We start from the raw sequence: 54,605 nt of genomic DNA, 5'->3' as shown, positions 1-54,605 counted from the left end.
CCCCTCCACCCCCCCCCCCCCCCCCCCCCCCCCCCCCCCCCCCCCCCCCCCCCCCCCCCCCCCCCCCCCCCCCCCCCCCCCCCCCCGCCGTGTGAGGAGCGGGTGGCCCAGGTGCTGGTGCCGCTCAGGTGCTGGTGCCGCCGGTGCCACCGGTGGCGCCGCCGGGAAGCCCGCCGCCCGGGATGGACGGCAGCTTGCCCTTGAAGTCGGCGATGCCGTTGACGATGGTGTCCATCAGGCCGAGGTCCGGCGCCTTGTCGGCGATGTCGAAGCCGAAGTGCACGGAGATCAGCGTCTTGCCGTCGGTGGACGGGAAGACCACCGTCTGCACGTAGCCGTTGTTGCCCTTGGGAGCGTCGACCTTCCAGCGGACCAGGTAGCCGTCCTGGCCGTTGACCTTGACCGCCTCGGACTTCAGCTCCTGGTGCCCGGTGATGGCGCCGTACGAGTCCTTGGCCGCCTTCTCGATGTCGGCCTTGGCGGCGGCCTGGGCGTCGGTGCCGCCGCCGTCGATCCGGCCGGTGGTCACCCCGCCGAGGGTGCACGATTCGCTGCCGTCCGGGCAGGTGTAGGCGCCGACCGTGAGCGCGGCGTAGCCGTCGCTGGTGTAGCCGCCCTGCCAGCCGGAGGGGACGGGCAGGGTGAGCCCGTTCACCAGGTCGATCGCGTTCCCGCCGCCGGGCCTGGTCTTGCCGCTGCCGCCGTTCCCGTTCCCGCCGGGCCCGCCGTTGCCACCGGTCCCGTTGCTGCCGTCGCCGCTGCCGCCGTTGTTGCCACCGTTCCCGTTGTTGCCGTTCCCGTTCCCGCCGTTCCCGTTCCCGCCGAGGCCCGGGAAGCCGTTCCAGGGGCCGTTCTCGCCGTTCGGCACGGCCTGCCGGGCACTGCGCTGCGGGCGGTTGTCGCTGTGGCCGTCCATCGCCAGGTAGGTGATCCCGGAGCCGGTGCCCAGGCCGAGCAGCGCCGCGACGGTGGCGGCGATCACCATCGGGGACGGCCGGCGCCGGGGCTTGCGCGGCGGCGGCGCCTCGGAGCCGTAGGCGGTGCCGAAGGGCGGCGGCTCCGGGTAGCGGACGGTCGGCCCGCTGTCCAGCACCTCGCCCTGCAGCACCGTGGGCTCGTCGGCCGGCCCCGGCCCCGGAGCCCCGGCCGCCGGGGGTACCGGCTCCGGGGCGTCCGAGGGTGCGGGCCGGGTGCTGGCCGTCCAACCCCTGCCGTCCCACCAGCGCTGCGGCCTCGGGTCGCCGCCGGTGTCCTTCGGGTCCGGGTACCACCCGGCGGGAATCTGCTCGCTCACAACAGAGAATCTAAAGGCACGCGGATAAACGCGAAATCAGCGCGGCCTCGAATTCCGGTGGTTTTCGATGAGATTACGGTGAGAAGGGGTGCGTCGGGCACGCTCAGGACCGTCGCGCCCGCCCGGGGCTACAGCGGGGTCACGTAGGCGCCCGAGATGCCGCCGTCCACCAGGAACTCGCTCGCCGTGATGAAGGACGAGTCGTCGCTCGCCAGGAAGGCCACCGCGGCGGCGATCTCCTCGGCCCGGGCGAACCGGCCCAGCGGGATGTGCACCAGCCGGCGGGCCGCCCGCTCCGGGTCCGTGGCGAACAGCTCCCGCAGCAGCGGGGTGTCCACCGGCCCCGGTGACAGCGCGTTCACCCGGATCCCCTCCCGGGCGAACTGCACGCCCAGTTCCCGGGACATCGCCAGCACCCCGCCTTTGGAGGCGGTGTACGAGATCTGCGAGGTGGCCGCGCCCATCCGGGCCACGAAGCTGGCCGTGTTGATGATCGAGCCCCGCCCGTGCCGCCGCATGTACGGCAGCGCGGCCTTGCAGCACAGGAACACCGAGGTCAGGTTGACCTCCTGGACCTTGCGCCAGGCGTCCAGGCCGGTGGTCAGGATCGAGTCGTCCTCCGGCGGCGAGATGCCCGCGTTGTTGAACGCGACGTCCACGCTCCCGTACGTCTCGTACGCCTCGTCGAACAGCGCCTCGACCATGTACGGGTCGGTGACGTCGGTGTGCACGAACAGGCCGCCGACCTCCTTCGCGGCCGCCCGCCCGGACTGCTCGTCCACGTCCGCGCAGACCACCTTCGCGCCCTCCGAGGCGAGCCGGCGGGCCGCCGCCAGGCCGATCCCGCTGCCGGCGCCGGTGATCACGGCGGTGCGGCCGACCAGGCGGCGGCACACCGGGGCGTCGTTCTCCGTCATCGGCTGCTACTCCTCGCTGTGGATGAAGACGTTCTTGGTCTCGGTGAAGTGGCGCAGCGCGTCCGGCCCCAGCTCCCGGCCGACCCCGGACTCGCCGTAACCGCCGAACGGCGTCCAGTACCGCACCGAGGAGTGCGAGTTGACCGACAGGTTGCCCGCCGCGACGCCGCGGGCCAGCCGCAGCGCCCGGCCGAGGTCCCTGGTCCAGATCGAGCCGGACAGGCCGTAGCGGGTGGCGTTGGCCAGCCGCAGCGCGTCCGCCTCGTCGGTGAACGGCAGCACGGCGGCGACCGGGCCGAAGATCTCCTCGGTGACCGCCGGCACCTCCGGGTCGGTCGGCGCGATCACCGTCGGCGGGTACCAGTAGCCGGGCCCGTCCGGCACCGCGCCGCGGGCCAGCACCGGCAGGTCCGGGGTGACGTAGGAAGCGACCCGGCGCACCTGGGCGGCCGAGATCAGCGGGCCCAGCCGGGTCTCCGGGTCCGCCGGGTCGCCGGTGCGCAGCGCCTCGACGGCGGGCAGCAGCAGCGCCAGGAAGTCGTCGTACGCCTCCCGCTGGACCAGGATCCGGCTGCGCGCGCAGCAGTCCTGGCCGCTGTTGTCGGCGAAGGACATCGGGTCCGCGGCGCGGGCCAGGTCGGCGTCGGCGAAGACGATGCTGGGGCTCTTGCCGCCCAGCTCCAGGGTGACCCGCTTGGCCCGGGCCGCGCAGCGGGCGGCCACCTCCTTGCCGACCACGGTCGAGCCGGTGAAGACGATCTTGCGGACCGCCGGGTGGTCCACCAGGGCCCGGCCGGTCGTCCCGCCCGGGCCCGGCAGCACCTGGAACAGGCCCTCCGGCAGCCCTGCCGCCAGGGCGAGTTCGGCCAGCCGCAGTGCGGTGAGCGGGGTCGCCTCGGCGGGCTTGAGCAGGACGGCGTTGCCCGCCGCCAGGGCGGGCGCGAAGCCCCAGGCGGCGATCGGCATCGGGAAGTTCCACGGCGCGATCACCCCGACCACGCCGACCGGCTCGTGGAAGGTCACGTCCAGGCCGCCGGCCACCGGGATCTGGCGGCCGGTCAGGCGTTCCACTCCCCCGGCCGCGTACTCCAGCAGGTCCCGGACGTTGCCGGCCTCCCAGCGGGCGTTGCCCACGGTGTGGCCGGCCTCGCGCACCTCCAGTGCGGCCAGTTCCGGCACGTGCACCTCGACCTGGTCGGCGAACCGGCGCAGCAGCCGGGCCCGTTCGCCCGGTGCCAGCGCCGCCCAGGCCGGCTGGGCCTTCGACGCGTGCTGGACCGCCGCGTCCACCTGCCCCGCAGTGGTGTCCGGGACGGTGGCGAGCACCTCTCCGGTGGCGGGATTGCGGACGGTGCTGACGGTGGGGTCGGTCATCGGCCTCACATCCGTTCGAAGGATCGGTAGCGCTCCCAGTCGGTGACGGTGCCGTCGAAGGCGCACTGCTCCACCCGGGCCATGTTCAGGTAGTGCTCGACCACGTCGTCGCCGAAGGCCACCCGGGCCAGCTCGCTGTCGGCCCACAACTCCGCGGCCTCGCGCAGCGAACCGGGCACCCGGGCGTACTCCTCGACGGCGTAGGCGTTGCCCAGGCACGGCGCCGGCAGCTCCAGCTTCCGCTGCAGCCCGTGCAGGCCGGCCGCGATCATCCCGGCCACCGCCAGGTACGGGTTGACGTCCCCGCCCGGCACCCGGTTCTCCATCCGCAGGCCCGGGCCGTGGCCGACCACCCGGTAGGCGCAGGTCCGGTTGTCCCGGCCCCAGGCCACCGCCGTCGGGGCGAACGAGCCCTGGCGGTAGCGCTTGTAGGAGTTGATGTTCGGCGCGTACAGCAGGCTGAACTCGCGCAGCGCCGTCAGCTGGCCGGCCAGGAAGTGCCGCATGGTGTCGGTCATCCGGCCGTCCCGGTCGGCGAAGGCCGGCGCGCCCACCGCGTCGCGCAGCGACAGGTGGATGTGGCAGCTGTTGCCCTCGCGCTCGTTGTACTTGGCCATGAAGGTCAGCGCGCACCCCTGCTGCGCGGCGATCTCCTTCGCGCCCGTCTTGTAGACGCTGTGCTGGTCGCAGGTGGTCAGCGCGTCCGCGTAGCGGAAGGCGATCTCGTGCTGGCCGAGGTTGCACTCGCCCTTGGCCGACTCCACCACCAGCCCGGCGCCCGCCATCTCGTTGCGGATCCGGGACAGCAGCGGCTCGACCCGGGCGGTGCCCAGCATCGAGTAGTCCACGTTGTACAGGTTCGCCGGCGTCAGGCCGCGGTAACCGCCCAGCCAGGCCTGCTCGTAGGTGTCCCGGAACACCAGGAACTCCAGCTCGGTCCCGATGTCGGCGGCCAGCCCGTACTCCGCCAGGCGCGCGATCTGGCGGCGCAGCAGCTGGCGGGGGGCCGCGTCCACCGGGTGGCCGCCGTGCCGGGCCAGGTCCGCGGTCACCTGCGCGGTGCCCGGCTGCCAGGGGGTCAGCCGCAGGGTGCCGAGGTCGGGGCGCATCGCGAAGTCGCCGTAGCCGGTGGCCCAGGAGGAGAAGGCGTAGCCGTCGACGGTGTTCAGGTCGACGTCCACGGCGAGCAGGTAGTCGCAGGCCTCGGCGCCGTGCTCGACCACCTCGTCCAGGAAGAAGCGGGCGGCGAAGCGCTTGCCCTGCAAGCGCCCCTGCATGTCCGTGAACGCCAGCGCCACGGTGTGGACCTCGCCGGTGTCCACCAGCATGCGCAGTTCGTCCAGGGTCAGCGGCGCCCGGGGCGGCACGCCCGCGGCGGCGTTCTCGGGCATGACGAAACCCTCCACGATCACTCTTCGAGTTCAAGCGGTCACAGCGAACCGTACGGCCTGCGGCGGACGGCGCGGAAGAGGGCGGGCAGGTGTGGCGCGCCGACATGCGTGGTTGACGGGGGATCAGGCGGTGCGGGTGGAGAATGCCCGCCATGGATCGCAGGCCTTTCATCGGCGTCAGCACCTACCTGGTCGACGCGAGTTGGAGCAACTGGCAGGGCCGCCGGGTGGCCCTGGTGCCCGAGCGGTACACCGCGTACGTCCAGGAGTCCGGCGGGATCGCGGTGCTGCTCCCGCCCGACTCCCCCGACCGCGCACCCGAGGTGCTCGCCCGGCTCGACGCCCTCGTCATCGCGGGCGGGCCCGACATCGACCCCGCCTACTACGGCCAGCCCGCCCACCCCCGCACCGAGGTCGACTCCCCCGAACGGGACCGGTGGGAGTCGGCCCTGCTGCGGGCGGCCCTGGCGGCCGGGATGCCGCTGCTGGGGATCTGCCGGGGCATGCAGGTGCTCAACGTCGTCTGCGGCGGGACCCTCGTCCAGCACCTGCCGGACGTCGTGCCGGTGGACGTCCACGGCGGCGCGGACGGCGGCTACGGAACGCACCTGGTGCGGCCGGTGCCGGGGACGCTGCTCGGCGGGCTGCTGCCGGAGAGCGAGGTGGAGGTGCCGACCTTCCACCACCAGGCCGTCGACCGGATCGGGGCGGGCCTGCGGGTCTCGGCCCACGCGCCGGACGGGACGGTCGAGGCGGTCGAGGGCCCGGGATTCACCCTGGGCGTGCAGTGGCACCCGGAACAGGGGGACGACCTGCGGGTGATGCGGGCCCTGGTGCGGGCGGCCACCGCGGCGCAGTTGGACACCGCGCTGATCGGGTAGCCGAGGCGCGCCCGCCCCCTCGGAACGACCGCTCAACGGCAACGACAACGGTCACCAGTACAGCCTTTGGATCTTTGTCCGTTCTGCGGTTCACTTCGAGTGCAGGGCGATCGCGCCCCTCCCCTCCCCACCCGTGCGTCCAGAGAGGACTTCGATGGCCGGGCACGAGCATTCCCACACTGATCATGCGCATGACCACAAGCACGCGCACGACCACGGCGGACACCGGCACGGCGGACACGGCGGGCACAGCGGCCACTCGCACGGTGTCGCCGCCGACGCCGACCGCCGCTGGCTGCTCGGCGCCCTCACCCTCATCGTCGTCTTCATGGCCGGCGAGGTCGTGGTCGGCTTCGCCGCGAAGTCCCTGGCCCTGATCTCCGACGCGGCGCACATGCTCACCGACGCCGCCTCGATCGTCCTCGCGCTGGTCGCGATGCGCCTCGCCGCCCGCCCGGCCCGCGGCGGCTACACGTACGGCCTCAAGCGCGCCGAGATCCTGTCCGCCCAGGCCAACGGCGTCACCCTGCTGGTGCTGTCCGCCTGGCTGGGCTACGAGGCCGTCACCCGGCTGTTCGAGCCGCCGGAGGTCGCCGGCTCGCTGGTGCTGGTCACCGCGCTGATCGGGATCGTGGTCAACCTGGCCGCCGCCTGGTGCATGTCGAAGGCCAACCGCAGCTCGCTGAACGTCGAGGGCGCCTTCCAGCACGTGCTCACCGACCTGTACGCGTTCATCGCCACCGCCGTCGCCGGCGCCGTCATGCTGACCACCGGCTTCGTCCGGGCCGACGCGATCGCCTCGCTGATCGTGGTCGCGCTGATGCTCAAGGCCGGCATCGGCCTGGTCCGCGACTCCGGGCGGATCTTCCTGGAGGCCGCCCCGGCCGGCATCGACCCGGACGCGGTGGCCGACCGGATGGTCGCCCAGCCGCTGGTCGAGGAGATCCACGACCTGCACATCTGGGAGATCACCTCCAACCAGCCGGCCCTGTCCGCGCACATCCTGGTCACCCCCGGCGGCGACTGCCACGCCGTCCGGCGCGAGCTCCAGCGCGGACTGGCCGACGAGTACGGCATCACCCACAGCACGCTCCAGGTCGACCACGTCGGCGAGGACGCGGCCGGCGCCCTGCTCCAGATCGCCGCCCCGGGCGAACAACCCGCCGAACACTGCGCCGACGCGCACGGCCCGGTCCACCGCGCCGGCCCGCACGAACACTGAAGCCGCCCTCCTGTCGTCGCGGTGCGGCATGATCTGACACGTGACCGCACCGCGACTGATGCTCCTCGACTCCGCCAGCCTGTACTTCCGGGCCTACTACGGCGTGCCGGACACCCTGCGCTCCCCGCAGGGCGAACCGGTCAACGCCGTCCGCGGCCTGCTGGACTTCATCGCCCGGCTGGTCCACGACCACCACCCCGACCAGCTCGTCGCCTGCATGGACGCCGACTGGCGCCCGCAGTGGCGGGTGGACCTCCTCCCCTCGTACAAGACCCACCGCGTCGCCGAGGCCGCCGAGGACGGCGAGGAGGAGGTGCCGGACACGCTCGCCCCGCAGGTCCCGGTGATCGAACAGGTGCTGGACGCGCTCGGCATCGCCCGGGTCGGCTCCCCCGGCTACGAGGCCGACGACGTCATCGGCACCCTGACCGCCCACGCCAAGGGCCCGGTGCAGATCGTCACCGGCGACCGCGACCTGTTCCAACTGGTCGACGACGCCCGCGGGATCACCGTGCTCTACCCGGTCAAGGGCATGGGCAACCTCCAGGTCACCGACGACGCGCTGCTCCTGGAGAAGTACGGCGTGCGCGGCGCCCAGTACGCCGACATGGCCGCCCTGCGCGGGGACCCAAGCGACGGCCTGCCCGGCGTCAAGGGCATCGGCGAGAAGACCGCCGCCCAGCTCATCAACGAGTACGGCGACCTCACCACCATCCGCGCCGCCGCCCTCGACCTCTCCTCCAAGCTCACCCCCGCCCGCCGCCGCAACCTCGTCGAAGGCGCCGCCTACCTCGACGTCGCCCCCACCGTCGTCCGCGTCGCCCCCGACGCCCCCCTCCCCGCCTTCGACCCGGCCCTCCCCCACGAACCGCTCGACCCGATGACCCTGGAGGAACTCTCCACCCGCTGGGGCCTCGGCAGTTCCCTCGACCGCCTCCTGGAGTCCCTCTCCGCCCGCTGAGCCCCCGGCAGAGGGGCCTCTTTCCGCCGCCCCAGGCGAAACAACGCCGTCGGCGAGGACACCCGGTACCTCTGTCGGGCCGACGCCGAACGCCTGGACCTTCCGCAGGAGGAGGCCGGAAGCCCACCGCATCATCACGCGGTGCCGCAGGGCACTCGGTTCTGCCTGAGAATTCCCACGAACCCCAGCCGCCCGAGCCGGAATATTCGAAAATCACGATCCCGCCGGCGAATCTCGACCGCTTAACGTCCTGCCGATGGCTTTGATCGGCACGGGAGTTGAGTGATGATCACGAGATCGCAGTGGTTGACGGATGGCGTCCCGACGAGTGGTGTAGCAGGGATCTTGGTGTAACCCCTGGTCATAAGGGAGCCATCGCGCAACTCTCCGAGTAGGCATGCTCGTTGAGTGAGAGATGCGCGATGGCCGCGGCTGGGCCGGCTCATCCGGGAAACAGGCCGACCGAACGAAGCCCTCGCCCGGGCCTTGTGCGCCGTTGCGGCCAGTCACAACGATCCGGCACGACCGAGCCGGGCATCCGTCACTCAGTGGGGCCGCCAAGGCGTCATGCTCTCCGGGAACATCCCCCAGCACTACTACACCGTCGCCGTGAAGCTGGCGGCCGAGGCTGACGACCCCGCGATGGCCGGCCACGTCCTGCGCGCCATGGCCCACCAGGCGGTCGACCTCCGGAAGCCGCACCATGCTGTCAGGGTCGCCGAGGCGTCGATGGTCGGCGACCGATTCCGGCTCGCCAGCCCTCGCGAACGGTCTCTGCTCGGCGTCGTCCACGCACGCGCTCTCGCCGCTGCGGGGCGCGCCGCCGAGGCGAACGCCGCACTCCTTCGGGCACGCCGGTCATCGAAGTGAAGCCCTGGTTCGAGGAGTTCGGCCCGCGCGGAGAAGTGCGCCAACCCGCATGGACCACGGAGATGCTCCGCGACTACTTCGCCCCGGCGCTTCCCACACCCTGACCATCGGCGTCGCCTCGCTCGTTTCGGCTGCCTCTTCTCCACGAGAAGTCGACCTGATCGACTTCCCGTGCAACCGCTCACAATTCCGGTGCCGCTTCGGCCCCGCCGAAGCGGCACCGGCTTGGAATCTCGCTTCTGTCATCAGAATGCCTCTGCCCCTGTCATCGGCGGGGGCAGAGGCATTTCCTCTGCGCAGGAAGCCCCAGCGGCGAGGCGAAGCCGAAGCCGCACGGGGGTGGGGGACGGAAGCCGCCGGGCACGCCAGGGGCCCGCACGTTCGGGGTGAACGGGCGGGCCCCTTGCGTTCGGCGGTCAGCCCACCGAGGAGTAGGCGATGATGCCGCGGCGCAGGCCGTCGACGGCCTTGCGGGCCGTCCGGCGCAGTTCGGCGTCCTCGCCGGCCGCGTCCTGGATCTGGCCGAGGACGTCGATCAGTTGCTTGGTCCAGCGGACGAAGTCGCCGGCCGGCATGTCGGCGTCGCGCAGCACCTGGTCCAGGCTGTGGCCGAGGGCCCAGCGGTGGGCGGCCCAGGCGAAGCCGAGGTCGGGCTCGCGCTGGCCGACGCCCTCGGCGGTGTTGATCCGGTGCTGCTCCTCCAGGGCGTCCAGGTGGCCCCAGATCCGGACCATCTGGCCGAGCGCCTCCTTGGCCGCGCCCTCCGGCACCCGGGGGGCGGTGGCGTCGTCGGACTGGCGCGCCTCGTAGACCAACGCCGAGGCGCAGGCGGCGAGTTCGGCGGCGTCCAGGCCGCTCCAGACGCCTTCGCGGATGCACTCGGAGGCGAGCAGGTCGAGTTCGCCGTAGAGCCGGCCGAGGCGCTTGCCGTCGTCGGTGACGGTGTCGCCGCTGAGGTAGCCGAGGTCGGTGAGCAGCCCGCAGACCCGGTCGAAGGTGCGGGCGATGGTGTGGGTGCGGGAGCGCATCCGGCGTTCCAGTACCTCGGTGTCGCGGTGCAGGCGGTGGTAGCGCTCGGCCCAGCGGGCGTGGTCCTCGCGCTCGTCGCAGCCGTGGCAGGGATGCTGGCGCAGTTCGGTGCGCAGCCGGGTGATCTCCTGGTCGTCGGCGGCGGCCGCGCGGCCCCGGCGGAACCGCTCGGGTTCGAGGTGGCCGGCCTTGGTGCGCAGCGCGGAGGCGAGGTCCCGGCGGGACTGCGGGCTGCGCGGGTTGAAGGACTTGGGGATGCGCACCCGCTCGACGGCGGCGACCGGGTACGGGAAGTCGATCATGGCGAGCCGCTTGACCTGCCGCTCGGCGGTGAGCACCACCGGGCGGGGCCCGTCCTGGAAGTCGGGGTGGCGGCCGACCCGGCCGTTGCGGCTGACCGGCGGCAGGCCCGGGTCGAGGACGAGGGCGAGGCCGGCGAACTTGCCGGTGGGGACGTGGATGACGTCGCCCGGCTTGAGGTGCTCGATCGACTCGACGGCGGCCGCGCGGCGCTGGCTGCTGCCCTCGCGGGCGAGTTCGTTCTCCCGGTCCTTGAGCCGGCGACGCAGGTCCATGTACGCGTCGAAGTCGCCGAGGTGGCAGGTCATCGACTCGCGGTAGCCCTCCAGCCCCTCCTCGTTGCGCTGGACCTGGCGGGCGATGCCGACCACCGAGCGGTCGGCCTGGAACTGGGCGAAGGAGGTTTCCAGCAGTTCGCGCGAGCGGTGCCGGCCGAACTGGGAGACCAGGTTGACGGCCATGTTGTAGGACGGCCGGAACGAGGACTTGAGCGGGTAGGTGCGGGTGCCGGCCAGGCCGGCCAGCGCCTCCGGGTCGAGGCCGCGCTGCCAGAGCACCACGGCGTGGCCCTCGACGTCGATGCCTCGGCGCCCGGCCCGGCCGGTGAGCTGGGTGTACTCGCCGGGGGTGATGTCGGCGTGGGTCTCGCCGTTCCACTTGACCAGCTTCTCCATGACCACCGAGCGGGCGGGCATGTTGATGCCGAGCGCGAGGGTCTCGGTCGCGAAGACGGCCTTGACCAGGCCCTTCACGAACAGCTCCTCGACCACCTCCTTGAACCGCGGCAGCATCCCGGCGTGGTGGGCGGCGATGCCGCGCTCCAGCCCGTCCAGCCACTCGAAGTAGCCGAGGACGTGCAGGTCCTCGTCGGGGATGTCGGCGCAGCGCTCCTCGACGAAGGCCCGGACGAGGGCGCGGTCGGCGTCCTTGTTGAGCCGCAGGCCGGAGCTGAGGCACTGCTGGACGGCGGCCTCGCAGCCGGCCCGGCTGAAGATGAAGGTGATCGCGGGCAGCAGCCCCTCGGCGTCGAGCCGGTCGATGACGTCCACCCGGCCCGGCGTCCAGACCCGGCCGGGGCGCCCGTTGGGCATGCTGCGGCCCCGGCCGCGGCCGAACCGGTCGCGCGGGTTGCGGTCCAGCTCGGAGCGGGCGAGCCGGACCAGCTCGGGGTTGACGGCCTTGCCGGGGTTGCGCGGGCCGTCCTTGGGGCGGCCGTCCCGGTCGGGGTTGGCGAACAGGTCGTACATCCGGTTGCCGGCCATCACGTGCTGCCACAGCGGCACGGGCCTGGTCTCGGAGACGATCACCCGGGTGCCGCCGCGCACGGTGTCCAGCCAGTCGCCGAACTCCTCGGCGTTGGAGACGGTCGCGGAGAGCGAGACGAGGGTGACCGACTCGGGGAGGTGGATGATGACCTCCTCCCAGACGGCGCCGCGGAAGCGGTCGGCGAGGTAGTGCACCTCGTCCATGACGACGTAGCCGAGGCCGTCGAGAGTGCTGGAGCCCGCGTAGAGCATGTTGCGCAGCACCTCGGTGGTCATGACCACCACGGGGGCGTCGCCGTTGACGGTGTTGTCACCGGTGAGCAGGCCGACCTTGGCGGCGCCGTAGCGCTTGACCAGGTCGCCGTACTTCTGGTTGGACAGCGCCTTGATGGGCGTGGTGTAGAAGCACTTGCGGCCGCCCAGGAGGGCCAGGTGCACGGCGAACTCGCCGACGATGGTCTTGCCCGAGCCGGTGGGCGCGGCGACCAGGACGCCCGAGCCGGCCTCCAGCGCCTCGCAGGCCTCCAGCTGGAAGTCGTCCAGCGGGAAGTCGTACAGCTGCTGGAAGCCGTGGAGCGCGGTCGCCTGTTCCTTGGCCCGGCGGCGGCTGGCCGCGTACGCCTCGGCGGGGCTGAGCTCCTGGTCGTCGTGGGGCTGGGGCTCAGGGGTGTTCATCGCCGTCCGGGTGTGGTTGGTGTGATCTCGCATCTCAGCGAGAGGTTACCCGGCGGCACTGACATCGATAGCACCGTTTTTCCGTGCGACTTTCCGTGCGGCTTCCGTACGGCTTTCCCCGCGGCTTCCGTGCGGCCTCCGTAGGGCTTCCGCACGGCGGGATCGGCCGCGGGATCATTCCGGGATCGCTTCCCTCTCACATCCATAGTTGCAAACATCTTCAAGTGATCGGAGTCCGACCAGCTTCGGACGTCTCCGGTCATCCCCGGTGGACCGCCGCCGGTCTCCCTACCGTCGTTGCCACGGCGGAGCGACCGCCACCAACTCACGGGAGGACACCGACGATGGCGAACCTGGAGACGTCCCTCAAAGAGGCCATGGGGATCGACGGCGCGATCGGCGTCGCCCTGGTCGACTACGGCAGCGGCATGGCGCTCGGCAGCCTCGGCGACGGCGGCGAACTGGACCTCAACGTCGCCGCCGCCGGGAACACCGACGTGGTCCGCGCCAAGATGCGGGCGATGGAGATGCTCAACCTGCACGACAACGAGATCGAGGACATCCTGATCAGCCTCACCAACCAGTACCACATGGTCCGACCGATCACCACGCCCACCGGACGCGGCCTCTTCCTCTTCCTGGCGCTCAACCGCGGCCGCTCCAACCTCGCGATGGCCCGCCACCAGCTCAAGCGGATCGAACTCTCGCTGGAGATCTGAGCGGACCGACACCAGGGAAGGGGGGACTCGTGGCGGTAGCGCTCTACCAGGCCAAGGCCGAGTTCTTCCGGATGCTCGGCCATCCCGTCCGGATCCGGGTGCTGGAACTGCTCCAGGCCGGACCGACGCCCGTCCGCGGGCTGCTCGCCGAGCTGGAGGTCGAACCCTCCAGCCTCTCCCAGCAGCTCGCGGTGCTGCGCCGGTCCGGCATCGTCACCGCCACCCGGGAGGGCAGCACGGTGGTGTACACACTGGCCGGCGGCGACGTCGCCGACCTGCTGCGAGCGGCCCGGCGGATCCTCACCGGGCTGCTCGCCGACCAGAACCTGCTGCTCGCCGAGCTGCGGGCCAGCTCCGACCGGGCCGGCTCCGAACGAGGCAGCTCCGAGCGGGCCGGCCCGGACTAGCCACGCGCGGACCGGCCCGGACCAGCCACGCGCGGAGGCCGGCCCCCGCGAGCCGGTCAGCCCTTCAGCAGGTCGGCCAGCCCGTCCGCCAGCCGCTCGTACTCCCGCGGCCGGTTGTACAGCTGCGCGCTGACCCGCAGCACCCCGCCGCCGGCCCACGGGCGGATCGCGATCCGGGTGCCGAGCCGCTGCCACACCTCGTCCCGCAGCGGTCTCACGTCCTGCTCCGCCTCGACGCACCCGGCCGGCAGCCGGACCGAGCGCATCGAGACCCCGGGCGTCGCGGGCAGCGGCGACAGGCCGGCCCGCTCGGCGAGCACCCGCTGGCCGTACCCGGCGAGCGCGGCGTTGTGCGCGGCCACCGCCTCGGGGCCGAGCTCGCGCAGCAGCTCGAACCCCGCCGGGGCGGCCAGCCAGCCCGTGTAGTCGCAGGTGCCGCGCCATTCGACGTTCCACGGGAAGCCCCGGTCGTGCTCCCAGGAGAAGGTGAGCGGGCGCACCCGGTCCACCCACTCCGGGCGGACGGCGAGCACGCCGGTGCCGCGCGGGGCGAAGGCCCACTTGTGCAGGTTGCCGAACCAGAAGTCGGCGTTCGGGTCGACCGGGGCGGGCAGCATGCCGGGGGCGTGGGCGCCGTCCACGACGGTGGTCACACCGCGCTCGCGCAGGTCGGCGAGCAGGCCCGCTCCGGCGATCAGGCGGGCGGTGGGCGAGGTGATCTGGTCCAGCACCGCGACGGTGACGCGCTCGTCGACGGCGGCGAGCACCGCCTCCCGGACGGCCTGCTCGTCGGGGGTGTCCAGCGGCAGTTCGACCTCGACCACCTCGGCGCCGGTCTCGGCGGCCCGGCGGGCGGCGGCCCGGGTGACCACCCCGTAGCCGTGGTCGGTGACCAGGATCCGGTCGCCGGGCGCGAACGGGATGGTGTCCAGGGCGATCGCGACCGCCTCGGTGACGTTGGAGACCAGGGCGAGCCGGCCCGGGTCGACGGCCAGGTCGGCGGCGATCCTGGTCCGCGCCGCGCCGACCCGGGCCGGCAGGTCGGCGAAGAAGCCGTCCGGGTCCAGCTCGTGTTCGGCGCGCAGCCGCTGCTGCGCCCGCTGCACGGGGACGGGCACCGCGCCGAACGAACCGTGGTTCAGGTGCGCCGCGTCCGGTGAGACGCCGAACAGCCCGTCGGCCGCGGGCAGCGGGGCCGGGGGTTCGGCGGTCCACAGGTCCTCGATCACGGCATCCTCCGCATTGTGATGTGTGACATTTCACATGACAGGGTACTGGTCGGGTGGCGTGTCCCGAGACGACGATCGGGCCGTGACCATCACCGACCCCTTCCTGTCGCTCAGCGCCCGCACCGGCCGGTTCACCTTCGGTGCGCCGCGCGCGTTCACCCTCGCCGAGGACGGTACCCGGCTGCTGCTGCTCCGCTCGACCGGTTCCGAGGATCCGGTCGACCGCCTGCACCTGCTCGACACCGCCACCGGCGAGGAACGACTGGTCGCCGACCCGGCCGTCCTCGCCCCCGGGCGCGCCGGCCGCCGCGACGACCTGCCCGCCGTCGAACGACGGCTGCGCGAACGCACCCGCCTGGTCGCCGCCGGCATCGGCACGTACGCGGCCACCGCCGACCTCGCGACCGCCGTCCTCGTCCTCGACGGCCGGCTGTTCCGGATCGACACCGCCACCGGCACCGGCACCGAACTGCCCGTCGCCGGGCCCGCGTTCGACCCCCGGCCGGACGCCGCCGGCGAACGCGTCGCCTACGTCGCCGACGACGCCCTGTACGTCACCCCCGGCCTCGAACCGCTCTCCCCCGCCGACGGCGCCCGCTGGGGCGTCGCCGAGTTCGCCGCCGCCGAGGAGCTCGGCCGCTCCCGCGGCCACTGGTGGCGCCCCGACGGCGGCGCGCTGCTGGCCGCCCGGGTGGACGAATCCGCCCTCCCCCGGCGCTACTTCGCCGACCCCGCCCACCCCGGCGAGCCCGCCGAGGACTTCGCCTACCCGCAGGCCGGCGGCCCCAACGCGGACGTCCAGCTCTGGGTGCTCGGCCTCGACCGCAGCCGGGTACGGCTCCGCTGGGACGCCGCCGCGTTCCCCTACCTCTGCGCCGCCACCTGGGCCTCCGACCAGGAGCTGCTGCTCACCGTCGCCGACCGGCTCCAGCAGCACGTCCTGCTGCTGACCGCCGACCCGACCACCGGCGAGACCCGCGAACTCTCCCGCACCACCGACGAGTTCTGGGTCGACGACCTGCCCGGCACCCCCGCCCGGCTGACCGACGGCCGGCTGCTCACCGCCCACGACACCACGCAGGCCCGCGGCCTCGCCCTGGACGGCAAGCCGCTGGACACCACCGGGCTCCAGATCCGCCGGGTGGTCGGGCACCTGGACGACCGGCTGCTCTGCGAGACCGGCCAGGGCGACCCGGCCGACCAGTACGTCCACCTGGTCGACCCGGACGGCGGCGCACCCGAACCCGTCACCACCGGCCCCGGCGTGCACTCCGCACTCGCCGCCGGCCGCACCCTGCTGCTCACCACCGCCGACGCCGACGGCATCCGGCGCCGACTGCTGCGCGACGGCTCGCTCGACGCCTCGCTCGACGGCCCCGCACTGCCGCTCACCGACCTGAGCGCCACCCTGCCCTACCGGGTGCGGCCACGGCTCGCCCGGGTCACCGAACTCGGCCTGCCCACCGCCGTGGTGTACCCGCGCGACCACGTCCCCGGCCGCCGGCTGCCGGTGCTGCTGGACGTCTACGGCGGGCCCGGCTTCCAGGCCGTGGCGGCCGAGCCGCGCCGCTGGCAGCTCCGCCAGTGGTGGGCCGACCAGGGCTTCGCCGTCGTCACCACCGACAACCGCGGCACCCCGTTCGTCTCGCCGGAGTTCACCCGGGCGATCTTCCGCCGCTTCTCCCAGGTGGCGCTGGACGACCAGGTGAACGCCCTGCGGGCGCTCGCCGGGCAGCACCCCGACCTCGACCTCGGCCGGGTCGGCGTGCGCGGCTGGTCGTACGGCGGGTACTTCGCGGCGCTCGCCGTGCTGCGCCGCCCGGACGTCTTCCACGCCGCCTGCGCGGGCGCCCCGCCCACCGACTTCCGGCACTACGACACCGCGTACACCGAGCGCTACCTCGCGCTGCCGCAGGACAACCCGGAGGGCTACGCCGACGACTGCCTGGTCACCGACGCGCCCGGGCTGACCCGGCCGCTGCTGCTGATCCACGGGCTGGCCGACGACAACGTCCACCCCTCGCACACCCTGCTGCTCTCCGAGGCGCTCACCAAGGCCGGCCGGCCGCACAGCGTGCTGCCGCTGCCGGGCGTCACCCACATGACCCCGGGCGGAGTGAACGAGCAGGTCACCCAGGCCGAACTCGCCTTCCTGCGGGCGTCCTTGGGCTGAGCCTCCGGATTCACGGGCAGGGGCGTCGCACCGGTGGTGCGGCGCCCTTCGCCTTGCCCTCACCTCTTCCACGTGACCCGTGACATGTGAAATATTACCTGCGCTTCACCGAACGATTACTCCCACCCGGACCACCCGGGGCGCCCGGAAGCCCGGACCGCCCGGAAGCCCGGGACCCCCATCCCCCGGAAAGGACCGGTCAGTTGCGCAGACTGTCCGCCGCACTCGCGGCCGCGCTCACCACGAGCGCGATAGCCGCCACCCTGCTGGGCACCCCCGCCCAGGCCGCTCCCCTCACCGCCACGACCGCCCCCGCCACGATCGCCGCCGCCCCGGCGGAGCAGGGCGCCGAAGCCCCGCCCGCGCCGCTCGCCCCCCAGGAGCGCGAGCGGCAGGCGCTCCGCACCAAGGCCCTGGAACAGCTCAACCAGGGCGCCGTCGCCAAGACCGCCGGCAAGCGGGCCCCCGCCAAGGTGAAGGTCGGCAACGACTACGTCCAACTGGCGCACCAGCGCACCGACAAGGTCTTCGTGATCCTCGCCCAGTTCGGCGACGAGGTCGACAACACCACCCAGTACAACGGCCAGCCCCGCTACGGCGGCACCCCCGGCCCGCGCCACGACCAGATCCCCAAGCCGGGCAAGGACGACAACCACACGCTGTGGGAGCCGGACTTCGACCGCGGCTACTACCAGAAGATGTTCTTCGACGACACGCCCGGCGCCGTGTCCATGCGCAACTACTACCGCACCCAGTCCTCCGGCCGCTACGACGTCCAGGGCACCGTCAGCGACTGGGTCACCGTCCCGTACAACGAGGCCCGCTACGGCAGCAACAAGGGCCCGCAGGGCTCCGGCGCCTGGACCCAGGGCCAGGAGTTCATCCGGGACGCCGTCAAGGCCTGGTACGACGGCGAGATCGCCAAGGGCCGCAGCGTGGCCGACATCAAGGCGCAGCTCGCCCAGTACGACGTCTACGACCGCTACGACCACACCAGGACCGGCGAGTTCAACCAGCCCGACGGCTACCTCGACAACGTCATCGTGGTGCACGCCGGCGTCGACGAGACCTGGGGCGGCGGCGCCCAGGGGGCCGACGCGCTGTGGGCGCACCGCAGTTGGACCTTCCCCGACGCGACCGGCCGCACCGGACCGGAGGGCAACAAGATCGGCGGCGCGCCGGTCGGCGACACCGGCCTCTACGTCTACGACTACGTCCAGGCCGGCGAGAACAGCGGCGTCGGCCTGTTCGCCCACGAGTACGGCCACAACCTCGGTCTGCCTGACCTGTACAGCACCAACGGCGGCGACAACAGCGTCAACTTCTGGTCGCTGATGTCCTCCGGCTCCTACCTCGGCAAGGGGCCGAACACCACCGGCGGCTACCCCGGCGACCTCGACGCCTGGAGCAAGCTCCAGTTCGGCTGGCTCGACTACGACGAGGCGCAGGCCGCCACCCGGTCCAGCCACGCCCTCGGGGTGAGCGGCTACAACACCGACCAGGCCCAGGCGCTGCTCGTCCACCTGCCGGACAGCACCACCAGCACCGACCTCGCCGACCCGTACGAGGGCGCCAGGCAGTGGTGGAGCGACACCGGCGACAACCTCGACAACTCGCTCAGCCGGGACGTCGACCTGCGCACCGCCACCGGCCCGGCCGCCCTGGACGCCGCCGCCTGGTACGACACCGAGCAGGACTACGACTTCCTCACCGTCGAGGCCTCCACCGACCAGGGCAAGCACTGGACGGCCCTGGGCGGCACCGTCGACGGCGCACCGATCGGCAACACCAACGCCAACACCCCCGGGCTCAGCGGCAGTTCGGGCACCTACCGGAAGCTGCACCTCCCGCTGGACAGCTACCTCGGCCAGCAGGTCCGGCTGCGCTTCCACGCCACCTCGGACGGCAACACCCACGGCCGGGGCGTGCTCGTCGACGCCGTGAGGATCACCGCCGGCGGCACCGAGCTCTTCGCCGACGGCGCCGAGAACGGCGCCAACGGCTGGACCGCCACCGGCTTCACCGTCATCACCGGCCGCACCGCCGTCAAGCAGCACCCGCGCGCCTACCTCGCCGAGAACCGCCGCTACACCGGCTACGGCGCGTTCCTGAAGACCGGCCCGTACAACTTCGGGTACACCGGCGTCGCGGGCAAGGCCGATGTCGTCGACGCCTACCCGTACCAGGAGGGCGTCCTGCTCTGGCTGTGGGACACCGCGTACGGCGACAACAACACCAAGGACCACCCCGGCGGCGGGCTGATCCTGCCGATCGACGCCCACCCGGCGGCGGTCCGCTTCGCCGACGGCACCCTGGTCAACGGGCGGGCGCAGACCTACGACGCGCCGTTCTCGCTCAGGCCGACCACGGCGTTCACGCTGCACAAGGGCGGCGTCGCGGTGCGGATACCATCCGAGCCGGCCGTCCCGGTCTTCAACGACCACACCGGCACGTACACCGACCCGGCCCTCCCGCAGCTCGCGGTGAAGGTCCCGGACACCAACACCAGGATCGAGGTCGTCCGGGAGTCCCAGGGCGGGCGGATCACCACCGTCCGGGTCGGCCCGGCCTCGTAGGAACCCACAGCGAAGGCCCCGGGTCCCCCCGACGAAAAGGGACCCGGGGCCGGCTCGCGGGTCTCACCGCGCCCGGCGAACGGTTCACGCCGACCTCGGGCGGGGCCGTTCGGCGCCGACTCCAGGGGACAACTGTCCTGCTCGGCAACGGCAGTAATGCTCTGCGCAGCGAATGATCCGACCACGTCCGGTACGCTAGATCTTCAACAGGACTTGAAGTCAAGGAGTCGAGGAGCAGGCATGGACACCGCACCGGTCGACCTGCTGAGCGTCGGCGAGGTGGCCCGGCGGGCCGGGATCGCCACCTCGGCGGTGCGCTTCTACGAGGACCAGGGGCTGATCTCCTCCGAGCGGTCGCCGGGCAACCAGCGCCGCTACCGGCGGCACGTGCTGCGCCGGATCTCGCTCATCCTGGTCGCCAAACGGCTCGGCATCCCGCTCTCCGAGGTGGCCGAGGTGTTCACCGGGCTCCCCGAGGACCGGATGCCGGGCAAGCACGACTGGGACCGCATCTCGCGGCGCTGGGCCGAACAACTGCGCGCCCGGCGGGCCGAGTTGGAGCGACTGGAGGAGGAGCTGACCGGCTGCATCGGCTGCGGCTGCGTGTCGCTGCGCCGCTGCCGGGTGCTCAACCCCGGGGACGAACTGGCCGCCGAGGGGCCCGGCCCGCGCCGGCTGCTGCCGGGCACGGCGGGCGAGGCGGGCGGGCCGTCCGGACCGTGAAAACGGTCGGGCCATGAAAACGGACGGTCCGTGAGAATGGTCGGTCCGTAAACATGGTGGAACCCGGTCGGACGCGGCCCTCGTGAGGTTCCCCGCCGCGCCCGACCGGGCGTCTGCGGCGAGGGATCGCGTCCCTCGCCCGTTGGGTGCCGTACCGCCCGGCGTGGGGGCAACTGGGCGGTACGGCGGCTCTATGTGGTCGGCCTCAGGCCTCCGGGAAGTGGCAGGCCGCCTGCCGGCTACCCGCCCCGGCGATCTGCAGCAGCGGACGGTCCGTGCGGCAGATCTCCTGCGCCTTGGGGCAGCGCGGGTGGAAGGTGCAACCGGACGGCGGGTTCGCCGGGCTCGGCGGGTCGCCGAGCAGCACGATCCGCTCCCGCGCGCGCTCCGCCGCCGGGTCGGGCAGCGGGACGGCGGACAGCAGCGCCTTGGTGTACGGGTGCGCCGGGCTGCCGTACACCTCGGCCTTGTCGCCGATCTCGACGATCCGCCCGAGGTACATCACCGCCACCCGGTCGCAGACCCGCTTGACCACCGAGAGGTCGTGCGCGATGAACACGTACGCCAGGCCGAGCTCCTGCTGGAGCCGCTCCATCAGGTTGACCACCTGGGCCTGGATGGAGACGTCGAGCGCGGAGACCGGCTCGTCGGCGATGACCAGCTTCGGCGAGGTGGCGAGCGAGCGGGCGATGCCGATGCGCTGCGCCTGGCCGCCGGAGAACTCGTGCGGGTAGCGGTCGATCTGCTCGGGGATCAGCCCGACCAGTTCCATCAGCTCGCCCGCCCGCCGGCGCGCGTCGGCCGCGCTCGACCCCTGGAGCAGCAGCGGCTCGGAGATGATCCGGGCCACCGTCTGCCGGGGGTTGAGCGAGGAGTACGGGTCCTGGAAGACCATCTGCAGGTGCCGCCGGTGCGGCCGCAGCCGGGCCTGGGAGAGCCCGCCGATCTCGGTGCCGTCGAAGGTGACGGTGCCCGAGGTCGGGTCGAGCAGCCGGACGATCATCCGCCCGGTGGTGGACTTGCCGCAGCCGGACTCGCCGACCAGGCCGAGCGTCTCGCCCTTGCCGACGTCGAAGCTGACGCCGTCGACGGCGCGGACCGGGGCGCCGGGCCGGCCGGTGCGGCTCCGTCGGCCGGGGAAGGTCTTCACCAGGTCCCGTACGGACAGCAGGTTCTCGGTCATGGCCGGGCTCCTTCCGGTACCAGCGGCAGGTGGCAGGCGGCCTGGTGGCCGGGGCCGAGCGGGCCGAGCTCGGGTCGGTCGGCCAGGCAGCGGGCGTGTTCCTCGGCGGTGGCGGTGCTGGTGCGGGCGCAGCGCGGCGCGAAGGAGCAGCCGGGGGCGGGGGCGATCAGCGACGGCGGGCTGCCGGGGATGGCCCGCAGCGGGGCGTCGTCGGTGTCGTCCAGGCGCGGCAGCGAGTCCAGCAGGCCGCGGGTGTACGGGTGCCCGGGGGTGGCGAACAGCCGGTCCACCGGGGCCTGTTCGGCGGCCCGGCCGCCGTACATGACCAGCACCTCGTGGGCGACCCGGGCGACCACCCCGAGGTCGTGGGTGATCATGACGACGCCGAGGCCGCGCTCCTGCTGGATGCGGGCGATCAGGTCGAGGATCTGCGCCTGGACGGTGACGTCGAGGGCCGTGGTGGGCTCGTCGGCGATCAGCAGTTCGGGTTCGCAGGCGAGCGCCATGGCGATCATGACGCGCTGGCGCATGCCGCCGGAGAACTGGTGCGGGTACTCGTCGACCCGCCGGGCCGGCTCCGGGATGCCGACCTCGGCCAGCATCTCGACCGCCCGCGCGCGGCCCGCCCTGCGGTTGGCCTTGAAGTGCACCCGGTAGTGCTCGGCGATCTGCTCGCCGACGGTGTAGAAGGGGTGCAGGCTGGACAGCGGGTCCTGGAAGATCATCGCGATCCGGCGGCCCCGGACGGTGCCCAGCTCCCGTTCGCCGAGCCCGTTGAGCTCCATCCCGTCGAGCCGGATCGAGCCGGTGACGGCGGCGCCGCGGTGCAGGCCCATGACGGCGAGCGAGGTGACGGACTTGCCGCTGCCGGACTCGCCGACCAGGCCGAGGGTCCGCCCGGCGTCGACGGCGAAGGAGATGCCGTCCACCGCCCGGACGGTGCCGCGGGGCGTGTCGAAGGAGACCTTGAGGTCCTCGACCTCCAAGAGAGTCATCAGTACCTCACTCGTGGGTCGACGAACGCGTAGAGCAGGTCGACCAGCAGGTTCGCCGCGACGATGAAGAAGGCCGCGAGCAGGGTGACGCCGAGGATCACGGGCTGGTCGGAGCGGCCCAGACCGTCGTAGAACAGCCGGCCGACGCCGGGCAGGCCGAAGATGGACTCGGTGATGACCGCACCGGCCAGAAGGCCGCCGAGGTCCATGCCGAAGATGGTGAGGATCGGCGTCACCCCGGCGCGCAGCCCGTGCTTGACCGTGACCGTCCGCGACGGCAGGCCCTTGGCCCGGGCGGTGCGGATGTACGGCTCGGCCATCGCCTCGATCATCGAGTTGCGGCTCTGCCGGGCGTACATGGCCGCGTACAGCAGGGCCAGGGCGATCCACGGCAGCAGCAGGTTGGAGGCCCACTCGAAGGGGTTCTCGGTGAACTTGTGGTACGCCGGGTAGGGCAGCAGCCCGGCCGTACGGACGACACCCCAGATCAGCATGATCGAGGTGAAGTAGACCGGCAACGAGGCGGTGCCGACCGAGAGCACCATCAGCGTCTTGTCGGAGGCCTTGCCCTTGCGCAGCGCCGAGGTGACGCCCGCGCCGAGGCCGAGGACCAGCCAGAGCACCGCCGCGCCGACGGCGAGCGAGATGGACACCGGCAGCCGGTCGACGAGCAGGTCCCAGACCGGCAGCCCGTACTCGTACGAGTAGCCGAGGCAGGGGAAGCCGCAGTGCACGGCGCTCGGGCCGCTGCCGTAGTCGCGACCGGCGAAGATGCCGCCCAGGTAGGCGAGGAACTGTTCCCAGATCGGCTTGTTCAGGCCCATCGCCGCCTTGACGTCGGCGAGCCGCTCCGGGCTGCAGGTCTTGCCGCAGGCCGCCGCCGCCGGGTCGTTCGGCAGCAGGTAGAAGATGGTGAAGGTGATGGCGCAGATGGCGAGCAGGATGCCCGCCACGCCGAGCAGTCGGCGGCCGAGGTAGAGGATCACGACCGGCCTCCCCGGGGGTCGAGGATGTCGCGCAGCGCGTCCCCGAGCAGGGTGAACGCGAGCACGGCGACGAACAGGAAAGCCGTCGGGATCAGGAAGTACGTCGGGTCGGTCTCGTAGTGGACGATGCTCTCCGCGATCATCTGGCCCCAGGACGAGGTCGGCGGGCGGACGCCCACACCGAGGTAGCTGAGCGCGGCCTCGGTGGCGATCATGCCGGGGATGAGCAGGGTGGTGTAGGCGATGATCGGGCCGGAGACGTTCGGCAGGATCTCCCGGGTGAGGATGCGCCAGGAGCGCGCCCCGCCGACCTTGGCGGCCTCGACGTACTCGCGGTGCTTGAGCGAGAGGGTCTGGCCGCGCACGACGCGGGCGATGCCGGGCCAGGTGAACAGGCCGATCACCAGGGTGATCAGCAGGATCCGGTTGACGTCCTTGGCCACCGACATCATCGCGATCATGAAGATCAGCGAGGGGAAGGACATGGTGAGGTCCATCAGCCGGGACAGCAGCGTGTCCGTCCGGCCGCCGAAGTAGCCGGCCGCGATGCCGGCCAGGGTGCCGGTGATGACGACGACGGCGGTCGCGGTGAACGCGATCAGCAGCGAGACCTGCCCGCCGTGCAGGACCCGGGCGAACAGGTCGCGCCCGGTGATCGGCTCGACGCCCAGCCAGTGCCGGGCGCTGATGCCGCCGAAGTCGCCCCGAGGCATGCCGCCCAGGTACGGGTCGATGGCGCGCTTGTCGAACTCCTCGGGGGACCAGCCGCCGAGCGAGCTCAGCGGGCCGGCCAGGGCGGCCAGCAGCAGCAAGGCGCCGACCGTGATCAGGCCGAAGCGGGCCGATCCCTTGGCCCACAGCTGGTCCCAGACCAGCCGCCACGGGCCGCGCCCGGTGGCCTTCGCGGGGCCCGTCGCCGTGGAGTCCACGGCGACGGGCTCAGTGGTTGTACTCATCGCCGACGGCCCCTCAGCCCTTGCCCTTGGCGGGGTCCTTGAGGCCGACCACGGCCAGGTCGATCATGCCGGCGTAGCCGGAGTTCCCGAACGCGCCGGCCACGTTGGTGCCGGCCAGCAGCGGGCGGCGCTGCCACATCAACGGGACGGCCGGGGCCTTCTTCAGCAGGTCCTCGTCCAGTTGCTGCCAGGCCTTGTTGGCCTCGTTGACGTCCGTCATGGCCGCGATCTGGTCCATCCGGTCCATCGTGGCCTGGTCCTTGAACTGGCTGTAGTTACCCTGGTTGCCCTTCTCCTTGATGGTCCGTCCGTCGAAGATGAACGGGAGGAAGGTCGCGCCGGACGGGTAGTCCGGGCACCAGCCGTTGATGGTCAGCTCGGGGGCGTTCTTGGTGTCGCCGAGCGTGTCGGTGAAGGCGGACGGGTCGACGGTGTTCACGGTGACCTGAACACCGGCCTTGGCCAGCGACTGCTGGATCGTCTCGGCGCGGGTCTTGTCGCCCAGGGAGACGGTGATCGACACCTTGAGGTCGGTCTTGCCCGCGTCCTTGAGCATCGCCTTGGCCTTCTCCGGGTCGCCGGCGGCCGGGATCTTCAGCGGGTCCGCCTTGGCGCCGCCGGTCAGCGACGGCGGGAGGTAGGAGGTGGCCACGTCGGCCATCGCCGGGCCGCCGAAGGCCGTCACCTGCGCCTCGCGGTCGACCGCCCACATCATCGCCTCGCGCACCTTCGGGTCGTCGAAGGGCGCCTTGGCGGTGTTCAGGTACAGCATGTCCGTACAGCCGGTCTGCTCGGCCGCCATGCGGGCCTTGACGTCCGGCTTGGTCAGCACCTTGGAGACGGACTCGTGGGCCATCCACGGCATCTCGATCGCGTTGGCGTCGGCGCCGTCGCTGGCGATGATCCGGTCGTCGGCCTGGCCGCCCTTGATGCCCTGGGTGACCACGATCTTGTCCGGGTACGCCTTGCGGACGGTGTCGGTGGACTGGTCCCAGTTGGTGTTGCGGACCAGCGTCAGCTGCTTGCCCCGGTCGTACGTGTCGATCTTGTAGGGGCCGGAGGAGAACGGCCGCGAGTCGTACTGGGTGCCCTTCTCCTGGGACTGCGGCACCGGGGAGAAGGTCGGGAGGGTGACGGTGTCCGAGAACTCGGCGACCGGGCGCTTCAGGTGGAAGACGATGGTCCTGTCGTCCGGGGTCTCGATGCTCGCCAGGTGCTCGCCAGTGAGCGGGCCCTTGTAGTTCTCGCCGCCGGCCAGGTACTGGACGGCGTAGTCGGGGCCGCCGGTGAGGTCCGGGGAGAAGGACCGCTCGACGTTGTACTTGATGTCGGCGGACTTGATCGGCGTGCCGTCCTCGTACTTGAGGCCGTCCTTCAGGGTGAAGGTCCACACCTTGCCGCCCTCGCTGGACTTGCCGAGGTCGGTGGCGAGGTCCGGGACGATCTCGCTGCCCGCCGCACCCGGCTCGGACTTGAAGGTGGTCAGGGTGCGGTAGATCAGCCGGGTGCCGAAGTCCATGTGCGGCACGGTCCAGTTGCGGGCCGGATCGAGGTGGGCGAAGTCCTGGTTCGTCAGGACGTTGAGGGTGCCGCCCTTGACCGGGGTGCCGCCGATGACCGAACCGGACGCGGCGCCCGGGCCCTGGCCGTTGGAAGGCGCGGCGTCACTTCCGCTGTCGCTCTTGTCGTTCTTGCAGGCCCCGAGGCCGAGGGTGAGGGTCGCCGCGAGGACCGCCGCGAGGGCGGCGTGGGTGCGCCTGGTCATGTGCAACTCCGCTGTGGGGGGCCTGCCGTGAAGCCCGTGTCCGCCCCGGGAGGTGATCCGGGGCCCGACCGGGAGGCGACCTTCGAGGTCTGGCCGCTCCGCGGTGTGACCCGTAACATAGTAATGTGAAATTGCACTGCACAAGAGGTGACGCCCCCCGTTACCGAGCTGTGTCCGGGCCACACCACCCCCTCCCCACCTAGGAGTTCACCGGTGCCCCTCCGACAGACCGGCCTCAACACCGGGAGCCACGACCTCCCCGTCTCCCCCGCCCTCGACGCCTTCATGGGCACCCGCTGGGCCGCCACCCCCCTCCCCGCCGACCAGCGAGTCCCCGGCCACGACCGCCTCCCCGGCCGCCACGCCCGCCTCTCCGCCGCCTTCCCCGGCGAGCGGCTGATCGTCCCCGCCGGCCGGCTGAAGGTCCGCTGCAACGACCTCGACCACCGCTTCCGCCCGCACAGCGCCTACGCCTGGCTCACCGGCCTCACCGGCGAGGACCAGGCCGACCACGTCCTCGTCCTCGAACCGACCGGCCCCCACGGCCACGAGCCGGTCCTGTACCTGCGCCCCCGCTCCCCCCGCGGCCGGCAGCACGCCAACGGCACCGAGTTCTACCGCGACCGCCGCTACGGCGAGTTCTGGGTCGGCCGCCGCCCCGACCTCGCCGAAGCCGCCGCGCTCACCGGACTGCGCACCGAACACCTCGACGACCTCGACAAACTCCTCGCCGGCCCCCAGCCGCCCACCCGCGTCCTCGCCGGCACCGACCCCCTCGTCGACGAATGCACCGGACGCCCCGGCGCCCACACCACGCGGGACGGCGAACTCGACGCCGTCCTCGCCGAGTTGCGCCTGGTCAAGGACACCTGGGAGATCGGCCAGCTCCAACTCGCCGTCGACCACACCGTCACCGGCTTCCAGGACGTCGTCCGCGCCCTGCCCACCGCCCTGCGCCACCCCCGCGGCGAACGCTGGATCGAGGGCGTCTTCGACCTGCGCGCCCGCGCCGAAGGCAACGGCACCAGCTACACCACCATCGCCGCCTCCGGCGCCCACGCCTGCGTCCTGCACTGGATCCGCAACGACGGCGCCCTCGACCCGAACTCCCTGCTCCTGCTGGACGCCGGCGTCGAAACCGACACCCTCTACGCCGCCGACATCACCCGCACCCTCCCGCTCAGCGGCACCTTCACCCCCGTCCAACGGCAGGCCTACGACCTCGTCCTCGCCGCCCAGAGCGCCGGCATCGCCGCGCTGCGCCCCGGCGCCCGCTTCCGCGACTTCCACCACGCCGCCATGCGGGTCATCGCCGAAGGCCTCGCCGACTGGGGCGTCCTACGCATCCCCGCCGAACAGTCCCTCGCCGAGGACAACGGCCTCCACCGCCGCTACACCCTCTGCGGCAGCGGCCACATGCTCGGCCTCGACTACCACGACTGCGCCAGGGCCCGCGCCGACCGCTACCTCGACGGCACCCTGGAAGCCGGCATGGTCCTCACCGTCGAACCCGGCCTCTACCTCCAGCCCGACGACGAAACCCTCCCCCTCGAACTCCGCGGCCTCGGCATCCGCATCGAGGACGACCTCGTCATCACCCCCGACGGCGCCCACCTCATGTCCCACGCCCTCCCCCGCACCGCCCCCGCCATCGAATCCTGGATGGCCGACCTCCTCGGCTGAGCCCGGGGAGCGGCCGCTCACACCGCCCGTGCCGCCGCCCACAGCTCCGCGATCAGGTCCGCCGCCGGGCCCGTGCGGGCCAGGTGGTGGGCGGTGCCCGCCCAGAGGTGCATGGACTGGAGGTCGGCGCGGCGGGTCGCGGCGGCGCGCAGCGGCTGGGTGAGGTGGTGCACCTCGGGGTAGGCGGGCGGGGCGTACGGGCCGTGGCGGTCGATGAAGGCGTTGCGCAGGCCGCGGGCCGGGCGGCCGGTGAAGGCCCGGGTGACGGCCGTCTCCGGGAGTTCGGTGAGCACCGCCCGGTGCGCGGCCGAGGTGCCGGCCTCGTCGGCGCGCAGCAGGGCCGTCCCCAGTTGCACCGCCGCCGCCCCGGCCCGCAGCGCCGCCGCCACCGCCGGACCGTCGCCCAGCCCGCCGGCCGCGATCAGCGGCAGCGCCGTCACCGCCCGGACGGCGGGCAGCAGCTCCAGCAGCGGGACGTCACCGGGCTCGTCCCCGATCCGGTGGGTGGCGCGGTGCCCGCCGGCCTCCGGGCCCTGCACGCACAGCGCGTCCATCCCGACCGCCTCCGCCGCCCGCGCCTCCGCGGGCGTGGTGACGGTGCCGACCTGGAACGACCCGGCCGCGCGGACCGCCGCCGCCTCCTGCGGCGTCGGCAGGCCGAAGGTGTACGAGACCACCGGGACCGGGTCCGCCAGCAGCACGGCGAGCTTGGCCTCCCAGTCGTCCCGGTCCGGCCCGATCTCCTCGGGCAGCGCCACGTCCCACCGCTCGGCCTCGGGCCGCAGCCGCTCCCGGTAGGCGGCGACGGCCGCCGGATCGCCGGGCGGGGCCGGGACGAACAGGTTCACGCCGAACGGCCCACCGGTCAACTCCCTGACCAGCGCGACCTGTTCGGCCATCGCGGCGGCGCTCCGGTACCCGGCGGCGAGGAACCCCAGCCCGCCGGCCCGGTTCACCGCCGCCACCAGCTCCGAGGTGGACGCCCCGCCCGCCATCGGCGCGCCGATCACCGGCACGGAAAGTTCATCGAGACGCATGGCCATCGGGGTCCTCCACTCCGGGCAACGGTTCGGACCCGGCCCACCCTACGCTCAGCGGATCAGCCCCCGCCCGCGCGCCGCCCGCACCGCCGCCGTCCGCGAGTCCACCGCCAACTTGGTGTAGACGTGCACCAGATGGGACTTCACCGTGGCCTGGCTCAGGTGCAGCCGCTGGCTGATCTGCTGGTTGGTCAGCCCGTCCGCGACCAGCCCCAGCACCTCGGTCTCCCGCGCTCTGAGCGCCGCCGCCGGCGTCCGCATCCGTTCCAGCAGCCGGTCGGCGACGCTCGGTGCCAGCGCCGAGCGGCCCGCGGCGGCGGCCCGGACGGCCTGGGCCAGTTCCTCCGGCGGGGCGTCCTTGAGCAGGTAGCCGGTGGCGCCGGCCTCCAGCGCGGGCAGGGTGTCGGCGTCGGTTTCGTAGGTGGTGACGACGAGGACCCGGGGCGCGCCCGGCCCGGCGGTGATCGCGGCGGTCGCCTGGGCGCCGTTCATGGCCGAGCCGGGCCCGAACTGGAGGTCCATCAGCACCACGTCGACCCCGCCCGCCGCGGCGAGTTCGACGGCCCGTTCGGCGGTCGCGGCCTCGGCGGCGATGGTGAAGTCCGGCTCGCCCTCCAGGACGGCCCGCAGCCCGGCCCGCACCACCGGGTGGTCGTCCGCCAGCAGCAGCCGGATCACCGCGCCGCTCCCGCGCCCGCCGTCACTGCGCTCGTTCACGCCCTGACCTCCGTCACTCCGTCCGTTCACGCCCCGTACGCCGTCGCTCCGCCCGTTCACGCCCCGCCCTCCGTCACCGGCAGCTGCACCGCGAGCGCCGTGCCCCCGCCGGGCGCCGACTCCACCGTGAAGGTGCCGCCGAGCGCCCGCGCCCGGGCCCGCATCGACGGCAGCCCGAACCCGCCGTCCCCTCCGCTGCGCCCGGCGACCGCCGCCGGATCGAATCCGGCCCCGTCGTCGAACACGTCCAACGCCACCTCGCCCTCCATGTAGCTGAGCGTCACCTCGGCGTGCGAGGCGTGCGCGTGCCGGACGGTGTTGCCGAGCGCGGACTGCGCGATCCGCAGCAGCGCGACCTCCTGCGGCACCGGCAGCCGTACCGGGTCCCCGGAGACGTGCAGTTTCACCGGCAGGCCGCTGTGCGCCGCCGTGGTGGCGCACAGCCGTTCCAGCGCGACCGGCAGCGGGTCTCCGTCGAGCGCGGGCGGGGTGAGCGCGCGGACGAACCGCCGGGCCTCGTCCAGGTTGTCCTGGGCGGCCTGCCGGGCCTGCTCGACGTACCCGGAGGCCGCCTCGGTGCGTTCCGGCAGGGCCCGCTGGGCGGCCCGCAGCAGCAGCTGGATGGAGCTGAGGCTCTGCGCGAGGGTGTCGTGGATCTCCCGGGCGAGGCGCTCGCGTTCGGCGAGCACCCCGGCGGTGTGGTGGGCGGCCGCGGCGTCGGCGCGGGCGGCGGTGAGTTCGTCGATCAGCCGGCGGCGCTCCTCGCTCTCCCGGTACAGCGCCTGGTAGCCGAGCACGGTGGCGGTGGCGACGGCCGCGCCGAGCGCGGGTCCGATCGCGGCGGGCAGGCTGAAGGTGTGCTGGTGCCAGGACCAGGCCGCGATGGCGGTGGCGGCGGTCAGCCCGACGGCGGTGAGGCCGCCGCGCCGCCCGAGCAGGTGCAGTTCCAGGAAGTACAGCGGGAACGCCAGCCACACCCCGTCCTGGGTGGCGATCAGCACGCCCACCCAGGTGACGCCGAGCAGCGCCAGCCAGAGCGCGGCGGCCCGGCGCGAGCGGCGGACGGCGGCCAGCCGGGGGCCGACGGCGTACACGGCGGCCATCGCGGTGGCCGCGGCGGCGACGGGCACCGGGTCGCCGGCGCGGCCGACGGCGGCACGGGCGACGGCCAGGGCGAGCAGGCCCGCCACGAGCAGGTGCAGGCAGACCTGGAGGACGCGGGCGACGGGGGTGGTGCGGGATCGTTCGGTCGCCATCCGTCCAGCCTAGGTTCCGAACCGGGCCCCGGCATCAATCAAAAGGTTGAACTCCGCTTCTGCCCTTTGATGCCGAGGATGCAATCCGCGGTGCGATGCCCGCGGGGCCCCTTCTCCGGCACGGTGGAAGCGTCGGAAACACTCGTTCAGCAGGAAGGCCCACCGTGTTCGTCGCCTGGAGGGATCTGGGGTTCGCCAAGGGGCGGTTCGCCCTGATGGGGACCGTCATCGTGCTGATCACCGTACTGGTCGGCCTGCTGTCCGGACTGACCGCCGGACTCGGCCGGCAGAACATCTCCGCGATCACCGGCCTGCCCGCCGACCACCTGGTGTTCGGCGAGCCCGCCGACGGGCAGAAGCTATCCTTCACCGACTCCCAGGTCACCCCCGAGCAGTGGCAGGCCTGGGCGGCCGAGCCGGGCGTCACCTCCGCCCAGCCACTGGGCATCACCACCACCAAGGCCGCCGCCGGGACCCGCACCACGGCGCTGTCCGCCTTCGGCGTCCCGGACGGCTCCGCGCTGGCCCCGCAGGGCGCCCGGATCGCCCCCGGTCAGGCCGTCCTGTCGAAGACCGCCGCCAAGAACCTGGGCGGCCTCGCCCCCGGCGCCGACTTCACCCTGGCCGGGCACCGCCTCCGGGTCGCGGCCGTCGACGGCGACGCCGCGTACAGCCACACCCCGGTGATCTGGACCAGCCTCGCCGACTGGCAGCAGGCCGTCCCCGGCGGCACCGGCCACGCGACCGTCATCGCGCTCACCACCGCCAAGGGCGCCGATCTGGGCGGCGCCGACGCCCGCCACGGCACCGAGACCCGCACCCTCGACGACGCCCTCGCCGCGATCGGCTCCTACACCTCCGAGAACGGCTCGCTCCAGCTGATGCGCGGCTTCCTGTTCGCCATCTCGGCCCTGGTGATCGGCGCCTTCTTCACCGTCTGGACGATCCAGCGCAGCGGCGACATCGCGGTGCTGAAGGCGCTCGGCGCCTCCACCCGCTACCTGCTGCGCGACGCCCTCGGCCAGGCCGTCCTGCTGCTGGTGCTCGGCACCGCCGTCGGCACCGCGCTCGCGGCGGGCGTCGGGGCCCTGGTCGGCTCCACCGTGCCCTTCGTCCTGGACGCCCCGACCGTCCTGTTCCCCGCCGCCGTCATGATCGCGCTCGGCGCGGTCGGCGCGGGCCTGTCCATCCGCCGGATCACCTCCGTCGACCCGCTGACCGCCCTGGGGAGCGCCCGATGAGCCTCGTCCTCGACCGCATCACCCTCACCTACCCGGACGGCGACGGCCGGCTCACGGCGCTGGACGACGTGTCGCTGACCGTCCCCAAGGGCTCGATCACGGCCGTCGTCGGCCCGTCCGGCTCCGGCAAGTCCAGCCTGCTGGCGGTCGCCGCCACCCTGATCACCCCGGACTCCGGCCGGGTGGTGCTGGACGGCACCGACACCACCGGCCTCGGCCGCGCCGAACTGACCGCGCTGCGCCGCACCCGGATCGGCATCGTCTTCCAGCAGGCCAACCTGCTGCCCTCGCTCACCGCCGTCGAACAGCTCCAGGTGATGGCCCACCTGGACGGCCGCTCCCCGCGCACCGCCCTCCCCCGGGCCCTGGACCTGCTGGCCGCCGTCGGCCTGCGCGACCAGGCCGCCCGCCGCCCGCACCAGCTCTCCGGCGGTCAGCGCCAGCGCGTCAACATCGCCCGCGCGCTGATGAACGACCCCACCGTCCTGCTGATCGACGAACCCACCAGCGCCCTCGACCACGAACGCGGCGCCGCCGTCCTCGACCTCATCACCGACCTCACCCACCGCCGCGCCACCGCCACCGTCCTGGTCACCCACGACCGCACCCACCTGACGGCCGTCGACCAGATCGCCGAAGTCCACGACGGCCGCCTGACAGTGCCCGCGGCTGCCTGAGCTACTTCTTCGCCGCCAGCACGTCGTCCACCGACAGCGTCACCGCCGCCCCGATCGACTCCGGCAGGGTGAACGACTGCCCCGGGTGGTGGACGGCGTGCACGCGGTACTCGCCGTCCTGCGGGTCAGTGAGCACCATGACCCGCTGGTTCGTCCGGTCCACGATCACGTAGACGGGTACTCCAGCGGCGGCATAGACGAAGGGCTTCCGCTTCAGGTCGTCGCTGAGGTTGGACGACGTGACCTCCAACACGAGCCGGAAGACCGCCGGGTCGTAACAGTTGTACTCGATCAAGTGGTCATCGATGTCGGCATCGACGATCGCCAGGTCGGGAACGGCGTAGTCCGACGGCCCGTCCGGCAGCCAGATGCCAACGCCCTGAATGACGTCGACCTCATCCCCGTCGAGGCCGGCGGCGAACAGCACACGCATGAGGCGGCTCAGCGACTTGCCGTGCGAAGCATTCGGCGGCGGCGTCACGGTGATCTGGCTCCCGACGATCTCGACCCGGTGCCCGGCGAACTGGTTGGAGATCAGCTCGGCGACTTCGAGCAGCGTCGGCTGCTCGATGGGCTCTTCCACTGCTGCGGCGGACATGGATTTCCTCCTGGCTGCCGATGTCGAGAACATCATCGTAGGGCGCGAACGCATTCCGACGCCCGATCCCCAGTCTTCACCCGAACGGGCGGTTTAGCCCCGGTTAGCCCTACCGCGCCCGCAGCTTCAGCGCCGGGCGGGCCTCCTCGGCCGCCTCGTCCTGCCCCGCCCACAGCGAACGGACGTGGCTGAGGTGGCGGGTCATACAGGCCTCGGCCGCCTCGGCGTCGCCGGCCAGCATGAGGTCGAGCAGTTCCAGGTGCTCCTCCGCCGAGGAGGTCAGCTCGCCGCGCTCGTCGAGCCGGTTGAGGCCGTACAGCCGCGAGCGCTTCCGCAGGTCGCTGACGACGTCGACCAGCCGGGCGTTGCCGGCCAGCCCCAGCAGGTCCAGGTGGAACTGCCGGTCGGCCTCCAGGTACCCGATGAGGTCGTGCTTGCGCGCGGCCGCGACGATCTCCTCGGCCTGCGGGCGCAGCCGCTCCAGCTGCTCCTTGGTCGCCGTGCGCGTCACCCGGCCGACGGTGGGGACCTCGATCAGGGCGCGGATCTCGGTGTAGTCGTCAAGGTCACGCTCGGTGAGCTCGGTGACCCGGAAGCCCTTGTTGCGGACGGCCTCGACGAGGCCTTCGCGGGCGAGGTCGAGCATGGCCTCGCGGACGGGGGTGGCGGAGACGCCGAAGTCGGCGGCGAGCGCGGGTGCGGAGTAGACGACGCCGGGGCGCAGTTCGCCGGAGATCAGGGCTGCCCGGAGCGCGTGGGCGACCTGGTCGCGAAGCCGCTCCTGTACGGAGATCAGGGTGCGGGGTTTGAGGTCGGCCATGGTGTTCCTCCGGGTGGGTGCAGAACACCAGCGTACAATGTCACGTTACGTTGAGTGCGCAACATTCCACGATTCGAACGGTCCCTCAGCACCCGAGGCCCCGGCCGAAACCCATGGTGGCAGCGGCCGCCGGCCGTGACAACGGCCGGCGGCGCACGACCTGTCGCCCGCCCTGCTCATACGGAGCCGGCCCGGCAGGGGATCCCTTCCCGCCGGGCCGACTCCCGCTTCGTAGCCCCCGACACCCGCCAGGAGCAACGGACTTGGGAATCGAGATCGCCCTGTACGACGACCACCCCAACAAGGGCGGCCGGTCCGTCCCGACCCTGCTGCACCTCTCGGTCGACCACGGCCCGGCCCTCGCCGCCGCCCTGGCCGCGCACGCCGGGCCGGTCGACCACCGGCCCGGACGGCTCGGCCGGATCGACCCGTACGGCGACACCCGGTTCAACGAGCAGGACGCCGGCGCCGCCTTCGAGGAGGCCACCGTCCTGCTCGCCCGCTGCACCACCGAGGAAGAGCGGGCGGCCGTCCGCGACCTGCGCAACCTGCTCGCCCACTGCGCCGCCACCCCGGGCAGCTGGCTCCACTTCCTCGGGGACTGAAGGTCAGCCTGCCCCGGTGCTCCGGTACACCTCCGCCGCGACCGCCAGGTCCTCCCACGCCATGCCGACGCTCTTGAAGAACCGCGGCCGCCCCGCCGGCACCAGCGCGTCGCCGCGCACCAGCTCGGCCAGGTTCCACACCTGTCGGCCGGCCACGCCCGCCATGATCAGGTCGCCGGCCTCGCGGGCCGCCACCGTCCGCGCCTCCACGTACAGTTCGGCCCGCCCGACCAGCACCTCGTCCACCTCCCGCGCGTCCGGCTCGTGCGAGCCGACCGCCGCGACGGCGGCGTGCGCGGGCACCAGGGCGCCGTCGAACAGCGGCGTGCGCGCGGTGGTGCAGCAGACCACCAGGTCGGCCCCGGCGACCGCCCCCGGCTCGCCGACCCCGGCTGCCAGCCCGAGCCCCCGCCCGTACGCGGCCAGGGCCTCGGCCCGTCCGGCGTTCCGTGCCACCACGGTGAGCCGGGTCAGCGGCTGAACGGCCAGCAGCGCGTCCAGGTGCCCGTACGCCTGCGGCCCGGAGCCGAACAGCACCAGGTGTTCGGCGTCCGGCGCGGCCAGCCGGCGCAGTGCGACGGCGGTGACGGCGGGTGTGCGCAGCGCGGTGAGCGCGGCGCCGTCGAACAGGGCGAGCGGCTGCAGGGTGGGCCCGTCGAGCAGCAGGTAGCTGCCGGTGATCCGGGGCAGTCCCCGCCCCGGGTTGGCGGGCGCGACCCCGGCGATCTTCACCCCGGCGTACGGGCCGGCGGCGGCCGGCATCATCAGCAGTTCGCCGGCCGGGACGGGGACGGCCGAGCGGGCCGGTGCCGACTCCGGGTCGAACCCGTCGAGCAGCACCCGCTCGATCGCCGCCACCGCAGCCGCGGGCCCGACCCCGCCGACGCCCGGCACGGCGCACTGGAGCGGCTCAGCCGCCGTACCGGGCGGCACAAGAGGCGACGCAGGAGGCGGCGCAGCAGGGTCCACAGGAGGGTCCACAGGAGGGTCCGCGGGAGGGTTCGCGGGAGCGGTCACAGGAGGAACCCCGCGCCCAGGTCGTCGTCCGGTTCCAGGACGAACGCGTGCTCGCCGGTGCGGTGCGCGCTGCCGGTGACCTCGGTGACGACGCCGCCGTCCAGCGGGTCGCCGCCGGGCAGGACGCGGCCGGTGAAGACCGTCCCGATGACGGACTCGTGCCGCAGCTCCTCCCCCGGCGCGAGCCGGCCCTCGGCGGCGAGGACGGCGAGCCGGGCGGAGGTCCCGGAGCCGCAGGGTGAGCGGTCGATCTGCCCGTCCGCGAAGACGGTGACGTTCCGTTGGTTCAACACGCCGTCCTCCGAGACGAGTTCGTCGAACAGGATGACCCCGTACACCCCCGACAGCAGCGGGTCGCTCGGGTGCGCCACCGCCGCCGCGCCGGCCAGCAGCTCCCTGATCTCCCGCCCGGCGGCGGTGAGTTCGGGCAGCTGCGCGGGCTCGACCGCGAGGCCGAGGGCGGCCGCCGGCACCGAGGCGTAGCAGGCGCCCGCGTGCGCCACCGCGACCTCCACGGTGCCCCGTGAAGTGGCCAACGGCAACTTCAGAGCGGCGACCCGGGTGGGCACGTTGCGGAAGGTGACGCCGGTGGTCCGCCCGCCGGCCCGGTGCACCAGCGCGGTGACCCGGCCGGACGGCACGTCGATCCGCACTCGGGCCACGCCGTCGGCGGGGGCCGCGACCCGCCCGGAGTCCACCGCCCAGGCGCCGAGCGCGATGGTGCCGTGCCCGCAGGCCGTCGAGTAGCCGTCCTTGTGCCAGAACAGCACCCCGAAGTGCGCCTCGTCGTCGTCCGGCGGTACCAGGAACCCGCCGTACATCCCGGCGTGTCCGCGCGGTTCGCGGCTGAGCAGCTGCCGGGCGTCGTCCAGCGCGCTCGGCCGGGGCGCGGTCGCGCTGCCGCCGGCGCCGAGGGCGATGGCCCGCCGCTCGGCGACGCTGTCGCCGGGGATCGCGGGCACGCCGTCCAACACGATCCGGAACGGCTCGCCGGCCGCGTGGTAGTCGACGGTGCGGACGGGCATCACGCGCCCCCGCCCGGCAGGACGCTGACGGTGCGGCTGACGGTGTAGAAGTCCAGCGCCGCCTGGCCCTGTTCGCGCTCGCCGTGGCTCGCGCCCTTGGCACCGCCGAACGGCAGGTGGAAGTCGACGCCGCTGGACGGCGCGTTGACCCGGATCATGCCCGCGTCCAGCCGGTCGGCAGCGGCGAGCGCCACGTCCAGGCTGCGGGTGTGCACCGAGGTGGCGAGGCTGTGCGGGGTGTCGTTGGCGAGCGCGATCGCCTCGTCGAGGTCGGCCGCGGCGTGCAGCAGCGCGATCGGGCCGAAGAACTCCTCGCGGGCCAGCGGGTGTTCGGCCGGCACGTCGGTGAGCAGGGCCGGTTCGACGTACCAGCCGTCCCGCTCGGATGCCCGGCCGCCGGTGAGCAGGGTGGCCCCGGCGGCGACGGCCGAGTCGACGGCGGCCGTCAGCCGGTCCCGGGCGGCGGCGTTGATGACCGGCCCGCAGGCCGCGTCGTCGACCAGTTCCAACGCCTTGACCAGGGCGTCGCGCAGCGGCTCGTACGCGGCGCCGACCGCGATCACCCGGCTGGTGGCGGTGCACTTCTGCCCCGCGTACCCGGCGATGGCGGCGGCGAGGTGGGCGGCGGCCTGCGCGAGGTCGGCGTCCGGCAGCACCAGCGCGGCGTTCAGCCCGCCGAGTTCGGCCTGCACCGGCACGCCGCGCTCGGTGGCGGCCCGCACCACGGCCCGACCGACGCCGGTCGAGCCGGTGAAGGAGACCACGTCGGCCGTGTCGACCAGCGCCGCGCCCTCCTCGGCGCCGCCCGGCAGCACGGTGAACACGTCCTCGGGCAGCCCGGCCCCGGCGGCCAGTTCGGCCAGCCGCAGCGCGCAGGCGGTCGCCTCGGGCGCCGGCTTGAGCACCGCGGTGTTGCCGACCGCCAACGCCGGCGCGGCCTTCCAGGTGGGGATCGCCAGCGGGAAGTTCCACGGCGCGATCAGCCCGGCGACGCCGTACGGGCGGCGCCGGGTGAGCAGCAGCCCGGGCCCGGCGGCGGTCTCGTGCACCGCCCCGGACGGCGCGAACGGCGCCTGCGCGTAGTAGCGCCAGATCGCCGCGGTGCGAGCGACCTCGCCGCGCGCCTCGGCGAGCGGCTTGCCGACCTCGCGCACGATCAGCCCGGCCAGCTCGTCCGCGTGCGCCTCGACCGCTTCGGCGATCCGGCCGAGCGCCGCGGACCGGGCGCCCGCGCCGGCCGCGAGCCAGCCGGGCTGGGCTGCCCGGGCCCGGGCGACGGCGGCCCGGACGGCTTCGGCGCCGGGTTCCTCCACGGCGACGACGAGGTCCGCGGGGTCGGCGGGGTTGTACGAGGTGATGGTCACGACCAGCAGCCCTTCGAAGGTGGTTCAGCGGACGTCGGAGCGGGCCCCTCCCCCAGAGGCCGGCTCCTCTTTCAAACAGCTCTACAACAGGAACCCGGCCGGGAACGGGTCGCGCGGGTCGAGGAAGTACTGGGCGGTGCCGGTGACCCAGGCCCGCCCGGTGACGGTGGGCACCACGGCGGCCAGACCGGCCACCTCGGTCTCCTCGACCAGGCGCCCGATGAAGGTCGTCCCGATGAAGGAGTCGTTGCGGAAGTCGCGCCCCAGCGGCAGTTCGCCGCGCGCGTGCAGCTGCGCCATCCGGGCCGAGGTGCCGGTGCCGCAGGGCGAGCGGTCGAACCACCCGGGGTGGATGGCCATCGCGTGCCGGGAGTGCTCGGCGGTGGAGCCGGGGGCGAGCAGCTGGACGTGGTGGCAGCCGTGGATGGACGGGTCCTCCGGGTGCACCGGGCGGTCGGGGCTCGCGTTGATGGCGGCCATCAGGGCCAGTCCGGCCTCCAGGATGTCCTGCTTGCGCTCGCGCTCGAAGGGCAGCCCGAACTCGGCGAGCGGCAGGACGGCGTAGAAGTTGCCGCCGTACGCCAGGTCGTAGCCGATCGTGCCGTACCCGGGCACCTCGATCTTGGCGTCCAGCGCGGCCGAGTAGGACGGCACGTTGCGGATGGTCACCGCGGTGGCGGCGCCGTCCTCGACCCGCACCTCGGCGATCACCAGCCCGGCGGGCGTGTCCAGCCGCACCGTGGTGACCGGCTCGACCACCGGCACCATGCCGGTCTCGACCAGCACGGTGGCGACGCCGATGGTGCCGTGCCCGCACATCGGCAGCAGGCCGGAGACCTCGATGTAGAGCACGCCGAAGTCGGCGTCCGGCCGGGTCGGCGGCTGGAGGATGGCGCCGCTCATCGCGGCGTGGCCGCGCGGCTCGTACATCAGCAGGGTGCGGAAGTGGTCCAGGTGCTGCTGGAAGTGCACCCGGCGCTCGGCCATGGTGGCGCCGGGAATGACGCCGAAGCCGCCGGTGATGACCCGGGTCGGCATGCCCTCGGTGTGCGAGTCGACGGCGTGGAACACGTGACGGCTGCGCATGGCTCTGACGACTCCCGTCGGAGTGGGCGTACGGAGGTGCTGACCGTACGCGGGATCGGATGGGTGGGGCCGGGCCGGCTGCCCCCTCAGCCGGCCTGGTGACGAAGTCTCCCGGTTACGCCAGGCCCTCGGCCAGCGCCTTCTCGGTGGCCGCTCGGACGGCCGCCTCGATGTCCGGGGTCAGCGGCTGGCGCGGCGGGCGGACCGGGCCGCCGGCGCGCCCGGCGATGTCCATGGACAGCTTGATGGCCTGGACGAACTCGGTCTTGGAGTCCCAGCGCAGCAGCGAGTGCAGCGACTTGTACAGCGGCAGCGCGGTGTCCAGCTCCTGCGCCACGGCGGCCCGGTACAGCGCGACGCTGGCCTCCGGCAGGGCGTTCGGGTAGCCGGCGATCCAGCCGACCGCGCCGGCCAGCGCCAGTTCCAGCAGCACGTCGTCGGCGCCGATCAGCAGGTCCAGCCCGGGGGCCAGTTCGGCGATCTCGTAGGCCCGGCGGACGTCGCCGCTGAACTCCTTGACCGCGACGATCGAGCCCTCGCCGTGCAGTTGGGCGAGCAGCGCGGGGACGAGGTCGACCTTGGTGTCGATCGGGTTGTTGTACGCGACGACGGGCAGTCCGGCCTTGGCCACGTCGGCGTAGTGCGCCCGGACGGACGCGTGGTCGGCCCGGAAGGCGTTCGGCGGCAGCAGGAGCACGGAGCCGGCGCCGGCCTCGGCGGCCTGCTCGGCCCAGCGGCGGGACTCGGCGCTGCCGTAGGCGGCCACGCCGGGCATCACCCGGGAGCCGTCGCCGGCCGCCTCGACGGCCACCTCGACGACGCGGGCGCGCTCCTCGGCGGTGAGCGTCTGGTACTCGCCCAGCGAGCCGTTGGGGACGACGCCGTCACAGCCGGACTCGATCAGCCAGCGGACGTGCTCGGCGTACGCGTCGTAGTCGACGGAGAGATCCGGGCGCAGCGGGATCGTGGTGGCGACCATGATGCCGCGCCAGGGCCGGGCGGTGTCGTGTGGGGTGTTGGACACGATGAGCTCCTTGGTGAGGTGTGACATTTTATTAGAAGAGATGGGCCGGAGACAAGAGTCCCCGGCCCGCATGTTCGACGGACCTCAGACCATGTCGGCGTCCTCGCCGGACGACCCGGACGACCCGGACGACCCGGACGACCCGGCCGCCAGCTGCGACAGCGGCACCGGGCAGGCCAGCGGCCGCCGGTCCGGCCCCGGCTCACCCGAGCCGGCCAGGCAGGCCACGGCCGGACCGCACATCCGGCCCTGGCACCAGCCCATCCCGGCCCGGGTGAGCAGCTTGACGGTGCGCGGATCGCCCGCGCCCAGCTCGTCCACGGCCTCCCGGATCGCCGAGACCGGCACCTCCTCGCACCGGCAGACGTCGGTGTCCGGGCGCAGCCAGCCGGTCCAGCCGGGGCCGGGCCGGTGGGCCGCGGCCATCAGGTCGGCGAAGTTCCGCAGCCGGGCCCGGCTGCGCAACAGTGCGGGCTTCGGCGCCCGGTCGGCCACGGCGTGCGCGGCCAGTTCGCCCTCCACGATCGCGAGGTCCGCGCCGCCGACGCCGTTGGTCTCCCCCGCCGACCAGAGGCCGGGCACGGTGGTGCGCAGCCGGGCGTCGACCCGGAGCCCGACGGCGCCGTCCGGGGCGGTCCTGGTGGCCGCGCCCAGTTCGGTGGCCAGGTCGATCTGCGGGAGCAGCCCGTGGCCCACGGCGACGGCGTCGCAGGCGATCCGGCGTTCGGTGCCGGGCACCGGCCGCCAGTCGGTGTCCAGCCGGGCCACCGTGACGGCGGTGACCCGCTCGGTCCCGTGCGCCTCGACGACGGCACTGCGCGGGCGCAGCCGTACGCCGTGCCGCAGCAGCGTGCTCCCGTGCCCGGCGCCCTCGACGAGCTTGGCGGGGACGGCCGCCAGGGCGCCGGGGCGCCGGGCGTAGCCGAGGTAGTCGGTGGCCTCGACGACCGCGGGCACCTCGGCCCCGGCGGTGACCAGCGAGGACGCCGCCGCGAGCAGCAGCGGCCCGCTGCCGGCCACCACGATCCGCCTCCCGGGCAGCACCAGCCCGGCCTTGAGCATCGCCTGCGCGCCGCCCGCGGTGACCACCCCGGGCAGGGTCCAGCCGGGGAACGGCAGCTGGCGCTCGTACGCACCGGTGGCGAGCAGCACGGACGCGGCCGGGACGGTGGCCCGGTCGGTGGCCTCCGGGCCGCGCGTGACGTGTACGGCGAAGCCGTCGCCGGTCCGCTCCAGCGCCCACACCTGGTGGCCGCCGAGGAAGCGGACCCGCCCGGCCCGCTCGTGCGCGGCGAGCCGGTCGGCCAGTCCGGTGTAGACGGACCAGCCGTGGTGGAGCCGGTCCGGGCGGGCGGCGCCGAGGCCGGGGGCGGGGTGCCGGTAGTACTGCCCGCCGGTGCTGTGGCCGGCGTCCAGCAGGACGCAGCGCAGCCCGAGGTCGGCGGCGGTCACGGCGGCCGCGAGCCCGGCCGGGCCGGCGCCGATCACCGCGAGGTCGGGGCGTCGGGCCGCTTCGGCGGCGGCCCGGTCAGACGGCGAGGTCGGCACGGCCGTGGCCCTCCTGGGTGGTGACGGTGGTGCCGGGTTCGGCGGGGAGCAGGCAGGTGCGCTGGTTGGGGCGGCCGTCGACGGTGGCCAGGCAGTCGAAGCAGGCGCCGATGCCGCAGAACACCCCCCGCGGCCGGCCGCCGACCCGGGTGGTGCGCCAGGCGAGCACGCCGTCGGCCCAGAGCGCGGCGGCGATCGACTGTCCGGGCAGGGCCGGGACGGGTCGGCCGTCGAACTCGATGTGGTGGGCGGGGCCGGGTTCGGCCCGGACCAGGTCGGCGGGGGTGCGGCGCATCGGCGGCTTCTCCGTTCCGGGGTTGGTCGACGGACGAGGGCGGTCTACACGACAGGGGCGGTCGACACGGCGGGGGCGGTCGACGAACGAGCATGGTCGGCAGGCGGACAGCGGTGGTCGAGGAGCCCGGGCTCAGTCCCCGGCGTCCGACGGGAAGCGGTCCGGGCGGAACGGCGCGAGGTCCAGTTCCGGCTGCTTGCCGGTCAGTTGCTCGCTGATCAGCAGGCCGGTCGCCGGAGCCAACCCGATGCCGGCGCCCTCGTGCCCGCAGGCATGGTAGAGCCCGGGCACCCTGGGGTCCTCGCCGATGGCGGGCAGGTGGTCCGGCAGGTACGGACGGAAGCCCCGGTAGGTGCGCATCACGGTGACGTCCGCGAGCACCGGGAAGAGCGCCGCGGCCTGGGCGGCGAGCCGCCGCAGCACCTCCTGGGAGAGGGTGCGGTCGAAGCCGACCCGTTCGCGGCTGGCGCCGATGAGCACCGGCCCGCCGGGGGTGCCCTCGACCACGGCGGAGGTCTGGAGCCCGGCCGAGCCGCTGGCGACGTCGGCGACGTAGTCGGCGGCATAGACCTTGTGCCGGACGATCCGCGGCAGCGGCTCGGTGACCAGGACGAAGCCGCGGCGGGGCATCACCGGCAGGTGCACCCCGGCCAACCCGGCCAGTTCGCCGCCCCAGGTGCCGGTCGCGTTGACGACGGCGGGGGCGTCGAGTCTGCGGCGGTCGGTCCGCACGCCGCGCACGGCGCCGTCCGGCCCCCGGTGCACGGCGGTCACGGTCTCGCCGGTGATCAGCTCGGCGCCCATCCGGCGGGCCTCGCGCAGCAGGTGGGCGGCGGCGAGGGCGGGCTGGACCTGGGCGTCCTGCGGGTAGTGGAAGCCGCCGGCGAGGCCGGGGGCGAGGTGCGGCTCCAGCTCGTGCAGCCGCTCGGCGGGGATCTCCTCGGCGGTGACGCCGGCGGCGGCCTGGCCGACGGCGAAGGCCCGCAGGGCGTCCTGCCCGGCCGGGGTGGAGGCGATCACCACGCCGCCCTTGGGCTCGTACTCCACGGCCGCGCCGAGGTGTTCGGCGAGGTCGTGCCAGAGCCGGGTGCTGAGCAGGGCGAGGTCGAGTTCGGGCCCGGGCTCCTTGTCGGAGACCAGCAGGTTGCCCTCGCCGGCGCCGGTGGTGCCGCCGGCCACCGGCCCGCGGTCGACGACGGCGACGGTGAGCCCGGCGCGGGCCGCGTAGTAGGCGCAGGCGGCGCCGACCACGCCGGCGCCGACCACGACGACATCCAGGGGAGGTCTCTGGGTCTTGAGCACGTCAGTAATATGTCACATGCCATCCACCCTGCCAAGACCACCCGCCGAATCCCGCACCGGGCCGGAGCAGCACAAAAGCCCGGGCTCACCGGGCCGGAGCAGCGCAAAGGCCCCGGCCCACCGCGTCGGGCGGCGGGCCGGGGCCTCAGGGTGCGCTACCGGCTCAGGTGATGTCGTCGATCTGCTCGTGACGGGCCGCCGGCACCGGGGCGCCCGCCGTCGGCGCGGCCGAGGCCTGGACCATCTCCGTACCGGCCACCGGCTGCACCGAGAGGTCCAGCTCCGAGGCCTCCTCGTCGCTCAGTCCGGCATCGGGGTCGCGGCGCTCCTTGCGCCTGTCGTTGAAGATCGCGATGCCCACCGCGAGGAAGTACAGCGCCCAGATCGGCGCGGCCAGCGTGAGCATGCTCACCGGATCGGCGCTCGGGGTGGCGAAGGCGGCGAAGACCGTGATGCCCATGACCATGCCGCGCCACCAGCCGAGCAGCCGCTTGCCGGTGACCATGCCGACCATGTTCATCATCACCAGCAGCAGCGGGAACTCGAAGGCCAGGCCGAAGACCAGCACCATCCGGGTGGCGATGTCGAGGTAGTCCTCGGGCGGCAGGATCGGCGTGGTCTTGTCCGGGGTGAACGAGATCAGCACGTCGACGGTGGTCGGCAGCACCAGGATGGCGCAGCCCACGCCGGCCAGGAAGAGCGGCGCCCCGCACAGCATGAAGATGACGGCGTACTTCTTCTCGTGCCGGTGCAGACCGGGTGCCACGAAGGCCCAGACCTGGTAGAGCCAGACCGGCACGGTCGCGACCACACCGGCCGTCAGTGACACCTTGAGCATCCAGGTGAAACCGGCGGTCAGACCGATGTTGGAGACCTGGGCGCACTTGCCCTTGAAGTGGTCGGCAGTCTCCACGGTGCAGCGCGGCAGCGGCTCCAGCAGGAAGTTCTCGATCTGCCTGTGGTAGATCGCCGCCACGATGGTGATCAGCACGATCGCCAGGACCGACTTGACCACGCGGTTGCGCAGTTCCCGCAGGTGGTCGGTGAGGGCCATCCGCCCCTCAGGATCCTTGGACGCCTTCGACGCCTTGGAGAGCTTGCTCAACCCCGGTCCTCAACTCGTGCGTCGAGGCCCGCCGGTCGACGGGCCTCCGTGGTCGCGTTCGTCACGTGCGCCGCACTCAGTGCGGGCGGTCGCCGTCGGCCGCGGACGGCCCGGCGGCGGGCTCGGCCACCGGGCGGGCGGTGCCCGAGGCGCCCGGAGCGGCCTGGATGGTCCTGGCCGCGGTCGTCGCCGAACCGCCGTCGACCCGGGGCGCCGGAGGCGGCGTCGCGGCGGCGTCCTCCTCGGCGCCGTCCGAGCGCATGGCCTTGGCCTCGCTCTTCAGGATCCGCATCGACTGCCCGAGCGAGCGAGCCAGGTCGGGCAGCCGCTTGGCGCCGAACAGCAGGACGGCGAAAATCACGACCACCACGATCGCGGTCATCGAGATGCGCATTGCGCGACCACCTTCACTCATGGCGACCCGTCGGGCCCCCCGCCGCGGATGGTAACCGCTGCGGATGACGCCACGACGACGGCCGCCCGAACAGGACAGCGGCCCCGGTTCGCAGTTCAGGAGCCATCTGCAGGAGCCATCTGAGAGCGTAACCCGCCCCCGCCTCCCCGCAGCAGCCCCCGTACCACCGACGGCCCTCCTGTGCTACCGAACGGGCGCTACCGGACAGCCTGCCCGGCGGGCGCCACCGGAAGGGCGCCACGGACGGCCCTACCGAGCCGGTACGGCCTCCGCCAGCTCCCCCGCCGCCTCGGCCAGCGCCCGCGAGGCCGCGTCCACGCCCTTGGCCAGCGCCCGCACGTCCAGCCAGAGCCGGATCGCGAGCACCCCGAGGACCAGCAGGCCCGCGGTGGCGAGCAGGACGGCGGCGACGAGCATCCAGGACATGCGCCCCACCCTATCGGGCCCGGCCCCCCGGCCTGGTCCGGAGGAGAGCGCCCGCTACCCCTCGGCCGGGACGAGCCGCATGGTGCGCACCCCGGCCCCGACGAGCGCCGCGACGATCTTCTCCCCGGCCGGCTTGCGCACCGCCGCCCCGCAGAGCGGGCAGCCGAAGCTGTAGTGCGCCTGGGCCGGGGTGCGACCGAGGGTCAGCCGGAACTCCTCCGCCGGGAGCTCGACCTTCTCCCGGCACTCGGAGCAGTACACCTTGAATCTGGTCCCGGGCTCCACCGATCAGACCCGCCCCTCCCCGTCGGCGACGGTCTGCTCCCCGTAAGCGGCCAGCGCCTCCAGGGCGGCCGCGCGGGCCTGCCCGGCCAGCCCGGGCGGCGAGACGATCCGGCCGTCCCGGCCCAGCCGCAGCGCCAGCGGGCGCAGCTGGGAGGGATCGGCGCTGCGCAGGGTGATCCGCAGCCCGCCGTCGGGCAGTTCCTCGGCCCGGTCGTGGGTGTAGTACTCGGCCACCCAGCGCCCGCCGGAGGTGACCTCGACGACCACCTCGGGGTCGTCCGCGGACGGGTTGACCAGCCCGCCGCTCAGGTCGCGCGGCTCGCGCCGCGGCGGGTCGGCGGGGACGTCCAGCACCCGGATCTCGGCGACCCGGTCCAACCGGAACATCCGGTGGTCCTCGGAGGTGCGGCACCAGGCCTCGAGGTAGGTGTGGCCCTCGGTGAGCAGCCGGATCGGGTCGACCTCGCGCTCGGTCATCCCGCCGCGCCCGTGCGAGTAGTAGCGCAGCCACAGGCGGCGCCCCTCGCTGAGCGCGCGGTCGATGTCGGCGAACACGTGGCCCTCCGCCTCGAAGGTCACGCCGACCCGGGCGCTGCCGGCGGCGCTCTCGCCCGCCGCGTTCTCGATCTTGACGACGGCCCGGGTGAGCGCCTCCCGGTCGCCGGCCCGCAGGCCGGGCAGCCCGGCCACCGCACGGGCGGCGACCAGCAGCGCGGTGGCCTCGTCGGCGGCGAGGCGCAGCGGCTGGGCCACGTCGTCGACGTTGTGCCACCAGATCCGCTCGCCGTCGGTGTCGATGTCGAGCAGGTCGCCGCCGCGGAAGCTGGTGCCGCACATCGGCAGCACGTTGAGGTCCCCGATCAGCTCGCGCTCGGAGATCCCGAACGCGCGGGCCACCTCGGCCACCTCGGCGCCGGGGCGCTCGCGCAGGTAGGTGACCAGCGACAGCATCCGCCGCGTCTGGTCGATCGCGTTGCTCACGCCTGAACCCCTCCGCTTCCGTTCACCACGTCCAGCCCGGCCACGGCCCGCAGCCGGTCGATCACGTCGGCCCGCAGCTCCTCGGGCCCGAGCACCAGCACGTCCGGCCCGAACTCGGCGAGGTCGGCGCCCAGCCCGTTGCCGTACGGGATCTCCAGCTCGTCCCAGCCGTCGTCCACCCGCGCGCTGCTCAGCGCCTTGGTGCGCAGCGGGAAGCCCGCTCCCCGGCGGACCCGGACGGTGGCGGTGGCGGTGGCGCCCTCGCCCGCGAACTTGGCGACGGTCGCGCGGACGTCGACGTGCTCGGGCACGGTGCCGAGGAAGGCGCCGGTCCTGGCCCGGACCTTGCCGGTGATCCGGCCGAGCCGGAACACCCGGGCGTCGCCGCGGTCGCGGTCCCACCCGGCCAGGTACCAGTGCCCGCGCCAGCACTCCAGCGCCCACGGCTCGACGGTGCGCAGCTCGCCGGCGGCGGCGCCGGCCTTGCGGTACTCGAAGCCGACCGGACGGCGGTCCCGGGCGGCGGTGAGCAGCGGCTCGAACGCGGCCTCCCGGGCGGGGATGCGCGGCTCCAGGGCGGTCCGGCCCTCGGGCTCGGCGAACGGCACCCCGGCGGCGCGCAGCTTCTGCAGCGCGCCGCTGGCCGCGCCGGACATCTTGGCCTGCTGCCAGACCCGGGCGGCCAGGGTCAGCGCGGCCGCCTCCTCGGCGTCCAGCGCGATCTCGGGCAGCCGGTTGCGGTCGGCGCGGGCCAGGTAGCCGAGCTCGCCGTCCAGGGCGCTCTCGTCGACGTCGATCACCAGGCCGAGTTCGCGCAGGTCGTCCTTGTCCCGCTCGAACATCCGGTTGAAGGCGTCCTCGCTGCTGTTCTGCCAGGCCTCGCGGTACGCCTCGATGGATTCCCGCAGCTCCTTCTTGGAGAGCGGACGTCTGGTGTTCATCAGGCACAGGGCGAGATTCATCAGCCGCTCTGCCTTGGCGATCGCCATCGCTGACCCTTCCGGTGTGCCGCGCCGTGCGCGGGGTGCGCCAACCGGGCGATCACCACCCGGCGGGACCGACCGTACCGGTAGCGGTACGCACGGCAAAAGCGGCCTCCCGAAACGCCCGTGGGCCGGGCCCCCGGAGGGGTCCGGCCCACGGCCGCGGCAGGCTCAGACGCCCAGCAGGTCGACCACGAAGATCAGGGTCGAGCCCGCCGGGATCAGCGGGGTCGGCGACTGGTTGCCGTACGCCAGGTGCGACGGGATGGTCAGCTCGCGGCGACCGCCGACCTTCATGCCGACGACGCCCTGGTCCCAGCCCTTGATGACGCGGCCGCCGCCCAGCGGGAAGCGGAACTCGTTCGGGGTCCGGTTCCAGCTCGCATCGAACTCCTCGCCGGTCTCGAAGGTCACGCCGACGTAGCGGACCTTGACGTTGTGGCCCGGCTTGGCCTCCTCGCCGTCACCGACGACGATGTCGCGGATCTGCAGGTCCGCCGGGGCGTCGCCGATCGGGAAGTCGATCTCGGGCTTCTCGTTGAGGTTGACGCTCACAGTCCCTCTTCTCACGTTTCGCATTGCAGTCACGACCAAGCGGCGGGCGCCCGCACCCCCGGTCCGTTCCCGGACCACGGTACGGGCGCCCACCGCCCGGGGTGGTCCGGCCACGCGGCCGGACCTGAAGGTCACACGCACACCATTGTCACCCGAAAGTGGATCAGCCCTGACCGGCGTCCAGAATGTCCACCACGAAGACCAGCGGCGCGCCCGGCGGGATGTCGCCCTGGCCCTTGTCGCCGTAGGCCAGCGCGGCCGGGATCACCAGCTCCACCCGGCTGCCGACGGTCTGGCCCACCAGCCCCTGGTCCCAGCCCTGGATGACCTGGCCACCGCCGACCGGGAAGGAGAACGCCTGGCCCTTGCTGAGCGAGGAGTCGAACATCTTGCCGTCCTTGAACAGCGCGCCGGTGTACTGGACGACGACCTTCTCGCCCTTCTCCACCGCCGGCCCGGTGCCCTTGATCAGGACGTGCGACTTCAGCTCGGTCGGGTCCTTCGCGCCGGCCACCGGGGTGATCTCGGCCGGCTTCTTGCCGTTGTCCTTGACCTGCGGGAAGTCCGCGGGCGGCGGCGTGACGGTGCCGCTCACCACGGCGTCGGGCGCGTTGGCGTTGCGGATGTCGATCACGAAGATCAGGTCGTCCTTCGCCCCGATCGACATGTCGGCCTTGCCCTGGGAGCCGAACGCGGCGGCCGGCGGGGCCACCACGAGGACCCGGCTGCCGGCCTTCTTCCCGACCACGGCCTGGTCCAGCGCCGGGATCAGCGCGTCGGTGCCGGCCTGGAAGATCTGCGGCTTGCCGTTGTTGTCGTACGAGCTCGGGATGTCCTTGCCGGTGGTCCAGTCCTTGGCGGTGTAGTCCACCGAGGTCCAGGAGTTCTTGTCCACCTTGGGGCCGGTGCCCTCGGTCAGCACCTTCACCACGAAGGAGCCGTCGGAGGCCTCGCCCGGCACCTGGATCTCGGCCTTCTTGCCGAAGTCACCGGTGACGGTGGGCAGCACCTTGGCGCTGTCCTTGATCGGCGGCACCGGGTCGGCGGTCGGCGTGGGCGGCGCGCTCTTGGCGGCGTCCGGCTTGGCGGCGGTGTCCGACTTGCCGTCCTTGTTCACCAGGTACAGCGTCACGGCACTGCCGGCCAGCAGCACGGCCAGCACCGTGCCGAGGATCACGCCCAGCCGGCCCACCCCGGGCGGGTTCTCGTCGTACCCGGCCTCCGAGGTGTCGCCCCGACGCACGGTGGAGGCGAAGATCTGCGGGGTGTCGTCCGTCTTGGTCCCGCCCGAGGCGCGCGGCTGCTCGCCGGGCTGCGCCCAGCCGGCCTGCTGCTTCAGGATCGACGGCGGGACGACGATCGACTCGCCGTCCCCCGGGAGCGGGCCGCCGGGACGCGAGGCGGCCGGGTCACCCGCAGAGCTGTCGTTCGCCGCGGTGCCGGCCCCGCCCGGGCTCGGCGTCTTCTCAGTCATGACTCCCCATCCATCTCGCCACGAGGTCTTCCAGGTCTGCGACCGGCGTGCTGACTGCCGGTCTGCCGTCGCACCGTCCGCCCCGGACCTCGACGCCGGGCGGCGCCTGCCACAGTGCGAGGGCAGTATGACAGCTCAGGATGAGGGCGGACGCTTCGTTGTACGAGCGTCCGCCCAAGCGTACGGAATCCCAGGGGGGACTTCCTAGAGCGTGTCCGCCCTAAACCGCTTCCCTGAGCCGCTTCCCTAAACCGCTTCCAGAACGTCGATCACGAAGACCAGCGTCGAGTTGGGCGGCACCGAGCCCTGCGCCTGGTCCTTGTAGCCGAGCCCGGGCGGCACCACGAGCAGGATCCGGCTGCCGACGGTCTGGCCGACCAGCGCCTTGTCCCAGCCCTCGATCACGCTGCCGGTGCCGATCTGCACCGCCTGCGCGCCCCCGTGCGTCCAGGAGGAGTCGAACTGCTGGCCGTTGTTCCAGAGCACCCCGGTGTACTGCACCACCAGGGTCTGCCCGCTCTTGACCTGCTTGCCCTCGCCCTTGATCAGCACCGCCTGCTCCAGGTCGGTGGGCGCGGCCTGCCCGGTCGGCACGGTGATCGTCACCGGGGCCTTGCCGTTGTCCTTGACCTGCGGCATCGTCGCCGGCGGCGGGGTCATGGCGCCGGTCAGCGTGGAGTCCTGCGGCAGGCTCTCCATGATGTCCAGGACGAACACCACCGTGTCGCCCTTGTTGACGCCGAGCTGGGTGCTGCCCTGCTCGCCGAAGGCCGCCGCCGGCGGGGCGACCACCAGCAGCCGGCTGCCGACCTTCTTGCCGATCACGCTCTGGTCCAGCGCCGGCACGAGCTGTCCGCTGCCGGCCTGGTAGAGCTGCGGCTTCCCGCTCGGGTCGTACGAGCTGGGCAGGTCCTTGCCGGTGGTCCAGTCCTTCGCCGTGTAGTTGACCGTCACCCAGTCGCCCTTGTTGACCGTCGACCGCTCGCCCTCGCTGACGGTGTTCACCACGAACTGGCCGCCGGGCTGGCCCTCCGGGAGGGTGATGGTGGCCTTGCTGCCGAAACCGCCCTCCGAGAGCGTGGGCATCGGCGACGCCTCGCCGACCGGTGCGGGCACCGTCGGAGGCGCGCTCGCCGCGGACGGAGTCGCCGGGCCGGCCGCCTTGGGCGAACTGCTGCAGGCGACCGCCAGCAGCAGGGGCAGGGTGAGTAGCAAACCGGCGGTGCGGCGCACGGTGGTCCTAACTGTCGATCGAGGTCGGCTCTCCTGACTTCGACGGACAGCGTATGCCCGGACGGCGTCCGGCCCCGGTAGACACCACCGGGGCCGGACACCGCCTTGATCACAAACCTGGGATCCCCTGCGGGGCTCACATCCCGGCGATCAGCTTCTCCACCCGCTCGTCCACCGAGCGGAACGGGTCCTTGCAGAGCACCGTGCGCTGCGCCTGGTCGTTCAGCTTCAGGTGCACCCAGTCCACCGTGAAGTCCCGGCGCTGCTCCTGCGCCCGGCGGATGAAGTCCCCGCGCAGCCGGGCCCGGGTGGTCTGCGGCGGGATGGACTTGGCCTCGAAGGTCTTGAGGTCGGTGGTCACCCGCTTCGCCTGGCCCTTGCCCTGGAGCAGGTAGAACAGGCCGCGCCGGCGGTGGATGTCGTGGTACGCCAGGTCGATCTGGGCCACCCGCGGGTTGGACATGCTCATCTGGTGCTTCTCGCGGTAGCGCTCGATGAGCTTGTACTTCATGATCCAGTCGATCTCGGTGGCCACCTCGTCCAGGTTCTCGGTGCGGACGGCCTCCAGGGTCCGGCCCCACAGTTCGAGCACCTGGCCGATGGTGCCGGTGTTGATGCCCTTGCGGTCGGCGAACTCCAGCGCCTTGGTGTAGTACTCCTCCTGGATGTCCAGCGCGCTGGCCTCGCGCCCGTTGGCGAGCCGCACCTGGTGGGTGCCGGTGAGGTCGTGGCTGACCTCGCGGATCGCCCGGATCGGGTTCTCCAGGGTGAGGTCGCGCATCACCACGCCGGCCTCGATCAGCCGCAGCACCAGGTCGGTGGCGCCGACCTTGAGCAGCGTCGTGGTCTCCGACATGTTGGAGTCGCCGACGATCACGTGCAGCCGGCGGTAGCGCTCGGCGTCCGCGTGCGGCTCGTCGCGGGTGTTGATGATCGGGCGGGAGCGGGTGGTGGCGGAGCTGACGCCCTCCCAGATGTGCTCGGCGCGCTGGCTGACGCAGTAGACCGCGCCGCGCGGGGTCTGCAGCACCTTGCCGGCGCCGCAGATCAGCTGGCGGGTCACCAGGAAGGGGATCAGCACGTCGGCCAGCCGGGAGAACTCGCCGTGCCGGGCCACCAGGTAGTTCTCGTGGCAGCCGTAGGAGTTGCCGGCCGAGTCGGTGTTGTTCTTGAACAGGTAGACGTCCCCCGCGATGCCCTCCTCGTGCAGCCGCCGCTCGGCGTCGACCAGGAGCCCTTCGAGGATCCGCTCGCCCGCCTTGTCGTGCGTCACCAGCTCGACCACGTCGTCGCACTCGGGGGTGGCGTACTCGGGGTGGGAGCCGACGTCGAGGTACAGCCGGGCGCCGTTGCGCAGGAAGACGTTGCTGCTGCGGCCCCAGGAGACGACCCGGCGGAACAAGTACCGCGCCACCTCGTCCGGCGACAGCCTGCGCTGCCCGCGGAACGTGCAGGTCACGCCGTACTCGTTCTCCAGCCCGAAAATCCGGCGGTCCATGAGCACTCCATTCTGTGTCGGAGCTGTCCGAAACCGCCTCCACGACGACTGGGCCGCCGCAGGGGCACCGGAGTCCCGTACGGCCTCCGTCCGGCCGCCGTACGGGACTCCGCAGGCACTGCTACTCCGGCGCGGTGTCCGCCGGGTCGTCCTCGTCGTCCGACTCGGCGGACTGGTCGCCGTCGAGCAGCCGGGCGAGCTGGTTGCCCAGGATGCGCTTGAACTTGCGCTGCTGGAACCGCTGGCGGTCGAGGACGGCCACCTCCAGCTGCTCCGGGGTGAGGGCGCGCGGGCTGCCGCCGTTGGGGTCGCGGGCGAGCGAGTCCACGGCGGCCCGGACCACCTCGGTGAGGCTCATCCCGGCCCGGTGGCGCTGGCCCAGGTAGTTGCCGATCGAGTCGGCGTTGCCGCCGACCACGACGTAGTTCTTCTCGTCGACGATCGAGCCGTCCGGGGTGAGGCGGTAGATCTGGTCCTCGTCCGCGGTGCGGCCGACCTCGGCCACGATCAGCTCGACCTCGTAGGGCTTCTCGCCGACCGAGGAGAAGATGGTGCCGAGCGTCTGGGCGTAGACGTTGGCCAGGCCCCGGGCGGTGACGTCGGCCCGGTCGTAGGAGTAGCCGCGCAGGTCGGCGTAGCGGACGCCGCCGATGCGCAGGTTCTCGAACTCGTTGTAGCGGCCGACCGCCGCGAAGGCGATCTTGTCGTAGATCTCGGAGACCTTGTGAAGCGCTCTGGAGGTGTTCTCCGCGACGAAGACGATGCCGTCGGCGTAGGTGAGCACGACCACGCTGCGGCCGCGCGCGATGCCCTTGCGGGCGTACTCCGCGCGGTCCGCCATGGCCTGCTGGGGCGAGACGTAGAACGGTGTCGACACCGGCGGTCGTCCCTTTCCTGAGAGGTGATGGCTAGAGCAGCGGGGCCTGCGGGCCGTTGGGGTGCGAGCGGCGCTCGTCGGTGATCGCGACCGCGATCTCGGTGACCTCCGCGTCGGTGAGCCGGCGGAAGCCGTCCTCGGTGATCAGCGAGACGATCGGGAAGATCTTGCGGGCGAGGTCGGGGCCGCCGGTGGCGGAGTCGTCGTCGGCCGCGTCGTACAGCGCCTGGACGACGAGCATGGCGGCCTGGTCGGCCGTCAGGCCGTCGCGGTAGAGCTTCTTCATCGAGCCGCGGGCGAAGACCGAGCCCGAGCCGGTGGCGGCGAAGCCGCGCTCCTCGGAACGCCCGCCGGTGACGTCGTAGTTGAAGATCCGGCCGCGGCCGAGGTCCAGGTCGTAGCCGGCGAACAGCGGGACGACCGCCAGGCCCTGCATCGCCATGCCCAGGTTGCCCCGGATCATCGCGGTGAGCCGGTTGGCCTTGCCCTCCAGCGAGAGCACCGCGCCCTCGATCTTCTCGTAGTGCTCCAGCTCCAGTTGGAACAGCCGGACCATCTCGATGGCGAGGCCTGCGGTGCCGGCGATGCCGACCGCGCTGTACTCGTCGGCCGGGAACACCTTCTCCATGTCGCGCTGGGCGATCACGTTGCCCATCGTCGCCCGGCGGTCACCGGCGATCACCACGCCGCCGTCGAACACCGCGGCCACGATGGTGGTCCCGTGCGGGGCGTCGACCACGGCCCCCGCGGGGAGCCCGCGGTGGCCGGGGATCAGCTCCGGCCGGTGCTCGGCGAGGAAGTCCACGAAGGAGGAGGACCCCGGGGTCAGGAAGGCAGCCGGTAGACGCCCGGTGCCACGAGTGTTGGCTTCCACACGATTCCTTCCAGGTAGCTTGAAGCTCGCGCTGCCCGCACCCTACCCGCCCGACGATCACTGTCCACGCGCGCAGGGGGCCGGTGCCGGACGGCCGGGCGGCCCTCGCCGCCCGACCGCCCTCGACGGTCACGACCGTGAATTCCCGAATACCGGGGACGGGCTATTGCCCGCCCTTCTGCACGAATCCGCGGACGAAATCTTCCGCATTCGACTCCAGGACCTCGTCGATTTCGTCCAGCACCGCGTCGACGTCGTCGCTCAGCTTTTCCTGGCGTTCCTTGAGGTCGTCGGAATTCTGGGTTTCCGCGGCCTGCTCCTCGACCTCCTCGGAGGAGCGGTTCGCCCGCTGCTGGCCGCCGCCGGTGTCCTTGCTCGCCATTTCCCTCACCCCGCTCGATTCTTCTGGCACGGTTTGGTCGTTGCTTGCTGCACCGACCCTATACACAAGGTGCGACTGCCGCTCCCGGTTTGCCGGTGGCGCTTCCTGTCCAACACCCGCTGCCACCCCGGATGATTCCCATTCGGCGGACGTTCACCCATGGTGATCGAAAAGTTACCCGCCGGAGAGGACCCGTAGCAGGTCCTCCGCGGTGCGACAGCGGTCCAGCAGCTCCTTGACGTGGTTGCGGGTGCCCCGCAGCGGCTCCAGCGTGGGCACCCGCTGCAACGAGTCCCGGCCCGGCAGGTCGAAGATCACCGAGTCCCAG

General features: G+C 73.0%; 51 protein-coding genes (1 of these 51 running past the window's edge). 13 read left to right on the top strand and 38 right to left on the bottom strand.

Going from position 1 to position 54,605, the window contains the following annotated elements; genetic code table 11:
• Positions 1-124 precede the first annotated feature (124 nt).
• From AC07BF_RS19765 to AC07BF_RS19750, 4 genes are all read right to left on the bottom strand, one after another.
• Positions 125-1,294, bottom strand: coding sequence for a DUF2510 domain-containing protein (locus AC07BF_RS19765; protein ID WP_400986334.1), 1,170 nt, complete (start codon positions 1,292-1,294; stop codon positions 125-127).
• A 128-nt stretch (positions 1,295-1,422) separates the two neighbouring features.
• On the bottom strand, positions 1,423-2,211 hold the full coding sequence (locus AC07BF_RS19760; RefSeq protein ID WP_363583826.1) for a 3-oxoacyl-ACP reductase: 789 nt from the start codon (positions 2,209-2,211) through the stop codon (positions 1,423-1,425).
• A gap of 6 nt (positions 2,212-2,217) precedes the next feature.
• Positions 2,218-3,585 carry an aldehyde dehydrogenase family protein gene (locus tag AC07BF_RS19755; RefSeq protein WP_478333666.1) on the bottom strand — a complete coding sequence of 456 codons (1,368 nt, stop codon included), beginning with the start codon at positions 3,583-3,585 and terminating at the stop codon, positions 2,218-2,220.
• 5 nt (positions 3,586-3,590) lie between these two features.
• The gene (locus AC07BF_RS19750; protein WP_363583830.1) at positions 3,591-4,976 is read right to left on the bottom strand and encodes a glutamine synthetase family protein; all 1,386 of its coding nucleotides are present in this window, start codon (positions 4,974-4,976) and stop codon (positions 3,591-3,593) included.
• 152 nt (positions 4,977-5,128) lie between these two features.
• On the opposite strand from AC07BF_RS19750, the gene AC07BF_RS19745 reads away from it, so the two are divergent.
• From AC07BF_RS19745 to AC07BF_RS19730, 4 genes are all read left to right on the top strand, one after another.
• Positions 5,129-5,857, top strand: a complete 729-nt coding sequence (locus AC07BF_RS19745) for a gamma-glutamyl-gamma-aminobutyrate hydrolase family protein (protein ID WP_371516265.1) — start codon at positions 5,129-5,131, stop codon at positions 5,855-5,857.
• A gap of 154 nt (positions 5,858-6,011) precedes the next feature.
• Positions 6,012-7,079 carry a cation diffusion facilitator family transporter gene (locus tag AC07BF_RS19740; protein WP_363583834.1) on the top strand — a complete coding sequence of 356 codons (1,068 nt, stop codon included), beginning with the start codon at positions 6,012-6,014 and terminating at the stop codon, positions 7,077-7,079.
• A 58-nt stretch (positions 7,080-7,137) separates the two neighbouring features.
• A complete protein-coding gene (locus AC07BF_RS19735) occupies positions 7,138-8,040 on the top strand; it encodes a 5'-3' exonuclease (protein WP_478333668.1) in 903 nt (300 codons plus the stop codon).
• 567 nt (positions 8,041-8,607) lie between these two features.
• Positions 8,608-8,910 (top strand): NsdA family TPR-like regulatory protein, encoded by a 303-nt coding sequence (locus AC07BF_RS19730; RefSeq protein WP_363583836.1) that lies wholly within the window; start codon positions 8,608-8,610, stop codon positions 8,908-8,910.
• A gap of 416 nt (positions 8,911-9,326) precedes the next feature.
• On the opposite strand, the gene AC07BF_RS19725 is transcribed toward AC07BF_RS19730, so the two are convergent.
• Positions 9,327-12,179: a DEAD/DEAH box helicase gene (locus tag AC07BF_RS19725; protein ID WP_350878048.1), complete on the bottom strand. Its 2,853-nt coding sequence runs from the start codon at positions 12,177-12,179 to the stop codon at positions 9,327-9,329.
• A 344-nt stretch (positions 12,180-12,523) separates the two neighbouring features.
• Between AC07BF_RS19725 and AC07BF_RS19720 the strand changes: the two genes are divergently transcribed.
• Positions 12,524-12,898, top strand: a complete 375-nt coding sequence (locus tag AC07BF_RS19720) for a hypothetical protein (protein ID WP_350877952.1) — start codon at positions 12,524-12,526, stop codon at positions 12,896-12,898.
• Positions 12,899-12,927: 29 nt separating this feature from the next.
• Entirely contained in the window at positions 12,928-13,305 is a 378-nt protein-coding gene (locus AC07BF_RS19715) for an ArsR/SmtB family transcription factor (protein WP_363583839.1), read from the top strand.
• Positions 13,306-13,361: 56 nt separating this feature from the next.
• On the opposite strand, the gene AC07BF_RS19710 is transcribed toward AC07BF_RS19715, so the two are convergent.
• Positions 13,362-14,534 carry an aminotransferase class V-fold PLP-dependent enzyme gene (locus AC07BF_RS19710; RefSeq protein WP_363583841.1) on the bottom strand — a complete coding sequence of 391 codons (1,173 nt, stop codon included), beginning with the start codon at positions 14,532-14,534 and terminating at the stop codon, positions 13,362-13,364.
• Between the two features lie 82 nt (positions 14,535-14,616).
• Here AC07BF_RS19710 and AC07BF_RS19705 point away from each other — a divergent pair, with 82 nt between their 5' ends.
• The 3 genes from AC07BF_RS19705 to soxR all read left to right on the top strand — a co-directional run bounded on the left by AC07BF_RS19705 (position 14,617) and on the right by soxR (position 20,006).
• Entirely contained in the window at positions 14,617-16,707 is a 2,091-nt protein-coding gene (locus AC07BF_RS19705; protein ID WP_478333665.1) for a S9 family peptidase, read from the top strand.
• Positions 16,708-16,910: 203 nt separating this feature from the next.
• Complete coding sequence (locus tag AC07BF_RS19700) at positions 16,911-19,283, top strand: immune inhibitor A domain-containing protein (RefSeq protein WP_363583845.1); 2,373 nt, start codon at positions 16,911-16,913, stop codon at positions 19,281-19,283.
• 240 nt (positions 19,284-19,523) lie between these two features.
• Positions 19,524-20,006, top strand: coding sequence for a redox-sensitive transcriptional activator SoxR (soxR, locus tag AC07BF_RS19695; protein ID WP_363377928.1), 483 nt, complete (start codon positions 19,524-19,526; stop codon positions 20,004-20,006).
• A 205-nt stretch (positions 20,007-20,211) separates the two neighbouring features.
• On the opposite strand, the gene AC07BF_RS19690 is transcribed toward soxR, so the two are convergent.
• Genes AC07BF_RS19690 through AC07BF_RS19670 form a run of 5 tightly spaced genes read right to left on the bottom strand, consistent with a single transcriptional unit; the run spans position 20,212 to position 25,891 of the window.
• Positions 20,212-21,189, bottom strand: a complete 978-nt coding sequence (locus AC07BF_RS19690; protein WP_363583847.1) for an ABC transporter ATP-binding protein — start codon at positions 21,187-21,189, stop codon at positions 20,212-20,214.
• The gene (locus AC07BF_RS19685) at positions 21,186-22,184 is read right to left on the bottom strand and encodes an ABC transporter ATP-binding protein (protein WP_363583849.1); all 999 of its coding nucleotides are present in this window, start codon (positions 22,182-22,184) and stop codon (positions 21,186-21,188) included. The genes AC07BF_RS19690 and AC07BF_RS19685 overlap by 4 nt, the downstream gene beginning before the upstream one ends.
• On the bottom strand, positions 22,184-23,170 hold the full coding sequence (locus tag AC07BF_RS19680; protein ID WP_363583851.1) for an ABC transporter permease: 987 nt from the start codon (positions 23,168-23,170) through the stop codon (positions 22,184-22,186). The genes AC07BF_RS19685 and AC07BF_RS19680 overlap by 1 nt, the downstream gene beginning before the upstream one ends.
• A complete protein-coding gene (locus AC07BF_RS19675; protein WP_363627453.1) occupies positions 23,167-24,126 on the bottom strand; it encodes an ABC transporter permease in 960 nt (319 codons plus the stop codon). The genes AC07BF_RS19680 and AC07BF_RS19675 overlap by 4 nt, the downstream gene beginning before the upstream one ends.
• 13 nt (positions 24,127-24,139) lie before the next feature.
• Complete coding sequence (locus AC07BF_RS19670) at positions 24,140-25,891, bottom strand: ABC transporter substrate-binding protein (protein WP_363583855.1); 1,752 nt, start codon at positions 25,889-25,891, stop codon at positions 24,140-24,142.
• Between the two features lie 213 nt (positions 25,892-26,104).
• Here AC07BF_RS19670 and AC07BF_RS19665 point away from each other — a divergent pair, with 213 nt between their 5' ends.
• Positions 26,105-27,574: an aminopeptidase P family protein gene (locus tag AC07BF_RS19665; RefSeq protein WP_363627452.1), complete on the top strand. Its 1,470-nt coding sequence runs from the start codon at positions 26,105-26,107 to the stop codon at positions 27,572-27,574.
• A 17-nt stretch (positions 27,575-27,591) separates the two neighbouring features.
• On the opposite strand, the gene AC07BF_RS19660 is transcribed toward AC07BF_RS19665, so the two are convergent.
• Genes AC07BF_RS19660 through AC07BF_RS19650 form a run of 3 tightly spaced genes read right to left on the bottom strand, consistent with a single transcriptional unit; the run spans position 27,592 to position 30,587 of the window.
• Positions 27,592-28,617, bottom strand: a complete 1,026-nt coding sequence (locus AC07BF_RS19660; RefSeq protein WP_478333664.1) for a nitronate monooxygenase — start codon at positions 28,615-28,617, stop codon at positions 27,592-27,594.
• A 48-nt stretch (positions 28,618-28,665) separates the two neighbouring features.
• Complete coding sequence (locus AC07BF_RS19655) at positions 28,666-29,331, bottom strand: response regulator transcription factor (protein ID WP_478333663.1); 666 nt, start codon at positions 29,329-29,331, stop codon at positions 28,666-28,668.
• Between the two features lie 56 nt (positions 29,332-29,387).
• A complete protein-coding gene (locus tag AC07BF_RS19650; protein ID WP_400986323.1) occupies positions 29,388-30,587 on the bottom strand; it encodes a sensor histidine kinase in 1,200 nt (399 codons plus the stop codon).
• 164 nt (positions 30,588-30,751) lie between these two features.
• Between AC07BF_RS19650 and AC07BF_RS19645 the strand changes: the two genes are divergently transcribed.
• Together AC07BF_RS19645 and AC07BF_RS19640 are read left to right on the top strand one after the other, a co-directional pair.
• A complete protein-coding gene (locus AC07BF_RS19645; RefSeq protein ID WP_400986321.1) occupies positions 30,752-31,828 on the top strand; it encodes an ABC transporter permease in 1,077 nt (358 codons plus the stop codon).
• Positions 31,825-32,505 (top strand): ABC transporter ATP-binding protein, encoded by a 681-nt coding sequence (locus tag AC07BF_RS19640; protein ID WP_363627449.1) that lies wholly within the window; start codon positions 31,825-31,827, stop codon positions 32,503-32,505. Before AC07BF_RS19645 ends, AC07BF_RS19640 begins: the two co-directional genes overlap by 4 nt.
• 1 nt (position 32,506) lies before the next feature.
• Here the strand turns inward: AC07BF_RS19640 and AC07BF_RS19635 are convergent, their stop codons facing one another.
• Both AC07BF_RS19635 and AC07BF_RS19630 read right to left on the bottom strand, forming a co-directional pair.
• Positions 32,507-33,103 carry a Uma2 family endonuclease gene (locus tag AC07BF_RS19635; RefSeq protein ID WP_363583869.1) on the bottom strand — a complete coding sequence of 199 codons (597 nt, stop codon included), beginning with the start codon at positions 33,101-33,103 and terminating at the stop codon, positions 32,507-32,509.
• Between the two features lie 109 nt (positions 33,104-33,212).
• Positions 33,213-33,923, bottom strand: coding sequence for a GntR family transcriptional regulator (locus AC07BF_RS19630; RefSeq protein ID WP_063346897.1), 711 nt, complete (start codon positions 33,921-33,923; stop codon positions 33,213-33,215).
• A gap of 263 nt (positions 33,924-34,186) precedes the next feature.
• On the opposite strand from AC07BF_RS19630, the gene AC07BF_RS19625 reads away from it, so the two are divergent.
• Complete coding sequence (locus AC07BF_RS19625; RefSeq protein WP_363583871.1) at positions 34,187-34,528, top strand: hypothetical protein; 342 nt, start codon at positions 34,187-34,189, stop codon at positions 34,526-34,528.
• A gap of 3 nt (positions 34,529-34,531) precedes the next feature.
• On the opposite strand, the gene AC07BF_RS19620 is transcribed toward AC07BF_RS19625, so the two are convergent.
• From AC07BF_RS19620 to dop, 22 genes are all read right to left on the bottom strand, one after another.
• Complete coding sequence (locus AC07BF_RS19620; RefSeq protein ID WP_478333662.1) at positions 34,532-35,386, bottom strand: ornithine cyclodeaminase family protein; 855 nt, start codon at positions 35,384-35,386, stop codon at positions 34,532-34,534.
• A 155-nt stretch (positions 35,387-35,541) separates the two neighbouring features.
• Positions 35,542-36,570, bottom strand: coding sequence for a proline racemase family protein (locus AC07BF_RS19615; RefSeq protein ID WP_363583874.1), 1,029 nt, complete (start codon positions 36,568-36,570; stop codon positions 35,542-35,544).
• Positions 36,570-37,940: an aldehyde dehydrogenase family protein gene (locus AC07BF_RS19610; protein WP_478333667.1), complete on the bottom strand. Its 1,371-nt coding sequence runs from the start codon at positions 37,938-37,940 to the stop codon at positions 36,570-36,572. The genes AC07BF_RS19615 and AC07BF_RS19610 overlap by 1 nt, the downstream gene beginning before the upstream one ends.
• 75 nt (positions 37,941-38,015) lie before the next feature.
• A complete protein-coding gene (locus AC07BF_RS19605; RefSeq protein ID WP_363627445.1) occupies positions 38,016-39,020 on the bottom strand; it encodes a proline racemase family protein in 1,005 nt (334 codons plus the stop codon).
• A gap of 115 nt (positions 39,021-39,135) precedes the next feature.
• A complete protein-coding gene (locus AC07BF_RS19600) occupies positions 39,136-39,999 on the bottom strand; it encodes a dihydrodipicolinate synthase family protein (protein ID WP_363627538.1) in 864 nt (287 codons plus the stop codon).
• 129 nt (positions 40,000-40,128) lie between these two features.
• Positions 40,129-41,592, bottom strand: coding sequence for an FAD/NAD(P)-dependent oxidoreductase (locus tag AC07BF_RS19595; RefSeq protein ID WP_478333661.1), 1,464 nt, complete (start codon positions 41,590-41,592; stop codon positions 40,129-40,131).
• Positions 41,573-41,887: a (2Fe-2S)-binding protein gene (locus tag AC07BF_RS19590; RefSeq protein ID WP_363583882.1), complete on the bottom strand. Its 315-nt coding sequence runs from the start codon at positions 41,885-41,887 to the stop codon at positions 41,573-41,575. Before AC07BF_RS19590 ends, AC07BF_RS19595 begins: the two co-directional genes overlap by 20 nt.
• A 132-nt stretch (positions 41,888-42,019) precedes the next feature.
• A complete protein-coding gene (locus AC07BF_RS19585; RefSeq protein ID WP_478333660.1) occupies positions 42,020-43,189 on the bottom strand; it encodes an NAD(P)/FAD-dependent oxidoreductase in 1,170 nt (389 codons plus the stop codon).
• A 163-nt stretch (positions 43,190-43,352) separates the two neighbouring features.
• Positions 43,353-44,294, bottom strand: coding sequence for a twin-arginine translocase subunit TatC (gene tatC, locus AC07BF_RS19580; RefSeq protein WP_363618122.1), 942 nt, complete (start codon positions 44,292-44,294; stop codon positions 43,353-43,355).
• Positions 44,295-44,370: 76 nt separating this feature from the next.
• The gene (tatA, locus tag AC07BF_RS19575; protein ID WP_363583888.1) at positions 44,371-44,688 is read right to left on the bottom strand and encodes a Sec-independent protein translocase subunit TatA; all 318 of its coding nucleotides are present in this window, start codon (positions 44,686-44,688) and stop codon (positions 44,371-44,373) included.
• 270 nt (positions 44,689-44,958) lie between these two features.
• The gene (locus tag AC07BF_RS19570; RefSeq protein ID WP_360230298.1) at positions 44,959-45,135 is read right to left on the bottom strand and encodes a hypothetical protein; all 177 of its coding nucleotides are present in this window, start codon (positions 45,133-45,135) and stop codon (positions 44,959-44,961) included.
• 54 nt (positions 45,136-45,189) lie between these two features.
• A complete protein-coding gene (locus tag AC07BF_RS19565) occupies positions 45,190-45,420 on the bottom strand; it encodes a hypothetical protein (protein WP_063346907.1) in 231 nt (76 codons plus the stop codon).
• 3 nt (positions 45,421-45,423) lie between these two features.
• Positions 45,424-46,371, bottom strand: a complete 948-nt coding sequence (locus AC07BF_RS19560) for a helix-turn-helix transcriptional regulator (RefSeq protein ID WP_363618486.1) — start codon at positions 46,369-46,371, stop codon at positions 45,424-45,426.
• Positions 46,372-46,397: 26 nt separating this feature from the next.
• A complete protein-coding gene (locus AC07BF_RS19555) occupies positions 46,398-47,390 on the bottom strand; it encodes a helix-turn-helix transcriptional regulator (protein ID WP_363627443.1) in 993 nt (330 codons plus the stop codon).
• 165 nt (positions 47,391-47,555) lie between these two features.
• Positions 47,556-47,963 (bottom strand): FKBP-type peptidyl-prolyl cis-trans isomerase, encoded by a 408-nt coding sequence (locus AC07BF_RS19550; protein WP_400329704.1) that lies wholly within the window; start codon positions 47,961-47,963, stop codon positions 47,556-47,558.
• A gap of 139 nt (positions 47,964-48,102) precedes the next feature.
• Positions 48,103-49,413 (bottom strand): FKBP-type peptidyl-prolyl cis-trans isomerase, encoded by a 1,311-nt coding sequence (locus AC07BF_RS19545; protein ID WP_363583894.1) that lies wholly within the window; start codon positions 49,411-49,413, stop codon positions 48,103-48,105.
• A 246-nt stretch (positions 49,414-49,659) separates the two neighbouring features.
• A complete protein-coding gene (locus AC07BF_RS19540) occupies positions 49,660-50,646 on the bottom strand; it encodes an FKBP-type peptidyl-prolyl cis-trans isomerase (RefSeq protein WP_363583896.1) in 987 nt (328 codons plus the stop codon).
• Between the two features lie 136 nt (positions 50,647-50,782).
• On the bottom strand, positions 50,783-52,144 hold the full coding sequence (gene pafA / locus AC07BF_RS19535) for a Pup--protein ligase (RefSeq protein WP_363583898.1): 1,362 nt from the start codon (positions 52,142-52,144) through the stop codon (positions 50,783-50,785).
• A gap of 121 nt (positions 52,145-52,265) precedes the next feature.
• The gene (gene prcA / locus AC07BF_RS19530) at positions 52,266-53,021 is read right to left on the bottom strand and encodes a proteasome subunit alpha (protein ID WP_363583900.1); all 756 of its coding nucleotides are present in this window, start codon (positions 53,019-53,021) and stop codon (positions 52,266-52,268) included.
• A gap of 31 nt (positions 53,022-53,052) precedes the next feature.
• Positions 53,053-53,895 carry a proteasome subunit beta gene (prcB, locus tag AC07BF_RS19525; RefSeq protein WP_363583902.1) on the bottom strand — a complete coding sequence of 281 codons (843 nt, stop codon included), beginning with the start codon at positions 53,893-53,895 and terminating at the stop codon, positions 53,053-53,055.
• A gap of 163 nt (positions 53,896-54,058) precedes the next feature.
• Complete coding sequence (locus AC07BF_RS19520) at positions 54,059-54,277, bottom strand: ubiquitin-like protein Pup (RefSeq protein WP_031069167.1); 219 nt, start codon at positions 54,275-54,277, stop codon at positions 54,059-54,061.
• A 174-nt stretch (positions 54,278-54,451) separates the two neighbouring features.
• A protein-coding gene (gene dop, locus AC07BF_RS19515) for a depupylase/deamidase Dop (protein ID WP_208869055.1) crosses the window boundary here: on the bottom strand, positions 54,452-54,605 show its end. 1,358 nt of this gene lie beyond the right edge of the window; 154 of the gene's 1,512 nt are visible here — the last part of the coding sequence; the start codon falls outside the window, past its right edge — the gene reads right to left on this strand; it ends in the stop codon at positions 54,452-54,454.

Source organism: Kitasatospora sp. NPDC043950 (assembly GCF_056435345.1).
Note: the sequence above shows the minus strand (reverse complement) of the source record. Positions and strands in the feature narration are given on the sequence as shown.

What these genes read in the sequence shown, in the direction of transcription:
- AC07BF_RS19690 (WP_363583847.1), bottom strand. Translation starts at nt 21,189, where the DNA reads ATGACCGAGAACCTGCTGTCCGTACGGGACCTGGTGAAGACCTTCCCC.
- soxR (WP_363377928.1), top strand. Translation starts at nt 19,524, where the DNA reads ATGGACACCGCACCGGTCGACCTGCTGAGCGTCGGCGAGGTGGCCCGG.
- AC07BF_RS19550 (WP_400329704.1), bottom strand. Translation starts at nt 47,963, where the DNA reads ATGCGAAACGTGAGAAGAGGGACTGTGAGCGTCAACCTCAACGAGAAG.
- AC07BF_RS19560 (WP_363618486.1), bottom strand. Translation starts at nt 46,371, where the DNA reads ATGCTGTCGCTGGTCACCTACCTGCGCGAGCGCCCCGGCGCCGAGGTG.
- AC07BF_RS19555 (WP_363627443.1), bottom strand. Translation starts at nt 47,390, where the DNA reads ATGGCGATCGCCAAGGCAGAGCGGCTGATGAATCTCGCCCTGTGCCTG.
- AC07BF_RS19615 (WP_363583874.1), bottom strand. Translation starts at nt 36,570, where the DNA reads ATGCCCGTCCGCACCGTCGACTACCACGCGGCCGGCGAGCCGTTCCGG.
- AC07BF_RS19745 (WP_371516265.1), top strand. Translation starts at nt 5,129, where the DNA reads ATGGATCGCAGGCCTTTCATCGGCGTCAGCACCTACCTGGTCGACGCG.
- AC07BF_RS19760 (WP_363583826.1), bottom strand. Translation starts at nt 2,211, where the DNA reads ATGACGGAGAACGACGCCCCGGTGTGCCGCCGCCTGGTCGGCCGCACC.
- AC07BF_RS19735 (WP_478333668.1), top strand. Translation starts at nt 7,138, where the DNA reads ATGCTCCTCGACTCCGCCAGCCTGTACTTCCGGGCCTACTACGGCGTG.
- AC07BF_RS19685 (WP_363583849.1), bottom strand. Translation starts at nt 22,184, where the DNA reads ATGACTCTCTTGGAGGTCGAGGACCTCAAGGTCTCCTTCGACACGCCC.
- AC07BF_RS19600 (WP_363627538.1), bottom strand. Translation starts at nt 39,999, where the DNA reads ATGGTCGCCACCACGATCCCGCTGCGCCCGGATCTCTCCGTCGACTAC.
- tatA (WP_363583888.1), bottom strand. Translation starts at nt 44,688, where the DNA reads ATGCGCATCTCGATGACCGCGATCGTGGTGGTCGTGATTTTCGCCGTC.
- AC07BF_RS19730 (WP_363583836.1), top strand. Translation starts at nt 8,608, where the DNA reads ATGCTCTCCGGGAACATCCCCCAGCACTACTACACCGTCGCCGTGAAG.
- AC07BF_RS19545 (WP_363583894.1), bottom strand. Translation starts at nt 49,413, where the DNA reads ATGACTGAGAAGACGCCGAGCCCGGGCGGGGCCGGCACCGCGGCGAAC.
- AC07BF_RS19720 (WP_350877952.1), top strand. Translation starts at nt 12,524, where the DNA reads ATGGCGAACCTGGAGACGTCCCTCAAAGAGGCCATGGGGATCGACGGC.
- AC07BF_RS19640 (WP_363627449.1), top strand. Translation starts at nt 31,825, where the DNA reads ATGAGCCTCGTCCTCGACCGCATCACCCTCACCTACCCGGACGGCGAC.
- AC07BF_RS19750 (WP_363583830.1), bottom strand. Translation starts at nt 4,976, where the DNA reads ATGCCCGAGAACGCCGCCGCGGGCGTGCCGCCCCGGGCGCCGCTGACC.
- AC07BF_RS19520 (WP_031069167.1), bottom strand. Translation starts at nt 54,277, where the DNA reads ATGGCGAGCAAGGACACCGGCGGCGGCCAGCAGCGGGCGAACCGCTCC.
- AC07BF_RS19755 (WP_478333666.1), bottom strand. Translation starts at nt 3,585, where the DNA reads ATGACCGACCCCACCGTCAGCACCGTCCGCAATCCCGCCACCGGAGAG.
- AC07BF_RS19630 (WP_063346897.1), bottom strand. Translation starts at nt 33,923, where the DNA reads ATGGCCGACCTCAAACCCCGCACCCTGATCTCCGTACAGGAGCGGCTT.
- pafA (WP_363583898.1), bottom strand. Translation starts at nt 52,144, where the DNA reads ATGGACCGCCGGATTTTCGGGCTGGAGAACGAGTACGGCGTGACCTGC.
- AC07BF_RS19605 (WP_363627445.1), bottom strand. Translation starts at nt 39,020, where the DNA reads ATGCGCAGCCGTCACGTGTTCCACGCCGTCGACTCGCACACCGAGGGC.
- AC07BF_RS19660 (WP_478333664.1), bottom strand. Translation starts at nt 28,617, where the DNA reads ATGGCCATGCGTCTCGATGAACTTTCCGTGCCGGTGATCGGCGCGCCG.
- AC07BF_RS19740 (WP_363583834.1), top strand. Translation starts at nt 6,012, where the DNA reads ATGGCCGGGCACGAGCATTCCCACACTGATCATGCGCATGACCACAAG.
- AC07BF_RS19725 (WP_350878048.1), bottom strand. Translation starts at nt 12,179, where the DNA reads ATGAACACCCCTGAGCCCCAGCCCCACGACGACCAGGAGCTCAGCCCC.
- AC07BF_RS19670 (WP_363583855.1), bottom strand. Translation starts at nt 25,891, where the DNA reads ATGACCAGGCGCACCCACGCCGCCCTCGCGGCGGTCCTCGCGGCGACC.
- AC07BF_RS19675 (WP_363627453.1), bottom strand. Translation starts at nt 24,126, where the DNA reads ATGAGTACAACCACTGAGCCCGTCGCCGTGGACTCCACGGCGACGGGC.
- AC07BF_RS19570 (WP_360230298.1), bottom strand. Translation starts at nt 45,135, where the DNA reads ATGTCCTGGATGCTCGTCGCCGCCGTCCTGCTCGCCACCGCGGGCCTG.
- AC07BF_RS19590 (WP_363583882.1), bottom strand. Translation starts at nt 41,887, where the DNA reads ATGCGCCGCACCCCCGCCGACCTGGTCCGGGCCGAACCCGGCCCCGCC.
- AC07BF_RS19650 (WP_400986323.1), bottom strand. Translation starts at nt 30,587, where the DNA reads ATGGCGACCGAACGATCCCGCACCACCCCCGTCGCCCGCGTCCTCCAG.
- AC07BF_RS19635 (WP_363583869.1), bottom strand. Translation starts at nt 33,103, where the DNA reads ATGTCCGCCGCAGCAGTGGAAGAGCCCATCGAGCAGCCGACGCTGCTC.